This is a genomic window from Gemmiger sp., assembly GCF_057431175.1.
The window spans coordinates 1-57,671 of record NZ_DBMDDV010000009.1 but is presented as its reverse complement, the minus strand read 5'-3'; the positions used below and the strand labels follow the sequence as shown (position 1 = coordinate 57,671).

Sequence of the window (57,671 nt, the reverse complement as noted above, 5' to 3'; positions counted from 1 at the left end):
CTTCTCCCAAGGGAGAAGGCTTCTCAACATTGCTTCTCATGTCTTTGCACTGCGCAGCAGAGACCTACATAAAAATAATGGTCCCGGGCGCAGACGGGGCAGAAGGAAAGGCTATGAACTTTATGTACTTCCTGGCCATATTGATTGGCCCGCTGGTGAAGATCCTGTACAGCTTCATCGGCAACTACGCGGTAACGATGGTCGTTGCCACCCTACTCCTCAAACTGCTGCTCTTCCCCCTGAGCATCCATCAGCAGAAATCCTCGGCAAAGATGGCTGTTTTTCAGCCGCTGATGAATGAAATCCAGCAGAAGTACAAAAATGACCCCCAGAAGCAGCAGGAGGAGCTGATGAAGCTCCAGCAGGAGCACGGCTTCAACCCCATGGGCGGCTGCCTGCCCATGCTGCTGACGATGCTGGTGCTGTTCGGCTTCCTGGGCGTTGTGTACTACCCCGTACACTACATCTTCGGTGTCGATAACACCGCAGTCAAGGCTGCGTGCGAGGCCATCGGCCTGGCAACCACCAATGCGTCCACGATGCAGACCGCGCTGATCCAGGCCATCCACAACGGCGCTGTGATCGACCCGTCCATCATCCCCGCCAACATCGTGGCAGAGATCCAGAACTTCAACACCAGCTTCTTCGGCATGGATATGTGCGATATCCCCGGCTTCCGCCTGGTGCCCATCGCCATCTTCCCGGCCATCGCAGCGGTCACGATGTTCATCAGCTACTTCGTCACCCAGAAGCTCTCCGGTATGGATGCCCAGATGCAGGGCAGCATGAAGGTCATGATGCTGGTCATGAACCTGATGTTCGTCACCTTCTGCTTTAACGCCCCCGTCGGCTTCTCGCTGTACTACGGCGTGTCCAACCTGCTGCAGATCGGCCAGTCCTATATCACCTACAAGATTTACAGCCCCGAGAAGTTCAAGGCCCAGTATGAGGCCGAGCTGGCCGCCAAGCGTGCCGAGCGTAAGAAGAAGCGCACCGTCACGGTCGAACAGAACGGCAAGCAGGTCGAGAAGGAAGTTACCCTGGGCGAGGCCAACAAGCTGCGCCTGGAACGTGCCCGCCAGCTGGAAGCCGAGCTCTACAAAGACGAGCGCACCACCCCGCTGAACAAAGACTAAGAAAAGACGCCGCGCAATCGTAGGGGCGAGCATTGCTCGCCCGCGCCGTTGGCGGCTGTGAGGGAGTGTATCCCCTGCCGCCGTAGGGGCGCATTCTATATGCGCCCGCCCCGCTCCCCTTTGTGATGAACATAACGATAAGAAATAAGAAGGAGGTCCCCCATTATGCGCAGTATGGAAATGAGCGCCAAGACCGTTGAAGCCGCCGTGCAGGCTGCCTGCGAAGCCCTGGGCGTTGACCGTGACGATATCAATGTCAGCTATGAAGTGCTGGAATTTCCCACCCGCAAGCTGTTCAAAACCATCCCTGCCAAGGTTCTGGTAAAGGTTGAGGAACCCGAGGCCGCCCCGGCCCCGGCTGCTGAGGAAAAGCCTGCCGAAGTTTCCACCAAGCCGGCAGAAGTTGTTGAAATCTCCGACGAGACAGCCCCCGAAATCGAGAAAGCAGTCGTTGAGGATATGGTCGAGGCCGCCGAGCTGGCCCCGGTTGCCGAGGACGACGTTGAGATCCCTCTCGATATCGCCGCTGACCCGCGCCTGCAGGCTGCGGTTGACTACCTGACTCCCATCTTCAACCTGATGGGTGTGGAAAACTTCAGCTTCACCGCCGTCAAGAAGGGCGCCGCCACCATCCTGAAAGTCTCCGGCGAGCACATGGGCGCACTCATCGGCCGCCGCGGTGAGACGATGGAGAGCCTGTCCTACCTCGCCAGCCTCGTTGTGAACCGCATGGAAGGCCCCTATATCAAGCTGGGCCTGGATGTCGGCGGTTACCGCAACAAGCGCGAGGACGACCTCTCTGCCCTTGCCAAGCGCATTGCAGACCGCGTCATCCGCACCGGCTGCTACTACGAGATGGAGCCGATGAACCCCTACGAGCGCCACATCATCCACACCGCCATCGCCGATATCGAGGGCGTGCGCAGCGAGAGCAAGGGCGAAGGCCCGGCCCGCCATGTGGTGCTTTACTCCACCGACCCCAACGCCAGCAACCTGCCTGACCGCGACAACGCCCGCAACCAGCGCGGCGGCCGCCGTGACGGCGGTCGTGACCCCCGCCGTGATGGAAACCGCGGCTACCGCGGAAACGGCCCCAGAGGCCCCCGCAGCGGCCGTGACGGCCGTGATGGCGGGCGTGGCGGCTACCGCGGCAATCGCGGCGACCGTGGCCCGCGCTACGGCGGCCCGCGTTCCAGCGTGCCCGCCCGCGACTTTGCCGACCGCCCGCGTGACCCGGATGCCAAGCCGATGGCCCCCAAAACCACCGAGCGCATCCACGACGGTGACGATTTCGCGTTTGGTAAGATCGAGTTTTAAACGAAATTGTTGAAAAAGCAGCCTGACTGTAAAGCCGGGCTGCTTTTTTGGTGGGTGGCAAGGCGGAGGGGCTTTGCCCGCGCCTGATTGTGGACAACTTCCCTACTTTCCACACCGTTTTCCACAACCGTGTTGAAAACTCTTATTTTTCCACCACCCACAACCGGGTATACATTAGGGTCAAAATCCCCAATTATTAACAATATATAGACATGCCCGGGCGCTTATCCCCTATTGGTATGAATTTTCCACCGCAAATTGGGTTTTCCACATGGTTTTTGCACTTTCATCGTGGAAAACTCGGGAAAACTGTTGAAAACTATAAAACAACGATGCATCGCATAGAACAAAGTCAAAACTCGGTGGAAAACCCATATGCACCCTACTTTTCCTGTGGAAAATGTTGAAAACTTCTTTTAGTTGTGGGAATCTGCGGTGGAAAAGTCCAATTTGTTGTTAAAAACCCGTTGTATACAAAAATCCCGCACAGAAACTGTGCGGGATGCTTTTTTTATTCGTGGCGTATCGCTTCCAGGGCGCTGATCTTGACCGCCTTGTTTGCGGGCAGGATGCCGGCCACCAGGCCCACCAGCGTGGCGAAAACCAGCGCTGCCAGCATCAGCCAGGGCGGGATAATGGAAATCGTTCCACCGCCGCCGCCCATGTAGTAGCCGCCGCCCATCAGGCCGGACAGGTCCAGCCCCTGCCCCAGCGTGGACAGGTTGTTCAAAACAAAGCTGGCGATCAGACTGATGCCCAGCCCGATCAGGCCGCCGATGAAGCCGATGGTTGAGCTTTCCAGCAAGAACATCGTGCGGATGTTGCCCAGCTCGCAGCCCAGAACCTTCATGACGCCGATCTCACGAGTGCGCTCGTAAATCGCCATCGTCATGGTGTTGATGATGTTGATAGCCGCCACCAGCAGCGAGACCGCCGCAATGCCGCCGAAAATCATCTGGCTGTTCATGACCTGCTTCTGCATTTCCTCGCGCTGCTGGTTCATCGAGTAGGTGTTCGTGAACCCCAAGTCATGGATGGCTGTTTCAACGTCGGTGACATTGCTCAGATCATCGACCTTGACATAGACCTGCTCGTAGCTCTTGCTCTCCTCCTTGGTCTTGGTCATGTCATTGTAGATCTTTTGCAGCATCTTCATGTCCTGGATGCGCAGCACGATACCGCTCTGGGTCCAGTAGCCCTTGGCACCGTCCGGCTCCAGAACGCCCACGATCTCCAATTCCCAGCTGCGGCTCTTTTCGGTGGAGCCTTCGCCAGTCTTGATGGTCAGGGTCATCTTGTCCTTGTCGATGTCCACAAAGGGCGGCAGCTCTTTACCGTTGGCGTCGGTCTGGCCCTCGTAACGGTAGCGCTTGGGGCTGTTGTAGCTCTTGCGGGAATCCTGAAAGTTGTACCCGGTGGAACTGCCCACCAGCACCTGCAGCTTGGTGGCCTTCTCGCTGGCGGGGGTGTTGGTCGGCCAGCTGCCGCTTTGCAGGGCAAAGCCCATCGGCTCCAAGGCCGTGGGGTCAATGCCGATCAGATTGTAAATATCGGATGTGTAGCGGCCATTGCGCCCGGCTGTAATTTCACCTTCCAGGTTGTAGGCCTGGGCGTAGGGCGTGGCCGCCGCCACATGGGGAATCTGCTTGATGTTGGCGATCGCGGCATCATCCAGATACAGAGGTTTGCCGTCGCTGCCCATCATCGTGCCGTAGCCGTAGATCTGCACCTGGGTCAGGTCGCCCCAGCTCTGCAGCATTTCCTCGTTGGTTTTGGTCTGGGCGATGCCCAGCGAGATCATCAGCACGACCATACAGGTGCCGATGACGACGCCCACCAACGTAAGTGCCGTGCGGCCCTTGCGGCGCAGCAGGTTCCGCGCCGACAGGCTGATTTCATCAGAGATCTTCATCGCTGTCCTCTGCTTCCAGTGCGGCCAGCGCCTTGGCCTTCTTGCGCTTGCGGACCACAACCACGATAATTACCACAACGACTACCGCGCCGCATACGCCGATGAGCACCCACGCCCACACCGGCATACCGGTCTGCTCGGGCTGGACGTCGCCATCCATCGTGGGGTCGTAGAAGTCATCCGTGTTCATCTCCTCGGCGCTGACGGAAAAGTCCTTGGAGACGGTCTGCGGGTTGCCGGAGGCATCCTCATAGTTCAGCGTGATAACGCCGGACACGGTGCCCGCGGCGTCGGGGGCGATGTCAAAATCCACGCTGCCCTCGGTGCCGGCGTTCAGGTTGCCGAGGTACTGGTAGCTGCCCGCGCCCAGATTGGTGCCGGTCAGGCGGGCCTCCAGGTTGGAGACAGGGTTTTTGCCCTTGTTGACGTAAGAAAGGGTGACGCTGCCGGTGTCGCCGACATAGATCGTATCGCTGGACAGCTCCAGCTGGCCGACCTCAAAGCGGTTGGGCTGGCTGATAGGCACGGAGATGGTCGTTGTGCCGGTCACGGCCTTGCCGGTGATAACGCCGGTGCCGCTCATGTTGACGGTAATGTCGGCCACCGTGCCGGTAAAGCCCGCCGACGGCACGACCTGGAAGGTGATATCCCGCATCTGCTTGGGGGAGATATCGCCCACATACAGGGACAGACTGCCGCTGCTCAGCGAGATATTCTCGGGCAGGGTCAGCGAGACGATAACGTCGCTCAGATCCTCGCTGCCGTCGGTGGCGTAGATGCCCAGGGACAGCGGGAATTCGGTGCCCGCCGTGACCTGATCGCCATAGCTGGACGTGCGCACCAGCAAATTGGGCGAGGTGGTCTGGTCCTTGTCCACGCACTGGCCCAGCGTCACGCTGAACTGCTGCAGCGGCTTCGAGGTATCGAGATAGGAAAGGTTGATGGGCAGGGTATTTCCGCCGCCGTTGTAGATGACGTCGCGGAACAGCAGCACATAGCTATAATAATGGTATTGAGCATTGTCAATAATGTCTTGTTTACTGGCGGAACCGTCCCGCACGCGCTGTAAGCGGTCGGGCTGGGGGTCGTCATTGTTGTCGTACAGCTGTCCGATTTCACCGTTGCCGGTATAAGTAAATACGGCAGAATTGATGCGGGCAGAAATTTCTTCCGGCTTGACGCAGTACCGCGTGGATGCGTGGTCAACAACTTTCAAAACGATGTTGATTTTATCGCCGACTTCAATCGTAGAAATCTCACCGCCTGCGGTATCCGTGACGGTATAGGCAGAAACATAGATCCCGGAAGAATTGGAATAGTCGATAGAGGTGTTGCCTGTGCTGCTGGGCAGATAGCTGCTGCTGTTAGAAGAAGAATTGCTGGAACTAGAAGAATTGCTGGAACTGTCTGGGGTATCGTCTGCCAGCACCGGTGCGCACAAGGCCGCCGCCAGTACAAAAGCGGTAAGCAGGGAGAATAGGCGTTTCATGTAAGTTTGAACCTCCGTTTTTTCTTAGGCTTCCCCCTTGGGGGAAGCTGCCGCCCGCAGGCGGCTGATGAGGGGCGGCCTTGCGGTCATTGCCCCTTTTGGGTCGGCTGTGGGGCACGCGCCCCTCATCCGCCCTTCGGGCACCTTCCCCCCAGGGGGAAGGCTTATTTTTGTTCCTTCGCCGCTTCTCCCCCAATATCCAGATCCCCATTCAGATCGGCGAAAAGCGCGTCGCGGTTTTTCTTCTTTGTTTCCTCGTCCTGCACGACATTGGAACAGATCTTGCCGTCCAAAATCGTCACAATGCGGTCGGCACATTCGGCCAGTTCCGGCTCATGCGTGACCATAACAAACGTTACATGGCTGGTTTTGGACATTTCCAGCATCCGGTACAACACCTGCTTGCTCGTGCGGGAATCCAGGTTGCCGGTGGGTTCGTCGGCAAAAATGACCTTGGGGCTGCTGACGAACGCGCGGGCAATGCCGACACGCTGCTGCTGGCCGCCGCTCATTTCAGTGGGCAGATGGTTGGCGCGGCCCAAAAGCCCCATGGCTTTCAGCTCCCTGCGGGCCTTGGTCAGGCGGGTCTTTTTGTCCACGCCCTTGAACATCAGCGGCAGGGCCACATTCTCCGCCGCCGTCATCGTGGGCAGCAGGTTGTAACTCTGGAAGATGAACCCCAAATGCTGCTGGCGGAACGCGGCCAGCTCGTTCTCGGTCATTTTGCTGATCTCGTGTTTGCCTATGTAGACCTTGCCGGATGTTGGCTTTTCCAGCCCGGCCAGCTGGTTCAGCAGCGTGGATTTGCCGCTGCCGGATTGGCCGACGATACAGCAGAACTCGCCTTTTTCTATTGATAAGTCGACGTTATTCAGCGCTACAACGCGCTCTTTGCCGACGGCATAGACCTTGCGCAGTTTCTCTGTATGGATGATAGGTGCCAAGCGCACACCTCCTTATAGCAGTATACAACAGATTGTACCATATTTCGACGAAAAGTGGAAGATAGGGAGTTGTAAAAAGTTTGCGAAGCATATGTAGGGGCCGGGCATATCCGGCCGCCGCAATGCCCCGCGGCGGCCAGAGGACTGGCCGCCCTACTTCCCTTTTTTCTCTCTTTTCTATATAATAGACGGTAACAAGGGGGCAAATGTTACCATGGACTACACAATTCATCCCATCGCAACCATCCACACGGATTTTGCCGATAAATTCGGCATACCGCGGCAGAGCGGACTGGTGCCGGAACTGACGGCCCGCATCGTGTTCGAGCCGGAATACCGCGACCCCAACGCCCTTGTGGGCATCGAGGGCTACGACCGGCTTTGGCTCATCTGGCAGTTTTCCACCGTGGCGGCCGAGTACGCTGCGGGCAAAAGCTGGCGGCCCACCGTGCGCCCGCCGCGCCTGGGCGGCAACGAGCGGCGGGGCGTGTTCGCCACACGCAGCCCCTACCGCCCCAACGCCCTGGGCCTGTCCTGCGTTGAGCTGGCGGGTGTCAAGAACGGCGAGCTGATCGTGCGCGGCGCGGACCTTTTGGACGGCACGCCGATTTTCGACATCAAACCCTACCTGCCCTACGTGGACGCCCACCCCGACGCCCGCGGCGGCTTTACCGACACGACGAAAGAGTATGCCCTGCAAGTGGAATGCCCCGATACCCTTTTGTGCAAAGTGCCGGAGGAAAAGCGCACCGCCCTGCTGGGCGTGCTGAAGAACGACCCCCGCCCTGCCTACCAGCACGACCCGGAGCGGGTGTACGCGCTGGATTTTGGGGGCAATAACGTAAAATTTACCGTGGCGGGGGATGTGCTGACCGTGACGGAAATTTCCTGAAAAATTCCGCAATATGGAACGATATCCCATAAATCGTACTGCAAAACACCCTAAAATCCGCCTGGTTCGTCACTATGGTCAAAATGCACACAACGACTCTAAAAATCTGTGCAACTTTCTGAACAAAACCCCTTTACGAAAAAGGGGGTTTTTGGTACAATAAAGCTATGCAAAAGCGTTTATCTGGAACTATGCCCGGAGCAACATTGGGGCACGTGCCAGGCAGCGCTGGATTTGTGCGGCCCTGACAACCGCACAGCTCTATAATGCAAAACTCTAATAAAAACGGAGGAAAGAAAATGCCCAGAGCTAAACAGTCTATGGACGGCAATACCGCCGCGGCGCACGTAGCTTATGCGTTCACCGATGTGGCTGCCATCTACCCCATCACCCCCTCCAGCCCCATGGCCGACACCGTTGACCAGTGGAGTGCTGCAGGCCTGAAGAACATCTTTGGCAACCAGGTCAAGGTCGTCGAGATGGAGTCCGAGGCCGGCGCCGCAGGCGCTGTCCACGGTTCTCTCGGTACCGGTGCTATCACCACCACCTTTACCGCTTCCCAGGGTCTTTTGCTGATGATCCCCAACATGTACAAGATCGCCGCTGAGCAGCTGCCCTGCGTCTTCGACGTTTCTGCCCGTACCGTTGCTACCCAGTCCCTGAACATCTTCGGTGACCACAGCGACGTTATGGCTGTTCGTCAGACCGGCTTTGCCATGCTGGCCGAGAGCAACCCCCAGGAGGTCATGGACCTGTCCCCTGTTGCTCACCTGTCCGCTATCGAGGGTCACGTTCCCTTCGTGAACTTCTTCGATGGTTTCCGTACCTCTCACGAGATCCAGAAGATCGAGAAGTGGGACTACGAGGACCTGAAGGAAATGTGCAACATGGAGGCTGTCGAGGCGTTCCGTGCCAAGGCCCTGAACCCCGAGCACCCCAAGATGCGCGGTTCTCACGAGAACGGCGACGTCTTCTTCCAGCATCGTGAGGCCTGCAACCCCGCTTACGAGGCTCTGCCTGCCGTTGTTGAGAAGTACATGGCCAAGATCAACGAGAAGCTGGGCACCAACTACGACCTGTTCAACTACTACGGCGCCGAGGACGCTGACCGCGTCATCATCGCTATGGGCTCCATCTGCGACGTTGCAGAGGAAGTTGTTGACTACCTGACCGCCAAGGGCGAGAAGGTCGGCCTGGTCCTGGTCCGCCTGTATCGTCCCTGGGTCTCTTCCGCTCTGCTGAAGGTCCTGCCCAAGACCGTCAAGAAGATCGCCGTTCTGGACCGCACCAAGGAGCCCGGCTCCCTGGGCGAGCCCCTGTACCTGGATGTCGCCACCACCCTGCGTGAGGCCGGCATGAACGACGTCGTCCTGACCGGCGGCCGCTACGGCCTGGGTTCCAAGGACACCCCGCCGTCCAGCGTCTTTGCTATCTACACCGAGCTGGAGAAGGATGCCCCGAAGCCCCGCTTCACCATCGGCATCACCGACGACGTGACCAACCTCAGCCTGCCTGAGGTCAAGCCCGCTCCCATCACCTCCGCCCCCGGCACCAAGGAGTGCAAGTTCTGGGGCCTGGGCGGTGACGGTACCGTCGGCGCCAACAAGAACTCCACCAAGATCATCGGCGACCATACTGACAAGTACATTCAGGCTTACTTCCAGTATGACTCCAAGAAGACCGGCGGTGTCACCATCAGCCACCTGCGTTTCGGCGACAAGCCCATCCGCAGCCCCTACTACATCAACCAGGCTGACTTCGTTGCCTGCCACAACCCCGCTTACATCCACATGGGCATGAAGATGGTCCAGGACGTCAAGCCGGGCGGTGTCTTCATGATCAACTGCCAGTGGACCGATGCCGAGCTGGATGAGCACCTGAACGCTGCCGACAAGAAGTACATTGCCGACAACAACATTCAGCTGTACACCATCAACGCTATCGATAAGGCTATCGAGATCGGCATGGGCAAGCGCACCAACACCATCCTGCAGTCCGCCTTCTTCAAGCTGGCCGACGTCATGCCCATCGACGATGCTGTCGAGTACATGAAGGCCGCCGCCAAGAAGAGCTACGGCAAGAAGGGCGACGCTGTTGTCCAGATGAACTGGAAGGCTATCGACGCCGGCCTGGACGCTGTCCATAAGGTCGAGGTCCCCGCTTCCTGGTCCAACCCCGCTGCTGACCCGGCTCCGAAGGCCCTGAAGGGACCCGAGGCTCTGGTCAAGCAGATCCGTGACGTTATGGAGCCCATCGCTCGTATGGACGGCGACAGCCTGCCTGTTTCCGCCTTCGAGGGCAACGTCAACGGCGAGTGGGAGCAGGGTGCTTCCGCTTACGAGAAGCGCGGCACCGCTGTCATGGTTCCCGAGTGGAACGCTGAGAAGTGCATCCAGTGCAACCAGTGTGCCTTCGTCTGCTCTCATGCCACCATCCGTCCGTTCTGCCTGACCGCTGATGAGGCCGCCGCTGCTCCCGAGAGCACCAAGCTGGCCGACACCAAGCCCAAGGCAAGCGCGTACAAGTTCACCATGGCTGTGTCTCCTCTGGACTGCATGGGCTGCGGCGAGTGCGTCACCGTCTGCCCGACTGCTGCTATCGAAATGAAGCCGCAGGAGAGCCAGGCCGACCAGCAGGCTGCTTTCGACTACTGCGTCGAGAACATCCGCAAGAAGGACAACATCCCCGGCGTTGTTTCCGAGGTCTCTGTCAAGGGTTCTCAGTTCAACCAGCCGCTGCTTGAGTTCTCCGGCTCCTGCGCAGGCTGCGCCGAGACTTCTTACGCCCGCCTGATCACCCAGCTGTTCGGCGAGAAGATGTTCATCTCCAACGCTACCGGCTGCTCCTCCATCTGGGGCGGTACTGCTTCTATCAGCCCGTACACCACCAACAAGGCTTCCGGCCACGGCCCCGCATGGATCAACTCCCTGTTCGAGGACAACGCCGAGCACGGCCTGGGCATGCAGATCGGTTACGAGACTGTCCGTGAGAACCTGATCACCAAGGTCGAGGCTCTGAAGGGCAAGTCCGCTGACCTGGATGCTGCCATCGAGAAGTTCCTGGAGACCAAGAACAACACCAAGGCCAACGACGCTCCCGCCAAGGCTCTGGTCGCTGCTCTCGAGGCCGACGGCAGTGCCGAGGCTGCTGAGATCCTGAAGGATAAGCAGTACCTGGCCAAGAAGAGCTTCTGGATCTTCGGCGGCGACGGCTGGGCTTACGATATCGGTTACGGCGGTCTGGATCACGTCCTGGCTTCCGGCCACGATGTCAACGTCATGGTCTTCGACACCGAGATGTACTCCAACACCGGCGGACAGGCTTCCAAGGCCTCCAACATCGGTGAGGTCTGCCAGTTCGCTGCTGCCGGTAAGGAGATCAGCAAGAAGTCTCTGGCTGAGATCTGCATGACCTACGGCTATATCTATGTTGCCCAGATCGCTCTGGGTGCCAACATGGCCCAGGCTGTCAAGGTCATCGCCGAGGCTGAGGCTTATCCCGGCCCCTCCCTCATCATCGGCTACGCTCCCTGCGAGCTGCACGGTGTCAAGGGCGGCATGACCAACTGCCAGAACGAGATGAAGAAGGCTGTTGCTGCCGGTTACTGGAACCTGTTCAGCTTCAACCCCGCTGCCAAGGCAGAGGGCAAGAACCCCTTCACCCTGACCTCCAAGGCTGGCGATATGTCCAAGTATCAGGACTTCCTGGCCAACGAGACTCGTTACAGCCGTCTGGCTCGCGCCTTCCCGGATCGCGCCAAGGCCCTGTTCGAGAAGAACCAGGCTGCCGCCGATGCCCGTTACGAGCACCTGACCAAGCTGGTCGACCTGTACAAGTAATTTGTAAGGTAGCATAAAAATTGCGCCCCACGCTGCAAAGCGTGGGGCGCTTTTTTGTTGGGCGGGGATGTAGGGGCCGGGCATGCCCGGCCCGCAGCTTTTTCATCGCATCCCTTTTATAATTTGCATTGTAGAGAGGGGTCTTGACCCCTCCGCGGCGGGCAGAGGACTGCCCGCCCTACAAGGTGAAGGTCCGTAGGGCGGCCAGCCCTCTGGCCGCCGCGGAAGTGAGCGGCAGCGGAAGGCTCCCGGGTCATATCCGTAGGGGCGGATTCTATATCCGCCCGCCGTCCCCTTACCTCACACCGGCCTCAGCACCAACTCCAATCCGTCTTTCCCCCAGCCGAAATCGGCGGCCGCATACCCGCGCTCCAACACGCGGGGCAGCGCCGGGTCGGCCAGATGGCAGCGGCGCAGCGGGTCACGCCATTGGGCTAACCCCCGCGCTGAAAAAATCAACATCTGGTCGGCCCCGGCCATCGGGCGCATCCCGCGCAGGGTCAGCCCAGTGGAGAGATACTGCGCACACAGGTCATCACACGCCTCCGGGTGTTCCAAGTCCAGCGGCAGCACGGCCCAGACGTGGTAGCTGGCATAGCGCTCGGTGGCCCAGCGCAGCGCCAACCGCAGAAAATGCCGCAGCTGCGTGTAATCGCTGCGCAGCACCGGCGGCGTCAGCACCGCGCCCTGGCCGTCGGCCCCATAACCGGCGGCCCGCAGGCTGGTGGGAAGCGGGTCGTCCGCATAGAGTGGCAGCAGCGCGGCGGCGGCCTGCAATTCCCCCTGCCCGGCGTAATCTCCCACGATCTGACCTTCCTCCAGCGCCGGATGAAGGCTGGGCAGCAGCGGCAGCCCGGTATCCCCGGTCAGCTCCCGCAGAGCCCCGGCGTGGCTGGCGGTCAGTACGCGGGCGTCAAAAGTGTTGGTACGTTCCAGAGTTTGCAGCATAAGTAAAATTCCCTCCGTAAAAAGTCATTACAGCCCTTATTATAAGGTACGGCGGGCATAAAAAATGTCGCATCCCGGGGTGGGATGCGGCATTTTTTAGCGATGCTGAGCTTTGCGCTTTTCGTTGATCAAATCCTCAAAACTGCGCTGCTTTGTAAAAAAACGCTTGTACGGGTTTTCCGGCAGCGGCGGGGTGCTGGGCTTGGGCTGCACCTTTTTCCGCAGATGCCCCTTCAGGGGCGGCAGCGCCCGGCTCATTCGGCGGCGGTGGAAACAGCCCCTGCGGTCAGGGTGTCCCACAGCTCGGCGCAGCCCTCGTAGGTGGCTGCCTGCTTTTCATCCCAGACGCCGCGCCGCCCCACATACAGGGTAGCCAGCACGCTCTGGTTCGTGCCGGTGGCGTCGTCCACCAGGGTGTAGCCGTCGTAGTCGCCCAGCTCCAGCCCGGCCAGCACCGGACAGTCGGTCCAGCGGTAGACCATCTCGGTCCAATCGGGATTGGCAGTGTCGGGGTCATCGGGCACGGTGCCGTCCAGGTATTGCAGCGCACCGGTGCTGCTCTCAAAGGCGGCGGGATCCTCCAGCAGGAAGATATAGGTCTTACCGCCGCTGGAAAGCTCGGCGCTCAGCCGGGTGACACCGGCCATCTGGTTGTAGGCGTCGGTGTTCACATTGTCGGCGTCAAAATCCACGTTGTAGGTGTCCACCTGCACCACGACCTTGCCGTCGCCGTTGGTATCCTCGCAGAAGGGCGTCAGCGCGTCCTGCAAAGCCGTCACGGTGTCGGCGGGCAGGTCATGGGTGCCCACATAAGCGACCTGCACGTCGGGCCGGGTCTGAAAGACGGTATCCTTGATGATCCAGATGCCAAAGAACGCGCAGAGCACCACGATCACCACGATGCCCCAGTGGTAGTGCCACCAGTTGGCGGCCTTTTCGGTTTTGGTGTACTCGCGCGGGGGTTCCGGCGTCTGGTTGTAAGTTTCGGTGCTGTCTTTCGTGACCCAAGCCATAGTGTGGATACACTCCCTTTATAATATCTTTCCTATTATACCACAAATCGACCGGGAAAATTGTAAACTTATTTTGACCACGCCTTGCAAGAGGAGTAAAAACAGGGTATGATAAACTTATAAATGTATAGAGGAAAAGCCTCCCTTGTCAAAGGGAGGTGGACGCCGAAGGCGGCCGGAGGGATTCCGTGACGGTTGCCTTTATGCCCGCAGGAATCCCCCAGTCCGCTTACGCGGACAGCCCCCTTTGACAAGGGGGCCTTTACGCTACGAAAAAAGGGAGAACCACCATGTCCAACCAACCTGAAACCAACGAAACGCCGGCCACCGGCTATACACCTGCGCCGCGCAAGGTCGGACTGCCGCGCTTTTTTGAACTGCTCGGCCGCGACCTGTGGGCGTTCTACCGCGCCAGCTTTCTGTGCCTGCTGGGCTTTCTGCCCGGTACGGCGCTGGCGGTTTTCGGCCAGATGGGCGGCTCAGCGCTGCTGACCGTGCTGGGCGGCCTGATCGGCGGCCTGATCGGCGGGCCGTTCTTGTCCGGTATGATCGATACCACGCTGCGCGCCTTGCGCGACGAGCCGGGCTACTGGTGGCACACCTACAAGCGCGCCTGGAAACAAAACTGGAAGCAGAGTCTGCTGCCCGGTGCGCTGCTGGGCCTGTTTGTCGGCAGTTGGAGCTGGATGCTCCGCGCCCAGGCCGCGGCGGGCAACACCAGCACGATGATGTGGGTCGCCTCGCTGGCGGGCATCTTTGTCTGCACAGGCTTTTTCAGCTGGCTGCTGGCCCAGGTGCCGCTGGTGGATCTGCCGCTGCCCCAGCTTGCCAAAAATGCCGGGCTGATGTTCTTCGGCTTCTTCCCCCGCACGCTGGCGGCGGCGCTGCTGCTGGCCGTCTACTGGGGGCTGACGCTGCTCTACCTGCCGTTTACCATCATCACATTGCTGGCCTTCGGCTTCTGGCTGCCGGTGGTCATTGCGCTGATGATCCTGTACCCTGGCCTCGACAAGGTATTCAAGCTGGAAGAGACCCTCAGCGCTCGCCGCGACGCCGAAATCGAGGAGCGCATCGCCGAGAGCCAGCCGACGTTCCACAACAAATAAGGGGGCCGGGCTATGGAGAGAAACACCGTTCTGCTGCGCGAGACCGAGGCGTTCATGCGCGGCGAACTGGACAACGTGACCGTCTCACAGAACAGTATCGTACTGGATCTGGTGCAGGGCAGCTATGTTCCCTACGGCTGCTACACCAGTGCGCCGATTTCGATGCCGGTGTTCGATGCGCTGCGGGTCAGCTGGAACGCGGCCTCGCCCAGGGGCACGGCTGTGGAGGCCCAGGCCCGCGTACTGGTGGACGGCAACTGGACGCCCTGGGTGGGCTTTGGCAAATGGAGCCCCTACCTGCACCGCGAAAGCCCGGCTTATCAGGAGCGCGGGCCGGTGCAGCGCTGGCCCGCCCACCTGCAGCTGGACAGCAAGTATGCCACCCAGGCCCAGCTGCGCATCTACCTGTATTCCAAGGATGAAAAGGCCACCCCCGCTGTCACGCTGCTGGGGGTCAGCACCCATGTGGTGGATGTCATCCCCGCCCGGGGCCGCCCGGTCAACGCCCGGCTGCACCTGATGCCCTATGCTGCCGCCCGCCGCACTCCCGCGCTGCGGCCCTGGATGGATCTGGCAAACTGCCTTGCCAGCCTGACGAACCGCTGGGGCGCCGACCTGCTGCCCGAGGAATTTGCCCAGGTGCTGCGGGACTGGCGCGCCCCCGACGACTGCGACCCCCGCAACCTGAGCTTTGCCGCTGCGGCTGCCGCCCAGTGGGGCTTCCCCGCCTGGGTGGCCTACGGCGATCTGGCCCTGCTGCGTGCCGAGGCCCGGGCCGGGTGCGGCGCGGTGGTGGGGCTGCAATCCTCGCCGGAACAGATCGCCGCCGGTGCACCCGAGCGCCGCTTTGCCGCCGTGCGCGGCTTTGCGTCCATCGACGGCAGCCCGAAAGTGCTGCTCTGCGACCCCTGGGCCAGCGGGAACGATTTTGACTGCGAGACCGATATGCCGCTGGATGATTTCATGGTTGCGTGGGACAACCTGGCCCTGCTGATGCGCCAGCGCAAAAACAATACCTCACCGCTGGGCCGCACCCGGTGCAGCGTCTGGCTGCGCCCGGTGGGTACCGATGCGCCCGGCGTCTACCACATGTACATCAACGGCGAGGAGCACCTGCTGGCCGATGATTTTTGTGCCAGGGGCGGCGTGTTGGCATACAGCCTGCCCGACGCCCAGCCCCATGCCACCACCGCCCACCGGCAGTTCACCTATGTGGAGCCGGCCCAGGGCGGCATCCTGCTGGAACGCGGCGACACCCCGCGCAAGTACACGGTCTACGCCATCGACTCCGCCGGCGGTATGCTTGTTGGCGACGTGACGGTGTAAGGAGGACGCTATGAAACTGTTGATCGCATCGGATATCCACGGCGCGGCGGGCTATTGCCGCCAGCTGTTGGACGCCTGGGACCGCGAGGGGGCCGACCGCCTGCTGCTGTTGGGCGATGTGCTCTACCACGGCCCGCGCAACGACCTGCCGCCCGACTATGCCCCGAAAGAGGTCATTGCCCTGCTGAACGCGCGGAAGGACAAAATTTTCTGTGTGCGCGGCAACTGCGACACCGAAGTGGACCAGATGGTGCTGGAATTTCCGATCCTGGCCGATTACGCGGTGTTCACGGCGGGCCAGCGGCTGGTTTACGCCACCCACGGCCACGTGTACAACACCGCGCACCTGCCGCCGCTGCAAGCGGGGGATATCCTGCTGCACGGTCATACCCACGTGCCCGCATGGCAGGCGTTCGGCAATGATAACTATTACCTCAACCCCGGCTCCACCTCCATCCCCAAGGAGAACAGCGCCCACGGGTATATGACGCTGAAAGACGGCGTGTTTACGTGGAAAACGCTGGACGGGGAGAAGTATCACGAAGTAAAAGTGTGACCGCAGGGGCCGGATATGCCCGGCCCCTGCAAAGAACAAGGCGTAGGGAGCGGCGTCCTCGACGCCACGCAGCAGGGGCACCCCCCCTGCGACCCCACCACACATCCATTTATCGATAGAGGAGTACCACCCATGAAAATCCCTGCCAAAGGTTTTACGCATGGCGGAAAATTCCATGCGGACGATGTTTTTTCCACCGCGTTGCTGCAAATTCTCCGCCCGGATATCCAGGTCACCCGCGGCTTTGTCGTGCCCGATGACTTCGACGGCATCGTCTACGACGTCGGCGGCGGTATGTTCGACCACCACTCCGAACCGCGGGAGTGCCGTCCCAACGGCGTGCCCTACGCGGCCTTCGGCCTACTGTGGCGGGTGGTGGGCGCCCAGCTCGTGGGCGAGCACCAGGCCCGCCTGCTGGACGAAAACTTCATCCAGCCGCTTGACTTAAACGACAACACCGGCGAGCAAAACTCCCTGGCTGACGCGATCGGCAGCTTCAACCCGCTGTGGGACTCGAAGGACGACCCCGACGAGTGCTTCTGGCGCGCTGTGCCGGTGGCAAAGCAGATCCTCGAAAATGAGATCGCCGCCGCCAACGCCGTGAACCGCGCCGACGATACCGTCCGCAGAGCCTACGCCAATATGCGCGACGGCATCGTTGTACTGCCTGCCTATATGCCGTGGAAAAACGGCCTGTACAAGACCGATGCAATTTTTGTCGTCTACCCCAGCCAGCGCGGCGGGTACAGCGCCCAGTGCGTCAACGACCACCGCACCAAGCGCAGCAAGCAGCCGTTCCCGGTGGCCTGGGCCGGTAAGCCGGAGGAACAGCTGCGCCAGATCAGCGGCCTGGGCCTGAGGTTCTGCCACCCCAGCCGTTTCCTGATTACCGCCGACGACAAGGCAACGGCCATTGAGGCCTGCCGCCGCACACTGCGGGCCGCCGGAAAGAAGGTAAGCGAATGAGCGCAGAGGGATCCGAAATCTACGGACCGGCCCCCAGCACCGCCGCCGACCGCGAACCGACCCCGGCACCCGCCTGGGTCTACCTGCTGCGCTGCCCGGACGGCAGCCTGTACGGCGGCTGGACCAATGATTTGGCCCGCCGCCTGAAAGCCCACCGCAGCGGCAAGGGCGGGGCCAAGTACACCAAAAGCCATGGCCGCGACGCCGTGCGCCTGGCCTACGCCGAAAAATGCGCCGACAAAAGTGCGGCCCTGAAGCGTGAAGCAGCGCTGAAAAAACTGCCGAAGGCCGAGAAAGAGGCCCTGGCCGAAAAGTGGGCCGCCGACAACAAAATTACCCTGCGCATGGCGACGCCCGACGATGCCGCCGCCGTCTGCGCACTGTACAACTGGTACGTGCGCCACGGCGTGCAGACCTTCCAGTACACGCCGTCCACGGTGGAGGAATACCGCGAAAACATTGCGCACACGCTGCAAAACGCGCCGTTTCTCCTGGCCGAAAGCGCCGATGGCCGGCTGCAGGGCTTCGCCTGCGCACACCTCTGGCACGAGCGCGAGGCCTACGCCTGGGACGTTGAGACGACGGCCTACTGTGCACCGGACTGCATCGGCCAGGGCGTGGGCGGGCGGCTCTACCGCGCGTTGATCGCCCTGCTGAAAAAGCAGGGGTATTATAACGCCTTTGCGCTCGTAACCGGCAGCAACCGCCAGAGCAATAACTTCCACAAGGCGCTGGGCTTCACCAAAATGGGTATCGAAAAGCGCACCGGGTACAAGTTCGGCCAATGGCTGGATTTGGATTATTGGGTGCTGCCGTTACAGGACGGTGAGGGCGAACCCCAGCCGGTGAGAAAGCAGCTGACCGCAGAAGAAATTGCGGAAGCTTTAAAATAAGATGAAACAAACCGCACCTGCCCTTTTTGACGAAGGCAGGTGCGGCTCTTTTTATACAGGTGTCAAATCGCTCCGTTTTCCCGCAGCCAGGCTTCCAGCTCGGCAGCGGGGCGGTAGCCGACGGAACGGCTGACCTCCCGACCGTCCTTAAACAGCAGCAGCGCCGGGATGGCGTCGATCTTGCGGGCCATGGCCAGCTTCAGGTTCTCGTCGGTGTTCAGCTTGCCGAATTTCACGGTGGGGTGCGCGGCGGCCACTTCCTCCAGCACAGGGCCCATCATCTTGCAGGGGCCGCACCACTCGGCCCAGAAATCCACCACGACCGGCATGGCGCTCTGCAAAACTTCGGTGTCAAAATTCTGTTCGGTGAGTTTGATAGACATAGATATACCCTTTCTTTTTATGGGGCGGGCCGTCGGGGACGCCGCCCCCTGCAATTATTGTACGGCTTCTTTTAATTTTGCAAGCATGGCATTCAGCCGTTCCTCGGCCTGCGGCCCGCCGAAATTGATCATGTTCCGCAGGGTCAGGCCGTCAAACATCTGGATCATCGCCTCGGGCGGCATCAGGCCGTCGCCGCCGCCGTTGGCCATGGCCTGGACCTGGGCGTCCAGCATCCCGCGCACGATGGGCGCGGTGCGCGGGTCCGCCAGCAGAATGCCCAGCGGCGTCGTCTCATCCACTGTCAGTGGCAGCAGCTTCGCCCCCGCATAATGCAGCGGCAGCGTGGATCGGATATCCCGGCTGGAATGTCCGATGCGCACCTCATATCGCCCGGGCGCGGCGTACCAATCGTGAATTTCTGCGCTGTATCGGCTTAGATCTCGTGGTGTCAGGGTAAACGTCACAACGCGTTCTTCCCCGGGCTGCAAGTCCACCTTCGCAAAACCGCGCAGGGCCTGGGGCACGCGGCCGCCCGGCACCGGCGTGCCGGTGGCGTCGGCCACATACAACTGCACGACCTCTGCGCCCGGCATTGCGCCGCTGTTTTTCACGGTCACGCGCACGGTCACTTCGCCGTCGGCGGCCATCGTGTCACAGCTCAGCTCTGCATTCCGGTAGACGTATCCGGTGTAGCTCAGCCCATGGCCGAAGGGCCAGCGCACCGGCATTTTGCGGGCGTCGTACCAGCGGTAGCCTACATAGACGCCCTCGCGGTAGTCGGCGGTCACGCCGTCGCCGGGATAGTCCAGGTAGCAGGGCGTGTCCTCCAGCCGCAGGGGCCAGGTCTCCGGCAGGCGGCCGCAGGGGTTGGCGTCGCCCCACAGCAGGGCATCGGCGGCCTCGCCCACGCCCTCGCCCGCCAGGTACATACACAAAACAGACGATACATCGTCCGCCCAGGGGCATTCCACCGGGGAGCCTGTGTGCAGCACGACCACGGTGTTTTTCTGCACGGCGGCCACGCGGGCAATCAGATTGTTCTGGCAGTCGGGCAGGCGCATATGGCGGCGGTCCGCGCCCTCGCTCTCAAAGCTGTCGGGCAGGCCCGCAAAAATCACGGCCACATCGGCGGCTTCGGCAGCGGTCACGGCCCGCAAAAACTCAGCCTCGTCCCGTTGGTCGCGGTCTGCGGGGAAGCCCTCGATATAGCTGACGCTGCGGTCGTTCATGATGGCGGCGTCCATCGCGCTGATGGCCGTCGTGTTCACATGGCTGGATCCGCCGCCCTGATAGCGCGGATGGTCGGCAAACGCGCCGATGTAGGCCACCTTCTGCCCCTTGTGCAGCGGCAACGCACCCAGGTTGCGCAGCAGCACGGCGCTCTGCTTCGCCAGCTTCACGGCCAGCTTGTGGTCCGCCGCGTGGTCAAACACGGCGGGCAGCTTTGCCAGATCAGCCGCGCGCAGCACAATGTTCAAAATGCGGGCCACGGCTTTGTCTAAAACGCCGATATCCAGCGTGCCGTTCTGCACAGCCTCGATGATTTTGCGGTCGTACACGCCGCCGGACCCGGGCATTTCCAGATCCAGTCCGGCTGCCACGCCCTTGACGCGGTCGTTCACCGCGCCCCAGTCGGACATGACAAAGCCGTCAAAGCCCCAATCGTCCCGCAGAATATCGGTCAGCAGCAGCTTATTCTCGCTGGCGTAGTCGCCGTTGACGCGGTTGTAGCTGCACATCACGGTCCAGGGCCGGGCCTTTTTTACCGCCGTCTCAAAAGCGGGCAGGTAGATTTCGTGCAGCGTGCGCTCGTCCACACGGCTGTCGGCGGACAGGCGGCGTGTCTCCTGGCTGTTGGCGGCAAAATGCTTGATGGAGGTGCCGACCCCCTCACTCTGCACGCCCTGGATGAACCCGGCTGCAAGCTCGCCCGCCAGGTAGGGATCCTCGGAGTAATACTCAAAATTGCGGCCGCAGAGAGGGCTGCGCTTGATGTTCACCGCAGGCCCCAGCAGAACCTGCACGCCGCTGGCCCGGGCCTCCCGACCGAGGGCTGCGCCCATGCGCCGGGTCAGTGCCGGGTCGAAGGATGCTGCCGCCGCGCACCCTGCGGGGAAGCACACGGCCTCGATGGCATCGTTGGGGTCGGTGCTGCCTTCTTTTTGGGTGCGCAGGCCGTGGGGGCCATCGCTGACCTTGATAGCCGGGATGCCCAGCCGCTCCACTGCCTTGGTGTGCCAGAAATCCGCGCCGGAGCACAGCCCGGCCTTTTCTTCCAGCGTCAGGGCGCTGACAAGCTCTTCGACGTTCATGGTGGTTCTCCTTTTATAGTATGGGTGGTTTCCCACATTATAACACGCCGAATGTGCAAAAATAAATAAAAAAGTGTAAAATTATAGTGCCCGTGTAACAAGTAGGAAACAACTGGGGTTTATAATGCACCCAAACGAGGGAGATTTGCCATGAATAACATACTGATTGCCGAGGATGAGCACCTGATCGCGCGGCTCATCGAGATGACACTGACCCGCGCCGGGTACACCTGCACCGTGGCCGAGGATGGCCGCACGGCGGCGGATCTGATCGAGAAAAACAACTTCGATATGGCGCTGCTGGATATTATGCTGCCCGGGCTGGACGGTTACGCCCTGCTGGAAAGCCTGCGGCCCCAGGGCGTGCCGGTCATCTTCATCACGGCGAAAAGCGCGGTGAAGGACCGGGTGCTGGGCCTGCGGCTGGGCGCGGATGATTATATCACCAAGCCCTTCGCGGCAGAAGAACTCGTCGCCCGGATGGAATCGGTGCTGCGCCGCACCGGCCGCGGCGGGCGGGAGCTGCGGGCCTATGATGTCGTGCTGGATACGGTGGACCAGGTGGCCAGGCAGAACGGCGAGCCGCTGGACCTGCGGCGGCGGGAGTTTGACCTGCTGGAACTGCTGATGCGCAACCGGGGCGCGGCGCTCTATCGTGATGTGATTTTTGAGCGCGTCTGGGGCGAGCTGCCCGACACCGAGAGCCTGCGCACCGTAGACACCCACATCGCCCGCCTGCGCAAAAAGCTCGGCTGGACAGATAAACAGATTGAGACGGTGTTTAAGATCGGCTACCGACTGCGGAAGGAGTGACAAAGGCCCCCTTGTCAAAGCGGACTGGGGGATTTCTGTGGCCATGCGGAAGAGTGCGCGTACCCGCGAAGCTGCAAGAATCCCTCCGACCTCGCTAACGCTCGGCCACCGCTCCCCTTCTGGCGTTTTGCGCCACCTCCCCCGACCCGGGGGAGTCTGTCTTGGACAAGGGAGGCTTTTACGACCACAAAAGGAGTACCCTATGCGCTACTACCAAAAACTTGTCTCGCTGCTCGTCCTCGTCCTCGCGGCGTCCTTCGGCGTCGGCGGGTGCGTGCTGCTGTACAGCGATTTCGCTGTGCAGCGCGGCCGCATGGCCACCGCCAACGCAGCGGCCCACGCCCAGACCTGTACCTTGCTGCAAACGGAGATCCTCGACTTGCAGCGCCGCGGCACCACCATGGATGATGCCGCCCTGACCGCCCGCGTCGAGGCCCGGGACACCCCCGCCGCCCTCTGGCGCGGGGATACCCTCATCTGTGCTACTCTGCCGGGGCTGGAAAACTTTTCCCTGGAAAACGCCGCCACCGTCACGGTCCGCACCGAGGAAAGTGTCTATGCCGTCTACGCCAGCGATTTGCAAGGCGGGCTGCGGCTGGTCACGGCCTACGACCTGACCGGCCTGTACCGCGACCGCGACGCCGCCTTAACGCGCTTTTTGCTGCTGGAAGCCGCCGTGCTGGCCGCAGCCGCCGCCGTCACCGCCCTGCTGGCCGCCCGCCGGACCCGCCCGCTGGCTGTGCTGACTGATGCCGGGCAGCAGATCGCCGCCGGGGACTACGCCCGCCGCACCGCCCTGCATACCGGCGACGAGATCGAGACATTGAGCGCGAGCTTTGACAAGATGGCCGACGCCGTGCAGGAGAAAATTGCCGACCTGGAAGCCGATGTGCAGAAGCGGGAGGACTTTGTCGGGGCGTTTACCCACGAGCTGAAAACCCCGATGACCAGCATCATCGGCTACGCGGATATCCTTGCCGCGATGCAGACCGACCCCGATGAACAGCGCGAAGCCGCGGCGGCTATCGCCCACGAGGGGCGGCGGCTGGAATCCCTGAGCCATAAGCTGCTGGCGCTGCTGGGCCTGGCCGAATGCCCGCTGACCCCCGCCGCTGTGCCGCTGGCCGCCCTGTGGCCGCGGCTGCACGCCGCCTGCCCGGGCGTGAACCTGCGCACCCCCGCCGCGCCCGCGCCCACCGTGCAGGGCGACGAGGATCTGCTGTTGGATCTGCTGTGCAACCTGGTCCAGAACGCCGCCAAAGCCAGCAAACCCGGTGCGCCGGTGGTCGTGCTCTGCACAGCCGACGCCGACACCGCTACCTTGACCGTGGCCGACCGGGGCTGCGGCATCCCGCCGGACCAGCTGGCCCGCGTGACCGAGCCGTTTTACATGGTGGATAAATCCCGCGCCCGCCGCCAGGGCGGCAGCGGCCTGGGGCTGGCGCTCTGCCAGCGCATTGCCGTCGCCCACGACGGCACGCTGAAAATCGAGAGTGAACCGGGCAAGGGCACGCGGGTCAGCGTGACCCTGCCCCTGTGGAAAAAGGAGACAGACGCATGAGCCTGTGGAGATACCCGCGCACCGCCGCCGCGCTGTGCATAGCCGCCGTGCTGGCCTGCGCCGCCGCGCCCGCCGCATTTTTGGCCGCCAGTGACGCCGCCTACTTTGGCCGCGTGGAGACGGTAGCCGACCCTTACCGGGCCCCCACCCCCACGGCGGATGACTATTACATCCTGCGCCAGCTGGCCGCCCGCGGGCAGGACACCACCGCCCGCCAGACCACCCCGCAGCAGGAACAGGATGCCGCCCCGCAGACGCCGAAGGTGTACATCGGCGCATCAGCCAGCATCGAGTCCATGACCTGGGCGGACACTGCCGCCACCACCGCCGCAGAGAACGCACTTTGGCAGCTGGCGGAAAGCAGCGCAGTGCCCCGGTTCTGGGTGGAACAGACCGTGGGCGACACTGTCGATTACGGCAGCTACACCGATGCCAACGGCCAATATTACAACCTGAACAGCGCCTACTGCACCACCGACAGCCTGGGCTTTGTGACGGTGCGCAAATTTGCCCGGGAAAACGATACGCTGTTCACCCGGTACAGCATCACGATGGATGGCCGCACCGGCATGATCGTCGAGGTGTGGTTCTCTCTGCCCGCCGCCGATGCCGCCGAAACACCTCTGCCCGGCGCGGATGCCCTGCGCAGCTTTGCGGCCCAGGCCGGGCTGGAAAGCCTGGGCGACTGGGCCGCCCCCAAAAGCAGCCCCTACGACTGCGCCCTGTACAGCGCCAACGGCGGCGCACTCATCACGGCCTCCACCCACCCCTATACCTACACCGGCTATACCGCCGCCGATGGGGCAGAGCGCTGGTATTACAGTTTGGCCTTGCAGATCGCACCGCAGACGTAGATTAAAAAAGGAGGTCCCCCATGAAAAAACTCATCCCCCTCATCCTGACCGCCGCAATGACCCTGACCCTCACGGCCTGCACCGCTGCCCCCGACCCGGCACCCCTCGCCACCCCCACGCCGGAGCCGACGGCAGCGCCCGCAGCCCCCACCCCTGCCCCCGCTGCTGCCGATTTCTACACCCTGAAAAGCTACGACGGCTCCTTTGATGACGGCACCGCCTACTACGAGTTCGCACAGCGGCTCGGCTGTGCGCTGCTGCTCAAGACCGACTACGCCGCGGCGGTTCAGTCCGTCTGCTGCGCCGTCCCCGGCTGCGGCCACGATACCGACGCCTGCCCGGCTTATTTCCCGGGGCGGGCCGGCCGTTATACGGTGGTCGCGGCGGGGGACACCGTGTATGTCTGGCACATCTCATTTTTCTATGACGACCAGAGCTGGGATGACTACTGGGCGGAAAAACTGGCAAGCGGCGTCAGGGATAGGGAACCCTTTGATACCCTGACCGATGCGGAATTTGAAGCCGAGTACCGCGGCATCTGGACCGAGCAGAGCACACCGCCCTGCCTTTACGCTGTTGACCCCGCCGCAGGCAAGACCCGCACCGACCTGCCGCTGACCTACCGTGACTACACGGTGGATGTCTGCGATGGCAGCACGCTCTACGGTGAGGGGGTGACAATACCGTACAGAACGCAGGTGTCTCCCGGAAGAATCGGGCCAACGCCCGCCTGCCGCATCGACCTTGCCACCGGACAGGCGGAGACCTTTGTGCTGGAGCCCACCGAGCATTACCTTGCGGGCTTTGACGGCGCCCTGCTGACCTGCCGCTATGTGACCGATGCGCCGCTGCCCACCGATGCGGAGCAGTATGCCGCCGCCATCCAGAGCGCCACGGTGGAGATCGACCGCCTTGACCCCCGCACGGGCGCGCGCACCGGCCTGACCGAGCGCCCCTACAGCAATGCCGACTATGAGAATAACGGCTGCTTTATCGGTGTGTACAACGGCAAGGCCTACTTTGAGGAGCGCACGATCATACCGGGAAGCGGCTTCCGCCGCACGGTCCTGACAACAGTGGACGCCGAGGGCCGCGCCGAAACCGTCTGGGACCCGTGGCCGCAGGCGGAATGGGTGCTGGGCGATGACGGCGGCCGTTATATCTGGCTGTACAGAGATAACTACAATACAAGCTACGCCGCCCGCGCCCTGCTGGATACTGAAACAGGGCAGATCACACCGGTGACGCAGGCGCTGCAGACCGGCAGCGGTGCCGTCAGCCTGCGCGGTAAAGCGCACGATGGCCGCTGGCTGGTCGTCATCGGCGCAGACAGCGCCGGCAGGACCACGGACTACGGCCTGATCGACGCCGATCAGTTCGCCGCCGGCAGCACGGACTGGCAGCCGGTGACAATGTGGCAGGGGTAACGTCGCAAAGCCCCTCCGGCGTCGATCCGCTCGCCACCTCCCCTGTGAGGGGAGGCTCCCCTTCCAGGGGAACTGGCCGAGTTTACGAGGCCTGAGGGGCTTTGCAGCCTTGCCATCACAGCTCACATCAAAAAAAGGAGGTTCCCATGAAAAAACTCGTCCCCCTCATCCTCACCGCCGCCCTCACCCTTGCCGCCTGTGCATCTGCCCCGGATGAAACTCCGCTGACTACCCCAACTCCTGCCCCGGAAGCGCCTGAACCCACCTCCACCCCAGCCCCCGCGACCACCGACTTCTACCCACTGGAAAGCTACACTACGGCTTTCAACACCGGCGATGCTTACTACGAGCTTGTCCCATATCCCGGTCATGCCCTGCTGCTGAAAACCGACTACGCTACCGCCGCCCAAACCGTCTGCTGCACCATGCCAAACTGCGCCCACGACAGTGAAGCCTGCCCGGCCTATTTCCCGGGGCGGGCGCGGCGGTACACGGTCTTTACGGCGGGGGATACCCTCTACGTCTACCATATACTGTTCTATCGCAACCCCCAAACCTGGGAGGAATACTTTGAAGAGTACGGCAAGCCCCAGCTCGAACACCCGGACCTCTCCTACGAGGGCCTGACTGCCGATGAGATCACAGCGGACCTCTATGGCCGCTGGACAGAGCAGACCACCCCGCCCTGCCTGTACACCGTCCACCCGGGCGGCGGCAAGGTGCGCATCGACCTGCCCGAGGAAGTGCGCGACTACGTGATGGCCTATTGCGACGGCGCGGCGGTGTACGGCGCAGCGTGGAACGATGAGAACGGCACCACCGCCACAGGCTGCCGCATCAGCCTTGCCGACGGTGCGGTACAAACCTTCCCGCTGCTGACGCAGGAGCAGTTTTTGGATGTCTGTGGTGACGCGCTGGTGACGTCGCACATCGTTACAGATGCGCCCCTGCCCACTGACCGGGAGCAGTACCAGGCTGCCATCCAGAGTGCCGAGACGGAGTATGACCTCTATGACCCGAACGACGGTACCCGTACCCGGCTGGCTGCCTACCCTTACGACACGTCGGCTTTGCTGGGCGTGTACGGCGGCAAGGCGTATTTTGAAAAGCGTCAGCCGATACCCTACGCCGCGTATGAGCCTGTGGCCGTGGAGACACTGGACATAGCGACCGGCACGACCGAGACAATATGGACGCCCAAACAGGGGGCACAGGAGCTGCCGCTGGGCGATGCCGAAGGCCACAGCCTGCGAATGAGCGAGAGCAACGTGATTGTCGGCCAGCGCACCAGCCTGCCCGTTGGTTTCCGCGCTGCCGCCGCCGATGGCCGTTGGCTGGTAACGACCGGCAAGGATGAGACGACCAACCGTGAGAACTACGCCCTGGTGGAGCCGGAGCAGTTTATGGCCGGGAGCGCCGAGCAGGAAACCGTGACAATGTGGCAGGGGTAACGTCGCAAAGCCCCTCCGGCGTCGATCCGCTCGCCACCTCCCCTGTGAGGGGAGGCTCCCCTTCCAGGGGAGCTGGCCGAGTTTACGAGGCCTGAGGGGCTTTGCAGCCTTGCCATCACAGCTCACATCAAAAAAAGGAGGCCCCTATGAAAAAACGCATTCCCCTCATCCTCGCCGCCGCCCTCACCCTTGCCGCCTGTGCATCTGCCCCAGACACAGCGTCCACCCCTCTCGCAAACTCGACCCCGGAACCGACCGCAGCAACTACCCCTGCCACAACCACAGCCCCCTTCTACCCGGTGGCCAACTCGTACAACAATGGCGACACCTACTATGCCTTTGTCCCCCGCGGCGAGGACAGTCTGCTGCTAAAAACCGACTATGCCGCAGCTACGCAAACCGTCAACTGCGCGGTTCCCGGCTGTGCCCATGACAGCGACGCCTGCCCCGCCTATTTTACAGACGACCCCGGTCGCAACTTGGTCATCACGGACGACCCGCTGCGCGTCTGCCATGTCGAGGACAGAGGCTGCCCCGTGCAAATCTACACCGTCGACCCCGCCGCGGGCAAGGCCATGCAGGAAATCAATGGGGTGGGCAACTGCGATATTGCCTACTGCGATGGCACGGCGCTGTACGGCATAGACAAGACGGTGCTGCCGAGTGAGGCAACGCCTGCCTGCCGCATCGACCTTGCCAGTGGGCAGCTTGACAGGTTTACCATGCTGCCGTCGGAACTGATGCTGGGCTGCTATGACGACGGCCTGCTGACGGTCCATTACGTGACCGACGCGCCGCTGCCCAAAAACGGCGAAGAGTATGCCGCCGCCGTCCAGAGCGCGACGCTTGAATTTGACTGCTGGGACCCGCGCACAGGCACACGCACCAAGCTGGCCGAGCGCCCCTACAACCCCACAGACGCGCGGTTCAGCGGCTATGATGGCACGGCAAACGGCAAACTTTACTTTGTGGATTATCTCCCGCAGAACGATGGCACCGATATCAAACTGAGCCTGACTGTCGTTGACCCAGCCATGGGCACAGAGGAAAAAATGTGGGATACGTGGCCGGATGAGCACTTCGGGCTGTCCATAGGGCAAAGAATACTGCCCGTGCACGGCGACCAGAGCACGCGGTGGCTTGGAATGTGCTACTCAAACAGCGGAACAAACCGCGAAATCCCCTATTTTATGGATTTGGAAACGGGCGAGATTAAAGAGGTAACGCAAAAACGCGAGGGCCTGTCCTATGACAGAAGAGTCACCGTTTTGGCCCAAACCAACGATGGCCGCTGGCTTATCGAGACTGCGGCCGACGAGCAGCGAAGCTGTCTCGGCATGGCACTGATCACCCCGGAGCAGCTGCTGGCGGACAGCACTGACTGGCAGGAAATAACAATGTGGCAGGGCTGATGCAATACGACCAGCCGTATGCCCTTGTATAATTATGCGCGAAAACGCTAATTTGTCCACGTATTAAACACACAGGCCCGCCAACAGCAAACAAAATTTTGAAAAGTAAACAAAAAACTCTTGAAAAATTTCTTTTGTGGTGGTAACATGAAGGCGGTGTTTGAATTTATATAAAGGAGTGTTCTACTTATGGCAATTCAGAATGCTTACCTGCAGGGTGTATATGAGGGCCTTGCAAAGCGTAACCCTGAGCAGAAGGAGTTTTTGCAGGCGGTCGAGGAAGTCCTCGAGAGCCTCGAGCCTGTTGTTGAGGCTCACCCCGAATATGAGAAGGCCGGCCTGATCGAGCGCCTTGTCGAGCCCGAGCGCATCATCATGTTCCGTGTGCCCTGGGTCGATGACGCTGGCAAGGTCCAGGTCAACCGCGGCTACCGCGTCCAGTTCAACTCTGCCATCGGCCCCTACAAAGGCGGCCTGCGTTTCCACCCCTCTGTCAACCTGTCTATCCTGAAGTTCCTGGGCTTTGAGCAGTGCTTCAAGAACAGCCTGACCGGCCTGCCCATGGGCGGCGGCAAGGGCGGTTCCGACTTCGACCCCCATGGCAAGTCTGACGCCGAGGTCATGCGCTTCTGCCAGAGCTTTATGACCGAACTGTACCGCCACATCGGCCCGGATACCGATGTGCCCGCCGGTGACATCGGCGTCGGCGGCCGCGAGGTCGGCTATCTGTTCGGCCAGTACAAGCGCCTGCAGAATGAGTACACCGGCGTGCTGACCGGCAAGGGCATCCCCTTCGGCGGCTCTCTCGCCCGTACCGAGGCCACCGGCTACGGCCTGTGCTACTTTGCCAAGGAGATGCTGGCTGACGCCGGCAAGAGCTTCGAGGGCCAGCGCGTGGTCATCTCCGGCTCCGGCAATGTGGCCACCTACGCCAACCAGAAGGCCACCCAGTTGGGCGGCAAGGTCATCGCCATGTCTGACTCCAACGGTTACATCGTGGACGAGAACGGCATTGACTACAAGGTCATCAAGGAGATCAAAGAGGTCAAGCGCGCCCGCATCAAGACCTACCTGGATTATGTCCCGACTGCTAAGTACGTCGAGGGCAGCCAGGGTATCTGGACGGTTCCCTGCGATATCGCCCTGCCCTGCGCCACCCAGAACGAGCTGCGCCTGGACGGTGCCAAGGCTCTGGTTGCCAATGGCTGCTACTGCGTAGCCGAGGGTGCCAACATGCCTTCCACCCCCGAGGCCATCGCTTACCTGCAGAGCCACGGCATCCTGTTTGCCCCGGCTAAGGCATCCAACGCCGGCGGTGTTGCCACCTCCGGCTTGGAGATGAGCCAGAACAGCCTGCGCCTGTCTTGGACCTTCGAGGAGGTCGATGAGCGTCTGCACAACATCATGGTCAACATCTACAAGACTGCCGCCACCACCGCCGAGAAGTACGGCATGAAGGGCAACCTGGTTGCCGGTGCCAACATCGCCGGTTTCGAGAAGATCGCCTCCGCCATGATGAGCCAAGGCATTGTCTGATTGGATTTGAGCAATCAGCCATAAAAAGGCACAAACTTTTTTCGTAAAACCTATTGACACACACGCCGTGCTGTGGTATTATAATCAAGCACCGCAAAACAGCGTGTGTGTCATATATCGCGGAGTAGAGCAGATGGTAGCTCGTCGGGCTCATAACCCGGAGGTCGCAGGTTCAAGTCCTGTCTCCGCAACCATTGAATAGGTTCCCACTTTTGAACCCGGTAACTCCGGTTTGAAGGTGGGAACTTTTCTTTTTATAAGCAGCCAGAATAGAACGCCGATTCATATTGGTTCGGCGTTTTCATGTTTAGTTTTCTATGCGGGCGTTGGCTGTTGTAGAAATTAATATATTCGTCCAGAACGGCTTGCAGTTCCTGCGGTGTGCCATACAGGTGGTGATAAAGCGCCTCCTTTTTCAGCGTGTGGAAAAACGACTCGCAGACGGAATTGTCGTAAGGTGTGCCGGGTGTGGAAAAGGATTGCTTTATATGAAGCTCTTTTAAATGTGCGCGGAAAATGTAGGATGTATACTGTGCGCCTTGGTCACTGTGGAACATCAGATCTTGCGGGGGATCCCGAGACTGGAAAGCGTCATCAAAAGCAGCAAGCGTAAGAGCTGTGTTGATGAAATCCGATATGCTGTACGAAAGTATACGCCGTGAGAACAGGTCCAGCACCACGCAGATATAGTAATATTGGTCGAGCACTTTGATATAGGTGATATCGCTGACCCAAATTAGATTGGGCTGAGGCTGGTCAAATTGGCGTGCTAACAAATTTCTGAAATAAGCACGCGGCAGACTTTTTTGATGCTCTGCCTTGTAGCACGGTTTTGCAACGGATAATCCCATCTCCTTCATAAGACGAACGATGCGCTTTTCACTGACTTTGTAGCCTAGTTCTGCAAGTTTGTGATGAATTGGCTTTCTGCCAAAACGGTTCTTACTGTCGTGGAAGATTTGACGAATCAGAGGCTTCAGCTTTTCATCATTTATCTCATAAGAAGTCCGTTGCCCCTCGCGCCGCTTACGGTTGTAGTAAGTTCCGCGCGGTAGGCTTAGTGCGTCGCATAAAACGTGGATGGAATAGCGCCCGCACAATGCATTAACAGCAGCTACTTTTTCGGCGATAGAGGCTTTACTGCCGCACGGACACTGCCGAAGGACCTCTAATTCCAGCGCAAGTTTTTCAAGGTGGCGCTTAGATTTGTGGCTGGTTGCCCGGTTGGTGGTAATAGCCGCATGTACGGGATGAGCCTTATCAAATTTCTGCTTCCATGTAAAGAATGTGCTTTCAGCCATGCCATACTTGGCTTGTGTTTCCGCGAATGAGTGACCGAGCTCGTAGAAAAGAACGGCTTCATCTTTGATAGATTGCGAGTAATGCTTTTTGCCCATTGGTGAACTCCTTTGCTAAAATAGTGTGAGGATTCCAGTATAGCAAAGGAGGCGAGAAAAGTATAATTTATAGGCGATATTTCGACGTTCTATACTGTGAATATGTGCTAATTTTAAGGGAACGACTACATACAGAACAAAGGAGAAAAGCATGGATTTTATTAGCACAGGCACAGAGATACTTAAACAGGAAAACGTACTTACGCCGCGGCAAAAAGATATTATTGATACGGAAAAGGAAATGTTAAAATCTCCGTTCGATAGGAATACTGCGATTGGACAAGTAGAGAAAAATTGCATGAGCTATCCCGAACTGGCATTAGGAGTGACTGTGCCGATTGCGATAAGGGGACGTTCATTAGAACAAATGACGAATGATGATATACTAAAAATACTGCAATTGCAGTTTGGAATCCTGATGGCGGAAGAAGGGGTAAGAGGCATAAGAAATCAGTGATTTGCAAATCATAAATGGGACAAAATGCGAGTCATAAAATATAAGAAATCAAAGATATAACAAGTATAAAAAAAGGAATGTTGGAAACAACTTGAAGCCAACAGACCCTTTCGCTTTACTAAATAATAAGCACTACTATCGCGTTCGGATGTTGCAGAATTGCTCCATATAACACCACCGCAGTCATTTCGATTGTTGCAAAAACTGGTGAAGTCAGATCGCTTGGTTTTAAGTGGACGAGGTGCAGGAGCAAAATATTTACCCAAAGAATAACACACGCAAACGCACGCGTGCGTTTGCGTGTTCTATTAATAAGATATATTGATATAAAGAATTAGATACATCTCAATTTATAGCAAAGGCACTAATGCTGCAACTATAATCAAAAAATAAGCGCAATGGTTTTCTGTAAAAAAACAAATACACTGCAGGGTATCTTTTTTGTCACACTCAGACAACAAAAGCTCGTTGAAACGACAAGTTTCAACGAGCTTTTTTCTACTTTATGACAAAAGTGGTAACGATCTGATAACTTTGACCCCAAAATGACCCCAAAACGGCAAAATGACTGCGCCCGGACGGCTGAATTTTTCAACCGTCCGGGCGCTTTTTGTGGATAAATTTTGCGGAGTTGGCAGGTAAAAATACGAGCGGTCAGTGTAGTCAGCTTGCCTTGACGAGTACCAACACGCTGTTGTTTGGCACGACAATCTGTTCCTGTTTGGTGGGAATGGGCGGGTTCTTGTATTGGCGCAGGGCTTTTTCGATTTGCTGCTTGACTTCGAGCAGGGCAGCATCCAGCGTAGCTGCTTGGGTAGCAATTTTTGGGAAGTCGGGAACATGGGCTGTGCAGCCGTCCGGGGATAAGGTGCAGAGTACAGGATATCCCGAACAAACTGTCCATCTCAGGGCGTTTGTTGTAACCTTATACTATCGCAGGTTCAGGCGGGAAAGGCAATAGAAATTCTTACACAAAAACAGCAATAATTGTATGTCTTGCGCAAAATGTGTGCGCTTTTCATAAACGGAAAAATTTGCAGGTTCCTCATAAAATCGGACATGGGAGAAAGCGCGCAACTGCGCTATGATAAGAGAAACCCACTGCCATGAAAAGCCCGATTTTTAAAGAGAGGATGAAAAACCATGAGAAAAGCAAAGCGCAGATGCCAACAGCTGGTTGCAGCGGCAATGTGCGTCGGTATGCTGGCCGGTATGGTCCCCACACAGGTCTTTGCCGAGGAAGCACAGCCGGCTGCAGCAATCGCGCAGCAGGAGCAGGCCCCTGCACCGTCCGCCAACGAGACGGAAACCCCTGCCCCGACTGAGGAACCGGCGGCCGAGCAGACCCCTGCCCCGACTGAGGAACCGGCGGCCGAGCAGACCCCTGCCCCGACCGAGGAACCGGCGGCCGAGCAGACCCCTGCCCCGACTGAGGAACCGGCGGCTAAGCAGACCCCCGCCCCGGCTGAGGAACCGGCGGCTGAGCAGACCCCCGCCCCGGCGGAAGAGCCTGCGGCCGAGGAGACCGCTGCACAAGCTGCCGAGGTGATGAGCGCTGCGGTGCAGGACTCCGAGAATGAGAACTTCGGCAAGGTGCTGGAGGATCAAGACCTTGTTGCGGTGCGCAGCGGCGCTTCTCTGGTGGAGTCGCTGTCCACCGGCAAGCAGGTCAAGGTAACCGCTGAATGGATCAGCGGCAGCAACTCCGCTGTGGACGGCGGCGGTGCCCTGCAGGAGGGGGACGTCTTCTTCAAGCGCAGCCGCTTCACTCTGTATGCGAATGTCAAATTCGATGCTGCGCATGACAACACCTCGGCGCTGCTTGTCGGCAGCGATGCCGGTGCAAACTTCCGCATTGTGCCCTGCAAGACGGACGGCACAGCTGTGCTGAAGGTCAACAACGGTACGGAGCACAAGCTCTCCAAGGCGATGACCGCCGGAGAATGGAACGCCCTGGCCCTTGTCTATGCCGAGAATGACACCGAGGGCACGGTGGCCGTCTATCTGAACGGCGAGGAGGTCCTGCCTGCCACCGGCATCGGCTTCAAGCTCAGCGAGAAGTCCGGCATCGTGGGCGCCGTGGGCGCCACCTTCGGCACCGGCTTTATGCGCACCGGCCTGTATGACGAGCTGGTCGTGACCGGTGCGGCGGACGCCGAGGCCGCCAAGGTCGAGACTGCCGCCCGCAAGGCGGCGGCCGATGCGGTTGTCGCGGTGGACGGCGTTGTCACCGTCACCGGTGCGGAGGTCGAGCAGGCCGCCCAGAATGTCAACGGCTGGACCTATAAGGGGCTCGGCATGCTGAACGGCAACTCCACCAGCAACCTGCTGCTTGACTACAAGGCCGAAAGCCCTGACGCCTACTGGGCCATGATGCGCTATCTGTTCGGCGGTGACTACCCGCTGTTCAGCAACATCAAGATGGAGATGGGCAACGACGGCAACAACTCTACCGGTGCCGAGGCCTGCACCATGCGGTACGAGGACGAGGAGGCAGATGCCTCCCGCTCGCCCGGCTTTGTCATGGCCGCCGATGCCAAGACGATCAACCCGAATGTCAAGGTGTCGATCCTGCGCTGGGGCTGCCCGAACTGGGTCAACGCCTACAAAGGCACAGACTGGTATGCCGCCAACTACAAATGGTACAAGGAAACGATCTTTGACGCCTACGAGAAGTACGGCTATGTCGTGGATTACATCAACCCCGACACGAACGAGACCGGCAATCCTGACAGCGGGATCATCAAATATTTCGCCAACGCCATTGCCAACGAGACGGATTTCCCGGAATATTTTACCGAGGAGGCCAAGCAGGCCTACCGCAGCATCAAGATCGTGGCCTCGGATGAGAACAAGGGCCTGAAGATCGTACCCATGATGCGCGGTGACAAGGACCTGTATGACGCGGTGGATGCCATCGGCTTCCACTACCGCACCAACGCCACCGATGACTATATCAAGATGGCCGATGTGGATGACAAGGAGGTCTGGTACAGCGAGGGCTGTGCGACCTTCGGTTATTCCGAGCTGCAGGAGAACAAGACCGCCGAGTACGGTGCAGGCACCATCGGCGGCTACCAAAGCCCGCTGGCGCTGCTGGACAGCTTCCCCAACGCCTTTGTCGGCTCCCGCCGGACGATGTACATGTTCCAGCCGGCCATCGGCGCCTTCTACGAGGGCATCCAGTACGGCCATAAGGAGCTGCTCTCCGCCCGCGACCCGTGGAGCGGCTATATCCACTATGACCCTGTGCTTTACATGCTGGGCCATATCACCAAGTTTGCCAAGACCGGCTGGGAGAATGCAAGCAACACCGCCGGTATCTGGCGCGTGCTGCCGGGCGCTACCTTTGCGTCCTTCGGTGCCAGCTCGAACGAGCATGCCACCGCAGGCATTGACGGAAACGCCAGCTATATGACGCTGGCAGCACCCGACAAGCAGAACTTCTCCACGGTGTTCGTCAACAACACCCGCAACGAAAAGACCTTTGCCGTCAAGCTGTCCGACATGGCGCTGAAGGCCGAGGCCCTGCACATCTGGACGACCGCGACCGACAGCTATATGCAGAAGGGCGAGGACGCCAAGATCGAGGGCGGCATCGCCTATGTGACCGTACCGGCCTACAGTGTTGTGACCGCCACTACGCTGGATACTGAGCCGGAGCGCTTCCCCACTGAGGACGGCAGCGGCGATTACATCCAGACTGCGACCCGCGCGGTGCTGGACACCGATGCGACCGGCAAGAAGGCTGATACGGCCGATGACTACCTCTACGCCGATAACTTCGACTATAAGGAGGAGGAACTCAACTACATCGTGGACCGCGGCAATGAGCCCCGCTACATGCTGGACACCCACGGCGCATGGATCGTGGAGAACGGCCGCTTAAAGCAGGAGAACGCCGCCGGCGTGACCCAGTGGAACGGCGGTGACCCGGCTACCATCGTGGGGGACTGGCGCTGGATGGACTACAGCGCTTCGGTGGATATGGAGCTGCCCAACGCCGATGCCAACCGGTATGAGCGGCTGACCATCCGTGCGCAGACCGGCATGAACTGGAACAACAGCGGCTACACGCTGGAGCTCAACGGCGCGGGCAGCTGGAAGCTGTTCCGCATCGGCTCCGCTGTGGCCAGCGGCAGTGTTGCCAAGGATGATGCTGGCAAGTACAATGTAAAGCTCATCGGCTTGGGCGACACCGTCTATGCCTATATCAACGGCACGCTTGTCACCAGCTACACCGATGCAAATCCGATGCTCTCCGGCCGTGTGAAGATCAGCTCCAACTGGACGCAGGTCTATGCGGACAATCTGGAAATCAGGACCGTCAAGGGCGGCATTCCCTACGCCACTGCCATGATCGATGGTCAGGACGATGGCGTTGTCTATGAGGGTGCATGGGCCATCAACAACCCGGGCGGCGGCAGCGCTGACAACTGGTACCGCACGATGTCTGAGGCCAGCACCGCCGGTGCGGCGTTCACCTTTGCGGTGGACGGCAGCGGCTTTGCCATCATGGGCAGCAACAACGGCTCCGCTGTGATCGATGTCTATGTGGACGGCGTGATGAAGGTTGAAAACGCCGCCACCAAGGCCGCCCACACCCGCGGTGAGGCGTACATTCTGTCCGACCTTGCCGCCGGCAAGCACACTGTCAAGGTTGTGCTGAAATCCGGCACGCTCAAGGTGGACGCGCTGAACACCATCGGCAACCGCCTGCCTGCCGCCGAGGGTGCAGTTACCGAGGTGCTGACCAAGCTGCCTGCGCTGGAAAGCTATGTCACCGGCAGCGGCATCGGCAGCCTGCCCGCCGCGGTCGAGGTCAAAAAGACGGACGGCACCACCGCGACCCTGCCTGTGGATTGGAATGTGGATATGAACGCACTGAATGCCAATGCCTACGGTGCGGCCGAGATCCAGGGCACCGTCAAAGGGGCCGTCAACCCGCTGGGCGAGAAGCTGACTGTCAGTGTCAAGATCGGCGAAGTTATCCCCGGCGATACCGTGGTATTCATCGACAGTGTGGCCGGTGATCCGGCAGCCGTCAGCGGCGGCACGACCGAGAGCTATACGCTGTACAAAAAGGCTCTGGGCAGCAAGCTGCTGAATGAAGCCTTTGACCAGCGCAAGACCGCCGATAATGACTGGGGTCTTGTCGATACGGATGCCGGTACCAAGGGCTACAGCTCCACCGCTGACAAGACCGCGACCGGCATCTACGGCCGCGAAAATAAAGCGGGCGAGACCCTGACCTACGCCCTGACCCTGCCTGCAGGCAGCTACATCCTGACGAGCGCCCACCATGAATGGTGGGGCCAGAACCGCCCGATGACCGCCGTGGTCACCGATGCCGAGGGCAACGCCCTGAGCGAGACCGCGACCCTGAACCTGAACGGCAGCAGCGGGGATATCCTCAACAAGGCTGTGTTCAAGTTGGACGGTCAAAAAACCGTTTACTACACGGTGACCGCCACCGGCAGCCAGGCACCTGTCATCAGCTGGCTGGGCGTGCAGCGTCAGCCCGCCGAGACGAAGGTCGTTGTGACGAAGGGCCTGACCAGCGTGCCGGAGGCACTGCAAAATACAGCGTTTACTACAACCGAAAAAATTGAGAAAGAGCTGGTAAAGCAGCTCTCCGATGAGATCAGCGGCTGCAAGGTGAGCATCTACGATGTGAAGCTGATGCTGGATTTCGGTGACGGTAGCCTGATCGAAGCCGAGGAAAACAGCTTCCCTGCAGGGGGCATGGATGTCTGGTTCGACCTGCCCGATGGTGTGACCGCAGAGAATTTCAGCCAGTTCGATATTGAAGTGGCGCACATGCTCTGCACCCGCGACCATGCCGGTGAGGTTGAGCTGCTGAAAGACCCGGAGCTGGACGCTGCGAACGGCAAGCTCAAGGTGCATGTAGGCTCCTTCTCTCCCTTTGCCATCGGCTGGAAGGCCAAGCCTGCCTCCGGACCGGTGGTGACGCCGGGCACCGGCAGCACCGGCACGACCCCCGGCGGCAGCACCGGTAGCAACACCGGCAGCAACACGAATGCCGGCAACAGCAGCAATACCGCAGCAGGCAATGCGGGCGGCACCGCCGCTGCTGCAAGCGGTACCGCCAAGCCTGCAGGCGCAGCCGATAACAAGGCTGCGGTGCCTGCCAAGAGCGGGCTGATTCCCCAGACCTCGGACAGCTTCCCGCTGCTCCCGGTCGCAGGCATTGCACTGGTCAGTCTGGCAGCGGTCGGCCTGCTGGCCCTGCTGAAAAAGAAAAAGCACGAAACGCGCTGAGCCTCTGACGATATAAGATCGTGTTTGCACAGTCCCCGCCCGGAAACGGGCGGGGATTTGTTGCTGCTATGACAAAAAGCCGCACACACTGCGAGGTGTGTGCGGCTTTTTGCGGCTTGGCGGGGGTTACGGTGCCTCGGTGCCCCATGCCTCAAGCTGGGTCAGCGCGGGGAACGGGGACGGGTCCTCGGCCTTTTTCAGCTCAAACAGCTTCAGGCTTTTTGCGGTGCGCGGGGTGATCGCAAAGGTCTGCGGGGCGGCGGTCTTGGTCAGCTGCAAAACCTCGCGGCTGCCGTCATCAAACGCCACGGTCGCCTGCGTCCAGTAGCTGTCGTGCGGGAAATCCGCGCGCAGCGTCAGGCGCAGCTCGTCCACGATCACGGCGCGGCCGAAATCCAGCGTCAGCGCGGCATTGGGGTCGCGGTTAATGCCCCAGCTCTGGTACGGCCAGGTGCCGTGGGCGTCATTCTCATACACGCCGTCCACGGCGTTGCGGGCGGCAAACACGGCCTCGCCGCGGGTCTCCACATTGGCGGACGCATGGGGGAAGAAGCCGGTATCACCGTGTTCGTCATAGGGGTTGAACGCAAGGTTGCGCCGCGCCTTGATCTCCGCCTCGGTGGCAAAGCGGGCGCGGATGATGTGGCAGCACCCGGAAAAGCTTTTGGGGCTGTAGGTGATGGCCTGCTCGCCGAACGGAATGTGGAAGTTGATCTCCCGCTTGACGACATAGACGAGCGCCGGGGCCATCGTGTCCTCAAACTGGATCACGATATACTGCCCGGGTGTGCCGATCTCCAGTGCCACGCGGTCCCCCGGCTTGTAGGCGTTCATGTACACAAGGCTGACCTGCTCCGCACCGGGCGCGGTCATGAGGGTCTGGCCCTCGGCGTCAAGGATCTTTAACTTCAAAAGCTCCATGGGTATCATCCTTTCAGAAAACGGTAAGGGCAAGCTGCCCGGTGAAATACAGGCGGGTGCGGTAGAGGGTGTCCGGCCAGGCCTGACGCAGCCGGGCATCGGTGACGGCTACCGCCTCGGTCACGATGCGCACAGCCCCATCCGCACGGGCGGCCGCTAAGGTGCCGAACTGCACGGTGCTGCCGTCTGCGGCGGGCTTTTCAACGCTCATCAGCGTCAAGGCGACCTCGCCGGGGTAGTCGGTCTCATCGCACAGGGTCAGCCCATCGGCAGTCAGGCGCACGGCGCGGCGGTAGTACCCCAACCCCGGCACGGCGCCGTAGGCAGGGGCAAGGTCCATTGCGATGCTGTCCAATGTGTCGGCCACGGCGACCCCGGCAGCGGCAAAGGCCGCACCGGGCTGCTGCTGATACGCCGCACCGTCGGGGTCAAATTCCGGCAGGTTGTGCCAGCCGGACTGCATCGTCCAGATCTCATACCGCTGCGGGCTGAAGGTCTTTTTGCTGTAGGTCTCCACACCCACATCGATCAGGAGCGGTGCCCCGTTTTTATACAGCGTCACGCTGCCCACATCGTTGTGGTTGTGGCTGTCGGCGTTGCTGCCCGCCTTGGCGCCCAGTGCATAAGCGCCGCGGCGGCAGACGAGAATACCGACGCTCGGATACCAGACATCCCCCGGCGCGGCAGGGGATGCGCGCAGGGCAAAGGCAGTCACCTCCTGCTCGGCCAGTGCGGTCTGAAGATGGTAAAACAGGTTGATGCCCTCGCTGTCATCGGGGTGGTGCAGTCGGTCGGGGTCAGGGGTGCGCAGCGTTTCAGCCCAGTCGTGGGCGGCCAGCGTCATCAGCGGCAGGCTGCCGACCCGCTTGCCGAACAGGTACTCCCGCACGCCGCGGGCCCCGGCCAGCGGGCTGCAGTCAGCAAAATTCAGGTAGTACGGCCCGGCAATGTGCATGTTGACAATGTACTCGGCCATGTTTTTGATCTTCGGCTCAGCCCAGATGTCGTCAAAGACGCCGGGGGCGATTTTGCACAAGAGGTCCAGCGCGTTGAACATCGTCAGCGCGGCGTGGCGGTAGTACTGTGCGCCCTCGCTGCAGCAGCCGTCCGGGCCGTAATCCTTCAAAAAGCAGTCAAGGCTGTAGGCGGCCTGCCCGACATAGGCGGGCAGCGCCTCAACCGGGGCGCACTGCGCGGCGGCCAGCAGGACATTCTGGGTACACCACGGTGTCCAGTTGCACATCGGCTCGTCATCGCGGCCCATCCACCAGAAATGCTCGGTACGGTAGGGCGTCAGGATGCGGCGCTCGACCTCATGCTGCAGCCGTGCCGCCAGCCCGGGCGCGTATTCGTCAAGGGCGGCACCCAGCAGGCCGTACACAGTGGCCAGCAGTGCGCCGGTCTCGGCGGCAAACAGGTCCACGATCGGCCGCGTTACATCGGGCAGCGGCAGCTGGGGCGTGTCGCGGATATAGCTGTTGTGGGCGGGCAGCTGCCACGCGCTTTCCTCGCAGATCGCCCATGCGGCATCGGCGATAGCGGGCAGATAGCTGCCGTCCCCGGTCACGGCCTCGGCCATTGCCAGCGCACAGAGGGTGCGGCGGCGGGCAAAATAGGCGTGTTCCCATCGGGCGCGGTCTCCGTTTTGGGTAAATTGCAGCCACAGCGAGAGCGGCAGCTGCGGCACTGCGGCGGCATCGCGCAGGGCGGCCTGTCCCGCCGCCTGCCAGCGCGCAGCGCCCGGCAGGGCCTGCCACGCCGCGCGGTCGCGGTAAGGCGGGTAAAGCGTGGGGCGCATCGCGTCAAAGCGCGGCGTCATCCTTTGCATCAACATACGATCCCTTCATTCTCTGGATATATTCGCGGGGGCTGGCTCCCTCCAGCTTTTTGAACACCTTGCTGAAATAGAAGGCGCTGTCAAAGCCTACCCGGCTGCTGACCTCATAGATCTTCAGGTCGGTGGCGGCCATCAGCTCCTTGGCGGCGGCGATGCGGGCGGTGGTGACATACTCCACAAAGCCGCGCTCACTGTTTTGTGCAAAAAGCTGGCTCAGGTAGTTGGGGCTGAAGTTGAACACCGCAGCTACATCGTTGAGGGTCAGCTTTTCGGCCAGATGTGCCCGGATGTACTGCTGCACCTGCGCCACGACCTGTGCGCGGTGATCCAGCGGGGTGTTGGGCTTCTCATGGTAAAAGGCAAGGGGAGACTCGCTGCGCAGCAGCTGCTGGGCGGCCAGTGCATCCTGCCGGCTTTGGGAGATCTGCAGAATGTCCGGCACCGCGCGGCCCACGGCCCAGTAGATCTGGGAGCTGAAATAGTTGTAAAGGATCTGCCCGGTGGCCTGCAGGGCGGGGGTCAGCGCGGTCTCGGGGTCCTCGCCCTCCTGCAGGGGCAGCAGCGCCGAAAAATGCTGCAGATCCATGCCGATCACGCGGCAGGGACGGTATTTGGGCAGCGTTTCAGCCGCCATGCGGGTGACGCCGGTGCTCAGGGTGAGCAGCTGCTCGGTCGAAAGCTCCGGGGTGCGGATGCTGCCCAGCGCCACGACATACTGCGGGGCGTGGAAGTCCAGCCCCAGCTCGGCACACTGGCGGTCAAAGGCGGCGCGGTCGGTCAGCAGACCGCCGTACAGCTGCAAAAACAGCCGGTCGCGGTAGCTGTCCATGCTCACGGCGGGGGCAGCGGGGGCCTGCAGCCGCCGCTCCTTCTCCACAGCGGCGCGGGCCTTGTCCAGCGCGGCGGTCAGGCTCTCGGCAGTCAGGTCGATCTTGACAAGGTAGTCCACCACGCCCAGCCGCATGCTGCGCTTTACATAGTCAAATTCCTCATAGCTGGTCAGCATGATGAATACCGGCAGGGCAGAGCCGTCCTTGTGGCAGCTCTCCGCCAGCGTAAAACCATCCATGACCGGCATACGGATGTCGGAAACAACGATGTCGGGGTAGGTCTCTCCGATGGCCTTGAGGGCCTCGGCCCCGTTGCGGGCGGTGCCGACCACGGTGTAGCCAAGCTCGGCCCAATTCAGCATGCCCTGCATACCGATGAGGACCAGCGGCTCATCATCGACCAAGAAAATTTTTGTCACGGTAACACCTCATTTTGGGGGATGCCTTCCTGTTGGGGAGAGGCAGGGGTATAAACCCATGGGCGGGCAGACGCGGCAAAGCCGGGCTGCATCAGTCTGCTTTGCGGACGGCTTCCCCTGCGGGGGAGGCCTTTTTGGCGTCCGGCAGCCGCACCGTTACGGTCGTGCCTACGCCCGGTTCACTCTCGATGCGCAGGCCGTAGGCATCGCCGAAGCTGTATTGCAGCCGGCGGTGAACATTCCAGATGCCCACATGGCGGTATTTGGCGGCGGCCTCCTCGGGGCCGGGCTCCTGCAGGGCTTTGGCGGCCTGCGCAGGGGTCATGCCCACACCGTCATCGCTCAGGAGGATCAGCACATCGCCGTTTGCAGCGTCCCGCTCGACCCGCAGGGTCACCTCACCGGCGCTGCCCTTCGGCTCAATGCCGTGGAAGATGGCGTTCTCGACCAGCGGCTGCAGCGTAAAGCGGGGGATCAGGCAGCTGTGGGTAAGGTTTTCGTCCTCGATATAGCTGACATCAAGGGTGATCGTGCCGCCGTAGCGGTACTGCTGGATCGTGAAATAGTCGTTGAGCAGGGCAAACTCCTCATACAGCGGCACAAGCCGCTCATTGCCCTTGGAAACGCTTTTCAGCAGGCGGGAGAGCGCCGTGACCATCTCGGCAATGCCGGGCGCATGCTGGATGGTAGCCATCCACTTGATGCTGTTGAGGGTATTGTAGATGAAATGCGGGTTGATCTGGTTTTGCAGCATCCGGTATTCAAGGTCCTGCTTTTGCTTTTCGTCCTCAAGGCGGCGGTCCATCAGGGCGGTGATGTTGCCCGACATTTTATTGATGCCGCGGCCGATGTCGCCCAGCTCGTTGTCCCACTCAATGGCCGGGTCAGCGGAAAAATCGCCGCTGCCGACCGCCTCGATCCGGCTTTGCAGCGCCGTGATCGGGCGGGCGATCATCCTGTGCAGAAGAAATGCCAGCGCACTGCCCAGCGCCAGAATGGCCGCCAGACTGAATATGAGTGAGGCCGACAGATAGGGAATCTGCCGCTGCAGCGGTCCGTTGGGCAGGACCTCGATCAGGTAGAGATCATGCACCCCGATGGGATACCGCACGATAAGCTGGGTGTTGACGCCGCTGCCGCGCTCGTATACCTCGGTCAGGCTGTCGAGGGTCTCGGCGTCAAAGGGGCGGGTGTCCTTATAATAAGTACGGTCGGTGTCAAGCTCGGTCAGGGTGTTGTTCTGCACGGTGTAGATATGCTCGCCCATCTCCCACAGCAGCTTCCCGCCCTCTGACAGGGTAAAGCCGCGCAGCGGCGCCGTGATGACGGAAGGGGAAACAAAGATGCAGACATGCGCTGTGCGGTCGGTGCCGGGCAGGGTCAGGGCGCGGCAGATCGGGATCGTCTGCGCCGCCTGAGTGGTCAGCGCCAACGGGTCGCGGGTGATATACGCCCAGCCGTAGCTGGCCTCGTTGTAGCCGGGGATCGTCTGCAGCAGCTCCGGGGTCAGCGCCACGACATTGGTGGCAGCCGTGCCGAACATCATCGGCCGCCCGGCGGCGTTGATGAGCATGAACCGCTGGATATACGGCAGCGTGCGCATGGAGTTGTATTTGGCTGAGATCATCGGGTACATCGAAAGCGCCTGATTGTTGCCGGCGGAATCGGTCAGCAGGTAGGTGCGCATTGACGGATTGTAGGCGCACCAGCTTGCCAGATCGTCCACCTCGTCAAGGTCGCGGTAGATGGCGGCGGCTGCAGTCTGCAGGGCATACTCGGCATTCAGCAGGGTGGTACGCTCCCACTCAGCGTTGAGCTGGTGCATGTTGCTGACTGTGATGACGATCGACACGCCCAGCGTGAACAGCAGGGTCAGCGTCAGCACCCGCAGCTGCAGGCTGCCCCGATGCAGGTTGAATTTGCCCATAAAGGCTCCTTGTATAGTATAATAAGGTGAGAAGCAGCTTTTTGAATGGTCCTGTATATACATATATACCCTATCAGACAGGCTGCTGTCAAGAATAAAACTGTACAAATATGACAAAATAGCGCGTATTTGCTTGTCTATAACTGTAAGAAAGATGAATATTGCAGGTTTCTTGAAATATTACATGTTTTGGCGGTCTCCTTTGCGGAACTGCCGTAAATATTGCAAAAGTAACCAAAAATATACCATCGCTTTCGGCGGGCAGCGGGTGTATGATAATGACAACGAAAGGGACAGGCCCTCTGCAGAAAGCCTTCCCGCAAGTAACGATTTCTTTTTAGGAGGAGAAATTAGTATGCGTAAAATGCAAAGATTCGCAGCCCTTGGGCTGGCCGGCACCATGGCCCTGAGCCTGGCAGCCTGCGGCGGCAGCTCCGCTTCCACCACGGACTCCACCCCTGCAAGCACGGCATCTTCCACCGAGGCCACCGCAGAGAGCACGGCCTCCGGCGACAGCGTCACCCTGAACTGGGCGCTGTGGGACAAGGACTCCACCGCCTACTGGGCAGCGCTGGCAGACGGCTACATGGCCAGCCACCCCGGCGTCACCATCGAGATGACCGACCTTGGCTCCACCGATTACATGACCCAGCTGGCCACCCAGCTGGCCGGCGGCAACGGCGAGCTGGATGTCCTCTCCATCAAGGACATCCCCGGCTACTCCAACCTGATCAACCTCGGTATGCTGGAGCCGCTGAGCGGCAAGCTGACCACCGATGAGAGCAAGTTCAACGGCGTTCTCGATCAGCTGACCGCCGAGGACGGCAACTACTACGCTGTTCCGTTCCGCTCTGACTTCTGGGTCGTCTACTACAACAAGGACATCTTCGATCAGGCCGGCATCGAGTACCCCACCAACGATATGACGATGGCCGACTTTGACGCCAAGATCCGCGAGGTCTACGAAAAGACCGGCATCTACGGCAACATCTACCACACCTGGCGCTCCACCACGACGCTGTTCGGCATTCTGGACGGCAAGAACACCGTCATTGACGGCAACTACGACTTCCTGAAGCCCTACTACGAGCAGGTCATGGCCGAGCAGACTGACGGCGTCATCCCCAACTACGGCGAGCAGAAGACCGCCAACCTGCACTACTCCGGCGCGTTTGAGAACGGTCAGGCCGCTATGTGCAACATGGGCTCCTGGTTCATCGCTACCCTGCAGAAGTACAACGCCGAGGCTTCCGCCAACGGTGTCCAGCCCGTCAACTTCGGCATCGTCAAGTATCCTCATCCGGACGGCGCACCTGCCGGCTCCACGCTGGGCACTGTGACCAGCCTGGCCGTCAACGCCAACTCCGAGAAGAAAGAGGCTGCGCTTGACTTCGTGAACTGGTGCGCTTCTGAGGAAGGCGCCAAGGCCGTTGCCGCAGTCGGCACCTTCCCCGCCGTTGCCAGCGACGAGACCAACAAGATCATCTCCTCCACCGAGGGCTTCCCCTCTGACGAGAACTCCCTCGAGGCACTGAACACCACCGCCATCTACCTTGAGATGCCGCTGTCCGACAAGGCCTCCGAGATCGAGACCATCCTGAACACCGAGCATGACGCCATCATGACCGAGAGCGAGACCATCGACGAGGGCATCGCCAACATGAACGAGCAGGTTCAGGCACTGCTGGGCTGATTTGAGTGATCACGGCCCCTGCAAGAAACATTTGCAATCTTCCAACTTTTTCATAAGTTTTCCTTCTTCTTCGTAAAGGGGCGGGCGGGCGCGCCTGCCCCTTCTCTTATGCAGCTAACCCCCGAGGAGGTATGATCCATGGCCGAAACCACACAGGCTGTACAGGTGAACCCAAAGCGCGGCATGAAAAAATCCACGCGGGACAGCCTGATCGCCTACAGCTTCATCGCACCGAACTTCATCGGCTTCTGCGTCTTTACGCTGGTGCCCATGATCTTCGCCATCGCGCTTTCCTTCTGCAACTGGGATGGTGTTCATCCGGTAGAGTTCACCGGCATCAGCAACTTTGTCGCGCTGCTCAGTGATAAGACCTTCAAGGCGGCGTTCGTCAATACGCTGGTCTACGCCGTCGGCACCGTGCCGCTGACGCTGGTCTGCAGCCTTGGTCTGGCCATGCTGCTGAACCAGAAGGTCAAGTGCCGCAACTTCTTCCGCACGGTCTCGTTCTTCCCGTATGTTGCCTCGCTGGTCGCGGTCGCGGCCGTCTGGAACATGATCTTCAGCCCCTCGATGGGCCCGGTCAACCAGATCCTTGCGGGCCTCGGCGTGGAGAACCTGCCCAAGTGGGCCGCCGGCAAGGACACCGCTATGCTGACGGTCATCCTCTTCAGCGTATGGAAGAACATGGGCTACTACATGGTCATCTACCTTGCCGGTCTGCAGGGCACGAACCCCGAGCTGGAGGAGGCTGCTGAGCTGGACGGCGCCAACAAGTGGCAGATCTTCTGGAATGTCACGCTGCCGCAGCTCAAGCCCACGACCTTCTTTGTCATCATCATGCTGACCATCGCCTCCTTCAAGGTGTATGACCAGATGTATATGATCACTCAGGGCGGCCCGGGCAATGCCACGATGACCCTTGTCTACTACATTTATAATGTTGCCTTTGTCAACACACCCAAGTACGGCTATGCAAGCGCCGTCTCGATGGTGCTGTTTGTACTGGTGCTGTTTGTCACCATCATTCAGTTCAAGGGCTCGTCCAACAACGACTAAGGAAAGGAGGATACACCATGGCTACTACCGCTGTAAAAGAAAAGACCGGCTCGATGAAGGCGCAGCATATCGTCAGCCGCGTGCTGATCTACGCGCTGCTTATCATTGTGGCGGCACTGATGCTCATCCCGTTCCTGTGGATGCTGTCTGCATCCTTTAAGCTGAATAAGGATGTTTTCACCTTCCCCATTGAGTGGATTCCCTCCAACCCGCGCCCGCAGAACTATGTGGATATTTGGACCAAGATCCCCCTGCTGACCTTTATCAAAAACACCGCCTTCCTGACCATTGTGGTCACGATTTTGCAGGTGCTGACCTCCTCGTTTGCCGCCTATGCGTTCGCCAAGCTGAACTTCAAGGGCAAGAATGTGCTGTTCCTCGGCTATATCGCAACCATCGCGGTGCCCTGGCAGGCCTACATGGTGCCCCAGTTCATGATGATGCGTTCCTGGCATCTGAACAACACCCACCTTGCCATCATCTGTTTGCAGGCGTTCAGCGCGTTCGGCGTCTTTATGATGAAGCAGTTCTATGAGGGCGTCCCCACCGAGCTGTGCGAGGCCGCGCGTATCGACGGCCTGTCGGAGTACGGCATCTACGCCCGCATCATGCTGCCGCTGTCGCTGCCGGCTGTGTCCACGCTGGTCATCTTCACCTTTGTGAACACATGGAACGACTTCCTCGGCCCCCTGATCTACCTGACCAAGACGGAGCTGAAAACCATCCAAATCGGCCTGCGCATGTTCATCAGCCAGTATTCCGCAGAGTACGGCCTGATCATGGCGGCCTCGGTCATTGCGCTGATCCCGGTGCTGATCGTGTTCCTCTCCCTGCAGAAATATTTCGTGCAGGGCGTTGCATCCAGCGGCCTGAAGGGCTGATACACTACCCATTTGTACGGGGCGCAAGGCGGAAAGCCCTGCGCCCCTTTTTTTAAGATAAAAGATAAAAGATAAAAATTATGGTGGCGCGTTCCGCTGCGCTCCACGCAAAAAAACAAAACCGCGAGCCCCGCATTTTGTTTTCGCCCAAGGCGAAAACTCCACCTTATTTATTATCTATTATCTTTTATCTATTCTCTAAGAAAAAAGAGGTTTCCCATGAAAACATTCCCCAATAAAATCCTGACGAAGTCTCAGGCCGAACAGGCGCTGGATACCGCCGTGGCTCTTGTGCGGCAGAATCTGCCGCTGTATACAGACCATTGCCAGAACCATTCCAGTGTTCATGACATCTATCCCCAATGCGAGAACAACCAGTGGACCTGCGGCTTCTGGCCGGGCGAGGTCTGGCTCAGCTATGAGCGCACCAGTGATGCGGCGTTCAAAAATACCGCGCTGACGCTGGTGGACAGCTTTCTGTACCGGATTGAAAACAAGATCGAGGTAGACCACCACGATATGGGCTTTCTGTACAGCCCGTCCTGCGTGGCAGCCTACAAGCTGACCGGCAGCGAAAAGGGCCGCCGCGCCGCCATTCTGGCCGCTGACCAGCTCTGCACCCGCTTTCAGGAGAAGGGCAGCTTCTTTCAGGCATGGGGTCCGCTGGGCGCTAAAGACAACTACCGCTATATCATTGACTGCCTGCTCAATGTGCCGCTGCTCTACTGGGCCAGCGAGACCACGGGCGATGCCCATTATGCCGAGCTGGCGCACCGCCATGTCACGACCTGTCTGGCCAACTCCATCCGGCCGGACGGCTCGACCTACCACACCTTCTTTATGGACCCCGTGACCGGCGCGCCGGTGCGCGGCGCGACCTGTCAGGGCTACAAGGATGACAGCTGCTGGGCGCGCGGGCAGGCGTGGGGCGTATACGGCACGGCCATCAGCTACCGCTATACCAAGCGCCCGGAGTATCTGGAGGCCTTCCGCCGGGTGCTGTCCTATTACCTTGACCGCCTGCCCGAGGATCTGATCCCTTACTGGGATATGACCTTTACCGAGGGCGACACCGAGCCGCGGGACTCCTCCTCGGCATCCATCGTGGCCTGCGGCCTGCTGGAGGCGGCCAAGTACGCCAACCCCGATCAGGCTGCGGAGTACACGCTGCTGGCGGCCCAGATGCTGGGCAGCGTGGCCGAGCATTATGCCGTCAGGCAGGGGCCGCAGGGCATCGGCCTTGTGCGCCACGGCACCTACAGCAAAAAGAGCCCCTACAACACCTGCACGCCGGAGGGCGTGGACGAGTGCGTGAGCTGGGGCGATTACTTCTACATGGAAGGTCTGACCCGGCTGACGAAGGATTGGACCCTTTACTGGTGACATAGGGGCCGGGTGTGCCGGCCTCTACAAGAGGTGATCCTATGAACTTACAGACAAAACAAGACTTCACCGCCCTTGCAATGCGGTTTCTCAGCCCCCTTCTGCCGCTCTATTCCCCGGGCGGGGCGCTGCTGCATCTGGGCGATACCGGCGCCACCTACCCGCAGCGCACCATCGGGATGGAGGCTTTCTCCCGCCCGCTGTGGGCGCTGGCACCGCTCTGGGCGGGCGGCGGCAGGGCCGATGCGTTCCTGCCGATCTACCAGAGGGGGCTTGTCAACGGCACCGACCCAGACAGCCCCGAATACTGGGGCGACCCCAACGATTACGACCAGCTTTTTGTCGAGATGGCGGCGCTGGCCTGCGCTATACTGGAGACACCCGAGAGTGTCTGGAACCCGCTGACGGACACCGAAAAGGCAAAGCTGGGCAAGTGGCTCGACACGATCAATCATCACGACCTGCCCGGCTGCAACTGGCTGCTCTTCCGGGTGCTGGTCAATCTGGCGCTGGATTCCGTGGGTATGCCCTGCAGTATGCAGCAGGCCGCCGCCGACATGGCCGAGGTGGACAAGTGGTATGTCGGGGACGGCTGGTACTCCGACGGGCCGGCCGAAGTCAAGCCGCAGAAGGACTACTATAACCCTTGGGCCATACAGTATTACACGGTGCTGTACAGCGTGTTTGCCGCCCGGCGCGACCCCGCCCGCGCAGCGCTCTACCGTGAGCGCGCCGTGCAGTTCGGCCGGCAGTTCGCCCAATGGTTTGACCCGGACGGCGCGGCGCTGCCCTTTGGCCGCAGCCTCGGCTACCGCATCGGGCAGAGCGCGTTCTACGCCGCCTGCATCTGGGCGGGGCTGGAGCCGCTGCCCCTGCCCGTCATGAAGGGCATCATCGTCCGCAATCTGGCGTGGTGGCTGGCCCGGCCCATCTTTGACCGGGACGGTGTGCTGACGATCGGCTACGGCTACCCGCAGATGTACATGGCCGAGCAGTACAACGCCCCCGGCAGCCCGTACTGGGGCCTCAAGGTCTTTTTGCTGCTCGCTTTGCCCGACGATCATCCGTTCTGGGCCTGCGAGGCAGCCCCCCTGCCGGAGGAACTGACCCGTCCCGGCGTGATCCCCCAGCCAAGCGCCGACCTGCTGCTGCAGCGCCTGCCGGACGGCCAGTTGAACGCCTATTCCCCGGCAAATTATGAAAAGGGCGACCACGGCCAATTTACCGAAAAGTACGGCAAGTTCGTCTACAGCACGCGGTTCGGTTTTTCGGCCAGCCGCAGCTATGTGCAGCTGGAGCAGACCGCGCCCGACAGCATGCTGGCCTTTGTCATAGACGGCTGGACCTTTGTACGGCGGCACAGCGACAAGTTTGTCCTTTTGGGGGATCGGCTGCTGAGCGAGTGGCGGCCCTTCCCGGGCATCAAGGTCACGACCGAGCTGGTCCCCACCGCGTGGGGGCACACCCGCACCCATACGGTCGAGAGCAACATCGCCTGCACGGCCTACGACTGCGGCTTTGCCGTGCCGAAGTTCGCCGCCGGCTTTGCACAGTCGGCGGCCGGCAGTGAGGCCGAGGCGAAAAACGCCGCCTGCCGCTGCGTGGTAAAAGGCGCAGCAGGGCAGGGGGTCGTGATCAACGCCGCCCCCAACACGAATCTGTACGACCCCAACACGGTCATCCCCGCCGTGCGGTATGAGATACCCATCGGCACCGCAGTGCTGAACACCCGGGTGGAAAGCCGGCATAACTAAAAGCTTGGGCCGCTGCCGTGCAGGGACCATCATAAAGCTTTTGCAAAAGGCGAATCATCGCTGCTTTTTGTATCATAGAGAGAGGGTTTTACTATGTATCCGCAAACCAATGCTGTCCGCAGCGTCCGGGATCTTTCCGGCGTGTGGGATTTCCGTTTCAATGCCAATGAGCCATGGCAGCCCATCGCGGTGCCTGCGTCCTACAACGACCAGAGCCCCGACCCTGAGTTCCGCCGCCACTACGGCATGGCCTACTACCGCACCACCTTCACCGTGCCCGAGGGCGCGCGCCGTGTGCTGCGGTTTGATGCCGTGACCCACAATGCCGTTGTGCGGCTCAACGGTCAGGAGATCGTCACCCATCGCGGCGGTTTCCTGCCCTTTGAGGCCGATATCACGGCGCTGGCCAAGCCCGGCGACACCGTGACCCTTGAGGTCGAGGTCGATAACCGGATCGGCCACGGCACGCTGCCGGTCGGCAATGAGGGCGGCACTGCCTTCTTCGGCTCCGACAATGCCGGTATCCCGGCAGTCGAGGCCGGCAAGGCCCGCCAGCAGATGCAGGGTGTCAACCTGCCGAACTTCGACTTCTTCAACTATGCGGGCATCACCCGCCCCGTCCGCCTGTACACGACCCCGGCGGCTTATATCCGCGACATCACGCTGGTGGCCGGTGCTGACGGCAAGCTGCACTACACCGTGGACACAGTGGGTGAGGGCAATGTGCAGCTGACCGTGCTGGACGCCAACGGCCGCGCTGTTGCCGATGCGGACGGTGCTGCGGGTACGCTGCAGGTCAAAAACGCCCGCCTGTGGCAGCCCCGCCCCGGCACGCCCTACCTGTACACAGCGCTGGTGCGGTTCGGCACCGATGAATACCGCCAGCCGTTCGGCTTCCGCAGTGTCGAGGTGCGCGGGCATCAGTTCCTGATCAACGGCGAGCCGTTTTATTTCAAAGGCCCCTGCAAGCATGAGGATTCTTTCTTCCGCGGCCGCGGGTATGACGCCTGCGTGACCGTGACCGATCTCAAGCTTTATGAGTGGCTCAACGCCAACTGCCTGCGGATGAGCCATTACCCCTACGCCGAGGAGGTCTACGACCTCTGCGACCGGCTGGGCATTGTGGTTATTGATGAGACGCCGGCTGTCGGCATCGGCGCGGGTGCGGCGTGCGACCCGTACAAGACCTTCCCGCTGAAAAACTACCACAGCGCCGTGCTGAAGGCCATGATCGACCGCGACAAAAACCATCCCTGCGTGGTGCTGTGGAGCCTTGGCAACGAACCGGACACCGAGCATTTCCCCGAGAGTGCCCGCGATTACTGGCGCCCGCTGTATGAGCAGGCCCACGCGCAGGACCCGCAGGGCCGCCCCGTCACGATGGTCTGCTGCCAGAACGACTACACCAAGGACATCACGACCCGCACGATGGATGTCGTCTGCATCAACCGCTACTACGGCTGGTATAATTTAAGCGGCGATCTCGACAATGCGTCCTACGCGTTCCGGCAGGAGCTGGACTTCTGGAAGGGGATCGACAAGCCGCTGATCCTGTCCGAGTACGGCGCGGATACGGTCGCGGGCCTGCACGGCGTTGCCCCCGAGATGTTCACCGAGGAATTTCAGGTCGAATACTACAAGGCCATCAACGCATGTCTGGACAGCTACGCCTTTGTTGTGGGCGAATGGCCGTGGAACTTTGCAGACTTCTCGACCCAGCAGGGCCCGATGCGTGTCGGCAGCTGCAACCGCAAGGGTCTGTTCACCCGTGAGCGCACCCCCAAGCTGGCGGCGCACTATTTCCGTGACCGCTGGGCAAAAAAGCAGCCCAATGACCGATAAAAGAGGATGACACTATGACACCCGAACTGAAATGGCTGACCGACCCGACCGTCTTTGCCGTGAACCGGCTGGATGCACACTCAGACCATGTTTGCTACCGCAGCGAGGCGGAGATACGACTGGGCGGCAGCTCGCTGCGCCAAAGTCTGGACGGCAGCTGGCGCTTTGCCTACAGCGCCTGCCCCGCCGCCCGCCCGGCGGATTTCTACCGCGAGGACGCGGATCTCTCTGCTTTCGGCACAATCTGCGTGCCCGGGCATATCGAGCTGCAGGGCTACGGGCAGATCCAGTACACCAACACCCTCTACCCGTGGGACGGCCGCAGCTATCTGCGCCCGCCGCAGATCGACTGGGACAACACTCCTGTCGGCAGCTATCTGCGGGAGTTTGACTTGGACGAGGGGCTGCGCGGGCAGCGCGTCTGCGTCAGTTTTCAGGGTGCCGAGCAGGCACTGTATGTCTGGTGCAACGGCCACTTCGTCGGCTACGCCGAGGACAGCTTTACCCCCTCGGAATTTGACCTGACACCGTATATCAGGCAGACTGGCAACCGCCTGTGCGTCGAGGTGTACAAGCACAGCAGCGCCTCCTGGCTGGAGGATCAGGACTTTTTCCGCTTCTCGGGCCTGTTCCGCTCGGTCTATCTCTACGCCAAGCCCAAGGTGCATATCCGTGATATCTGGCTCAAGGCGGAGCTGGCCGAGGGCAACACCACCGGCCTTCTGACCCCCATCGTCAAGCTGGACGGCGAGACGGACGGCGCGCGGGTACACCTGCGCCTGACCGACGGCGAGGAGTTCGCCCTCTTTGATGAGGACATTGACGGCAGCACCATCGAGCTGAGCGCCATCCACCCGTGGAGCCATGAGACACCGGTGCTGTACCATGCCTTGCTGACCCTGTATGACGCCGACGGTGCCGTGCAGGAGGTCTTGCCCTACGACATCGGCTTCCGCCGCTTTGAGATGAAGGACGGCATCATGTGCTTAAACGGCAGCCGCATCATCTTCAACGGTGTCAACCGCCATGAGTGGAATCCCGAGAAGGGCCGCGCCATTGACGAGAGTGATATGCACGCCGCGATGGCCGTCTTTAAGCGCAACAACATCAACGCTGTGCGTACCTGCCACTACCCCAACCAGAGCCGGTGGTATGACCTCTGCGATAAAAACGGCATCTATATGATAGACGAGACCAACCTTGAAAGCCACGGCAGCTGGCAGAAGCTGGGCGTGGTGGAGCCGAGCTGGAATGTCCCCGGCAGCCTGCCCGAATGGCGGGACTGCGTGGTCGATCGCGCGCGCAGCATGTTTGAGCGCGACAAAAACCACACGGCAGTGCTGATCTGGTCCTGCGGCAACGAGAGCTATGCCGGCGAGGATATCCGCGCGATGGCGGCGTTTTTCCGGGAAAATGATCCCGGCCGCCTTGTGCATTACGAGGGCGTGTTCCAGTGCCGTGCGTTTGACGACATCAGCGATATGGAAAGCCGGATGTACGCCAGCCCCGCCTCCATCAGGGAATATCTGGACGCCGACCCCAAGAAGCCGTTTATCCTCTGCGAGTATATGCACGACATGGGCAACTCGCTCGGCGGGATGGAAAGCTACATTGCGCTGATCGACCGGTACGAAAAGTATCAGGGCGGCTTCATCTGGGACTACATGGATCAGGCGCTCTGGCATACCGATGCAATGGGCCGCCGCGTACTGGGCTACGGCGGAGATTTTAACGAGCGCACGACCGATTACAACTTCAGCGGCAACGGCATCGTCTATGCGGACGGCACCGAAAAGCCTGCCATGCAGGAGGTCCGCTACTGGTACGACACCCCAGAACGCCGCGCTGTGCACGATGCGCACAATAAGCTGGCAGCCGAGCGCAGTGCCGCCGCACTGGCCGCCGCATGGCAAAAGCGCCCAACCCGGCCCCTGACCGTCACCGAGGGCGACGGCAACATAGGCGTAAAGGGCAGCGGCTTTGAAGTGCTGTTCTCCATTTCCGAGCAGGGTCCCGTTTCGCTGCGCAAAAACGGCGCCGAGTGGCTGTGGCGCGCCCCGCGCCCGGCATTCTGGCGAGCCTCTACCGACAACGACCGCGGCTGCAGTTTCCCGCAGCGCGCCGCCGTCTGGATGGGTGCCGACGTCTTTGTGCAGAGAATGGGCTTTACCGTGCAGGAAAAATCCGCGCAGTGTGTGCGGGTGCAGTACCGTTTTGGTGTGCCCGGCGTACCGGGCGCGCAGGTCGAGATGATCTACACGGTCGAAGCACAGGGTGCGCTGCGGCTGGATGCCGTTTACCACGGCGTACCCGGCGCACCGGAGCTGCCCTGCTTCGGCATCAAGTTTGAAACGGCTGCTCCCGTTGTGCGCACCCGTTGGACGGGGCTTTCAGGCGAAACCTACCCCGACCGCTGCAAGGGCGGGGTGTTCGGCTGCCACGAGGAACCCCCGCACATTGAACCGGCGCTGGTGCCGCAGGATTGCGGTTTGCACATGGATACCCAGCAGGTAAACCTGCAGTTGGCTGACGGCAAGACCCTGACGTTGGAATCCACCGGCGAGGCGTTTGCCTTCAGCGCGCTGCCCAACACGGCGCAGCAGATCGAGGCTGCGCAGCACCCCTGTGAGCTGCCCGAAACCGGGCGCACCTGCGTTACCGTGCTGGGCGCAGCGCGCGGCGTCGGCGGCATTGACAGCTGGGGTACCGATGTGGAGGCACCATACCATGTCAACGGCGAACAGCAGCACAGCGTCAGCCTGAGGATCCTGCTGTAATAAAATAGCAAAGCTCATAGAAAATCTGAGGGTCTGCTCTGAAAAGCGCCCGGACGGCTGAATTTTTCAACCGTCCGGGCGCTTTTTGTGGATAAAATTTGCGAAGTTGGCAGGTAAAAATAGGAGCGGTCAGTGTAGTCAGCTCGCTTTGACGAGTACCAGCACGCTGTTGGTTGGCACTACGATTTGGTCTTGTTTGGTGGGAATGGGTGGGTTCTTATATTGGTGTAGGGCTTTTTGGATTTGCTGTTTGACCTCCAGCAGGGCGGCGTCTAGTGTTGGCGCTTGTGCGGTGATTTTGGGGAAGTCCGGCACATGGGCAGTGCAGCCGTCCGGGGATAGTGTGCAAAGCACCGGATAAGGCTGGTTCTCCACAGAGATACTGTACTGCATCCCGAACATGTCATCCATCTTGTCCATTTCGTGCCGCTTATGTTCGTCCATGCTGTGGACATAGGTGTCCATTGTGAATGCTACGGAGTAATGACCGAGGATGGCCGACAGCGTTTTGTAGTCCATGCCGCGCTCCAGCGCACGGGTGGCGAAGGTGTGGCGCAGGGCGTGGAAGGTAAAGTGTCCGATGTCGGCATCCTTCAACAGGCGATCGTAGTAATCCTTGAAAGTTTTCTGCTCAAAGTAGTGACCGAATTCGTTGGTAACGATGAAGCCATAGTCGGTGTACTTATCCCCTGCCCGAATCTTATCCTGCGCTTGCTGTTGTTTCCAGCGGGCAAGCTCGTCTGCCATTGTGCGGGTCAGCGGAATCGTGCGGCGGGAGTTTTTCGTTTTGGGTGTGCCGAATACGATCTCGGTTTTGTTTTCGCCGTCGTGGGCTTCGTACTTGGCAAGGCGGTTGATGGTACGCCTGACGTGAAGCTGGGCGGTACTGAAATCAATGTCTTCCCACTTTAGTGCCAGCAACTCCCCCATGCGTAATCCGGTACACAAGTCTAAGCGGATAAACACGCCGTAGCGGTGGCGGTAGCTGGCCTGCACCAGCGCCCGCTGCTGGTCGTTGGTAAAGACTACGACTTCGGGTTTCTCTCCGCTGGGCAGGGTCACGGCATCGCAGGGATTATAAACCAGTAGATGCTCTTTTACAGCTTGTTGTAAGCACTTGTGTAATGCCATGTGGTAGTTGCGAAGCGTCTTGGGCGACAGCCCTTCCTCGCGGAATTTGTAGTTGTAAAACTCCTGCAAGGTGTGTGGTTCAAGTTTCTTCAGCAGGATTTTCCCCAGCACACAAAAGTGCTTGTTGAGATAACTGCGGTAGCTGGCGTAGGTGGACTGTTTAACGGTATCTTTCATGTAGGTGTCCAGCCAGTATTCATACCATTCGCCCAGTGTCACCGACATAGGATCGCGCCAGCCCTGCGTGCGGACTTCATGGGCTTGCTGTTGCAAAATGGCGATCGCCTCTTGCCGCGTGTTGCAGCAGGTGGATGTGCGTCTGGGCTTACCGGTTTTGTAGTCGATTCCGGCGGATAGCCGAACCTCCCACCGCCCGTCTGTACGCTGACGGATGTTGCCCTCGTTATGCCCGCGGCGCGGGGATGCTTTAGATATGTCTTTCACGGTGCATCGTCTCCTTTCGTGACACAAAGACTACCACAGGTACGACCACAAAGCTATTCATCAGACCCGACAATCTTCGGGTTCTCGTTTTGGGCTTTATTGACCTTTTGCCGTTCCAGCCAGTCCAGTAGTTCATCCCGCCGCACCAGCAGTCGGTTTCCAATGTGGAACGCAGGAAAAGTCGCGTCGTGGAATATGCGGTAGGTGGTCGAACGTGAGATACCGAAGTAAGTTTGCACTTCCTTGGGGCTGACAACATTGGGTAAATTTTGAAATTCCGTGTTCATGGGTTCCTCCTATGTAGATAAAATTAAAAGTTCTTCACTATATAGCCGCTGAGAACGGCGAAAATTACGAGGTTTTTTAAACTGTTTAGAAAAAGTTCAAATTTTTAGAAAGATTCCAAATCATATCATACAGACCGGCAGTCGCAACTTTTGCAACGGTCCTCAAAATTTTTGAAAAAATTATCTCTACTATATAGCCACTGGGAAAAGGCAAAAGGTAACGCTCGCTGAAAAAATAATGGAATTTTTTCATTAAATTTCAGTAT

At 60.2% G+C, this 57,671-nt stretch carries 39 protein-coding genes and 1 tRNA gene; 26 read left to right on the top strand and 14 right to left on the bottom strand.

All coding sequences use genetic code 11. From position 1 onward, the window contains the following. Positions 1–113: 113 nt before the first annotated feature. Together ACZO0A_RS05255 and jag are read left to right on the top strand one after the other, a co-directional pair. Complete coding sequence (locus ACZO0A_RS05255) at positions 114–1,136, top strand: YidC/Oxa1 family membrane protein insertase (RefSeq protein ID WP_484083486.1); 1,023 nt, start codon at positions 114–116, stop codon at positions 1,134–1,136. Positions 1,137–1,301: 165 nt separating this feature from the next. Beyond that, a complete protein-coding gene (gene jag, locus ACZO0A_RS05250) occupies positions 1,302–2,453 on the top strand; it encodes an RNA-binding cell elongation regulator Jag/EloR (protein WP_291231694.1) in 1,152 nt (383 codons plus the stop codon). A gap of 511 nt (positions 2,454–2,964) precedes the next feature. Here the strand turns inward: jag and ACZO0A_RS05245 are convergent. From ACZO0A_RS05245 to ACZO0A_RS05235, 3 genes are all read right to left on the bottom strand, one after another. Beyond that, on the bottom strand, positions 2,965–4,365 hold the full coding sequence (locus ACZO0A_RS05245) for an ABC transporter permease (protein ID WP_337808414.1): 1,401 nt from the start codon (positions 4,363–4,365) through the stop codon (positions 2,965–2,967). Continuing rightward, positions 4,352–5,854, bottom strand: coding sequence for a COG1361 S-layer family protein (locus tag ACZO0A_RS05240; RefSeq protein ID WP_486846138.1), 1,503 nt, complete (start codon positions 5,852–5,854; stop codon positions 4,352–4,354). The genes ACZO0A_RS05245 and ACZO0A_RS05240 overlap by 14 nt, the downstream gene beginning before the upstream one ends. Positions 5,855–6,018: 164 nt before the next feature. Beyond that, positions 6,019–6,804 (bottom strand): ABC transporter ATP-binding protein, encoded by a 786-nt coding sequence (locus ACZO0A_RS05235; protein WP_337757674.1) that lies wholly within the window; start codon positions 6,802–6,804, stop codon positions 6,019–6,021. A gap of 208 nt (positions 6,805–7,012) precedes the next feature. On the opposite strand from ACZO0A_RS05235, the gene tsaA reads away from it, so the two are divergent. Both tsaA and nifJ read left to right on the top strand, forming a co-directional pair. Beyond that, positions 7,013–7,690: a tRNA (N6-threonylcarbamoyladenosine(37)-N6)-methyltransferase TrmO gene (tsaA, locus tag ACZO0A_RS05230; RefSeq protein WP_302375870.1), complete on the top strand. Its 678-nt coding sequence runs from the start codon at positions 7,013–7,015 to the stop codon at positions 7,688–7,690. 299 nt (positions 7,691–7,989) lie between these two features. Then, positions 7,990–11,529: a pyruvate:ferredoxin (flavodoxin) oxidoreductase gene (nifJ, locus tag ACZO0A_RS05225; protein ID WP_215692667.1), complete on the top strand. Its 3,540-nt coding sequence runs from the start codon at positions 7,990–7,992 to the stop codon at positions 11,527–11,529. 300 nt (positions 11,530–11,829) lie between these two features. On the opposite strand, the gene ACZO0A_RS05220 is transcribed toward nifJ, so the two are convergent. Both ACZO0A_RS05220 and ACZO0A_RS05215 read right to left on the bottom strand, forming a co-directional pair. Further along, positions 11,830–12,477: a hypothetical protein gene (locus ACZO0A_RS05220; protein WP_291212764.1), complete on the bottom strand. Its 648-nt coding sequence runs from the start codon at positions 12,475–12,477 to the stop codon at positions 11,830–11,832. A gap of 254 nt (positions 12,478–12,731) precedes the next feature. Next, positions 12,732–13,490 (bottom strand): hypothetical protein, encoded by a 759-nt coding sequence (locus ACZO0A_RS05215; RefSeq protein WP_291212762.1) that lies wholly within the window; start codon positions 13,488–13,490, stop codon positions 12,732–12,734. Between the two features lie 290 nt (positions 13,491–13,780). Here ACZO0A_RS05215 and ACZO0A_RS05210 point away from each other — a divergent pair, with 290 nt between their 5' ends. The 5 genes from ACZO0A_RS05210 (at position 13,781) to ACZO0A_RS05190 (ending at position 18,337) form a co-directional block, all read left to right on the top strand. Next, positions 13,781–14,596 (top strand): DUF624 domain-containing protein, encoded by an 816-nt coding sequence (locus ACZO0A_RS05210; RefSeq protein WP_291212759.1) that lies wholly within the window; start codon positions 13,781–13,783, stop codon positions 14,594–14,596. Positions 14,597–14,608: 12 nt separating this feature from the next. Then, complete coding sequence (locus ACZO0A_RS05205) at positions 14,609–15,922, top strand: hypothetical protein (RefSeq protein ID WP_302375873.1); 1,314 nt, start codon at positions 14,609–14,611, stop codon at positions 15,920–15,922. 10 nt (positions 15,923–15,932) lie between these two features. Beyond that, positions 15,933–16,478, top strand: a complete 546-nt coding sequence (gene yfcE, locus ACZO0A_RS05200) for a phosphodiesterase (protein ID WP_291212753.1) — start codon at positions 15,933–15,935, stop codon at positions 16,476–16,478. A gap of 132 nt (positions 16,479–16,610) precedes the next feature. Next, positions 16,611–17,444 carry an MYG1 family protein gene (locus ACZO0A_RS05195; RefSeq protein WP_215692679.1) on the top strand — a complete coding sequence of 278 codons (834 nt, stop codon included), beginning with the start codon at positions 16,611–16,613 and terminating at the stop codon, positions 17,442–17,444. Further along, complete coding sequence (locus ACZO0A_RS05190; protein ID WP_291212750.1) at positions 17,441–18,337, top strand: GNAT family N-acetyltransferase; 897 nt, start codon at positions 17,441–17,443, stop codon at positions 18,335–18,337. The genes ACZO0A_RS05195 and ACZO0A_RS05190 overlap by 4 nt, the downstream gene beginning before the upstream one ends. 62 nt (positions 18,338–18,399) lie before the next feature. Here ACZO0A_RS05190 and trxA read toward each other — a convergent pair whose 3' ends face one another. Together trxA and ACZO0A_RS05180 are read right to left on the bottom strand one after the other, a co-directional pair. Continuing rightward, positions 18,400–18,720, bottom strand: a complete 321-nt coding sequence (gene trxA, locus ACZO0A_RS05185; protein WP_215692683.1) for a thioredoxin — start codon at positions 18,718–18,720, stop codon at positions 18,400–18,402. 54 nt (positions 18,721–18,774) lie between these two features. Beyond that, complete coding sequence (locus ACZO0A_RS05180) at positions 18,775–21,033, bottom strand: glycoside hydrolase family 3 C-terminal domain-containing protein (RefSeq protein WP_486846137.1); 2,259 nt, start codon at positions 21,031–21,033, stop codon at positions 18,775–18,777. 150 nt (positions 21,034–21,183) lie between these two features. Here ACZO0A_RS05180 and ACZO0A_RS05175 point away from each other — a divergent pair, with 150 nt between their 5' ends. The 8 genes from ACZO0A_RS05175 to ACZO0A_RS05140 all read left to right on the top strand — a co-directional run bounded on the left by ACZO0A_RS05175 (position 21,184) and on the right by ACZO0A_RS05140 (position 30,281). Beyond that, entirely contained in the window at positions 21,184–21,846 is a 663-nt protein-coding gene (locus ACZO0A_RS05175; RefSeq protein WP_486846136.1) for a response regulator transcription factor, read from the top strand. A gap of 202 nt (positions 21,847–22,048) precedes the next feature. Further along, the gene (locus ACZO0A_RS05170) at positions 22,049–23,407 is read left to right on the top strand and encodes a sensor histidine kinase (RefSeq protein ID WP_486846135.1); all 1,359 of its coding nucleotides are present in this window, start codon (positions 22,049–22,051) and stop codon (positions 23,405–23,407) included. Beyond that, positions 23,404–24,261, top strand: coding sequence for a hypothetical protein (locus tag ACZO0A_RS05165; protein ID WP_294781112.1), 858 nt, complete (start codon positions 23,404–23,406; stop codon positions 24,259–24,261). The genes ACZO0A_RS05170 and ACZO0A_RS05165 overlap by 4 nt, the downstream gene beginning before the upstream one ends. Positions 24,262–24,281: 20 nt before the next feature. Continuing rightward, positions 24,282–25,688, top strand: a complete 1,407-nt coding sequence (locus tag ACZO0A_RS05160; RefSeq protein ID WP_486846134.1) for a hypothetical protein — start codon at positions 24,282–24,284, stop codon at positions 25,686–25,688. Positions 25,689–25,834: 146 nt separating this feature from the next. Next, positions 25,835–27,139, top strand: a complete 1,305-nt coding sequence (locus ACZO0A_RS05155; protein WP_486846133.1) for a hypothetical protein — start codon at positions 25,835–25,837, stop codon at positions 27,137–27,139. A 146-nt stretch (positions 27,140–27,285) separates the two neighbouring features. Continuing rightward, a complete protein-coding gene (locus tag ACZO0A_RS05150; protein ID WP_486846132.1) occupies positions 27,286–28,551 on the top strand; it encodes a hypothetical protein in 1,266 nt (421 codons plus the stop codon). A 189-nt stretch (positions 28,552–28,740) separates the two neighbouring features. Then, positions 28,741–30,087: an NADP-specific glutamate dehydrogenase gene (gene gdhA / locus ACZO0A_RS05145; RefSeq protein WP_486846131.1), complete on the top strand. Its 1,347-nt coding sequence runs from the start codon at positions 28,741–28,743 to the stop codon at positions 30,085–30,087. A 118-nt stretch (positions 30,088–30,205) separates the two neighbouring features. After that, a tRNA-Met gene (locus ACZO0A_RS05140) sits at positions 30,206–30,281 on the top strand. Positions 30,282–30,341: 60 nt separating this feature from the next. Here ACZO0A_RS05140 and ACZO0A_RS05135 read toward each other — a convergent pair. After that, positions 30,342–31,484 carry an IS3 family transposase gene (locus tag ACZO0A_RS05135; RefSeq protein ID WP_302375881.1) on the bottom strand — a complete coding sequence of 381 codons (1,143 nt, stop codon included), beginning with the start codon at positions 31,482–31,484 and terminating at the stop codon, positions 30,342–30,344. A 151-nt stretch (positions 31,485–31,635) separates the two neighbouring features. Here ACZO0A_RS05135 and ACZO0A_RS05130 point away from each other — a divergent pair, with 151 nt between their 5' ends. Then, a complete protein-coding gene (locus ACZO0A_RS05130; RefSeq protein ID WP_294714037.1) occupies positions 31,636–31,941 on the top strand; it encodes a hypothetical protein in 306 nt (101 codons plus the stop codon). A gap of 1,143 nt (positions 31,942–33,084) precedes the next feature. Further along, a complete protein-coding gene (locus ACZO0A_RS05125; protein WP_486846130.1) occupies positions 33,085–38,223 on the top strand; it encodes an Ig-like domain-containing protein in 5,139 nt (1,712 codons plus the stop codon). A 126-nt stretch (positions 38,224–38,349) separates the two neighbouring features. Here the strand turns inward: ACZO0A_RS05125 and ACZO0A_RS05120 are convergent, their stop codons facing one another. The 4 genes from ACZO0A_RS05120 to ACZO0A_RS05105 all read right to left on the bottom strand — a co-directional run bounded on the left by ACZO0A_RS05120 (position 38,350) and on the right by ACZO0A_RS05105 (position 44,157). Further along, positions 38,350–39,144 carry a carbohydrate-binding protein gene (locus tag ACZO0A_RS05120; RefSeq protein ID WP_215692705.1) on the bottom strand — a complete coding sequence of 265 codons (795 nt, stop codon included), beginning with the start codon at positions 39,142–39,144 and terminating at the stop codon, positions 38,350–38,352. A 13-nt stretch (positions 39,145–39,157) separates the two neighbouring features. Beyond that, on the bottom strand, positions 39,158–40,978 hold the full coding sequence (locus tag ACZO0A_RS05115; protein WP_215692706.1) for a heparinase II/III domain-containing protein: 1,821 nt from the start codon (positions 40,976–40,978) through the stop codon (positions 39,158–39,160). Next, a complete protein-coding gene (locus ACZO0A_RS05110) occupies positions 40,947–42,230 on the bottom strand; it encodes a response regulator (RefSeq protein WP_215692707.1) in 1,284 nt (427 codons plus the stop codon). Before ACZO0A_RS05110 ends, ACZO0A_RS05115 begins: the two co-directional genes overlap by 32 nt. Before the next feature lie 91 nt (positions 42,231–42,321). Then, positions 42,322–44,157 carry a sensor histidine kinase gene (locus tag ACZO0A_RS05105; protein WP_215692708.1) on the bottom strand — a complete coding sequence of 612 codons (1,836 nt, stop codon included), beginning with the start codon at positions 44,155–44,157 and terminating at the stop codon, positions 42,322–42,324. A gap of 355 nt (positions 44,158–44,512) precedes the next feature. On the opposite strand from ACZO0A_RS05105, the gene ACZO0A_RS05100 reads away from it, so the two are divergent. From ACZO0A_RS05100 to ACZO0A_RS05070, 7 genes are all read left to right on the top strand, one after another. After that, a complete protein-coding gene (locus ACZO0A_RS05100; RefSeq protein ID WP_215692709.1) occupies positions 44,513–45,850 on the top strand; it encodes an ABC transporter substrate-binding protein in 1,338 nt (445 codons plus the stop codon). Positions 45,851–45,988: 138 nt separating this feature from the next. Next, positions 45,989–46,906 (top strand): carbohydrate ABC transporter permease, encoded by a 918-nt coding sequence (locus ACZO0A_RS05095; RefSeq protein WP_215692710.1) that lies wholly within the window; start codon positions 45,989–45,991, stop codon positions 46,904–46,906. Between the two features lie 17 nt (positions 46,907–46,923). Beyond that, on the top strand, positions 46,924–47,787 hold the full coding sequence (locus ACZO0A_RS05090) for a carbohydrate ABC transporter permease (RefSeq protein WP_365946492.1): 864 nt from the start codon (positions 46,924–46,926) through the stop codon (positions 47,785–47,787). 219 nt (positions 47,788–48,006) lie between these two features. After that, entirely contained in the window at positions 48,007–49,170 is a 1,164-nt protein-coding gene (locus tag ACZO0A_RS05085; protein WP_302375889.1) for a glycoside hydrolase family 88 protein, read from the top strand. A gap of 41 nt (positions 49,171–49,211) precedes the next feature. Next, positions 49,212–50,924: a DUF2264 domain-containing protein gene (locus ACZO0A_RS05080; RefSeq protein ID WP_294718653.1), complete on the top strand. Its 1,713-nt coding sequence runs from the start codon at positions 49,212–49,214 to the stop codon at positions 50,922–50,924. A 93-nt stretch (positions 50,925–51,017) separates the two neighbouring features. Beyond that, complete coding sequence (gene uidA / locus ACZO0A_RS05075) at positions 51,018–52,766, top strand: beta-glucuronidase (RefSeq protein WP_215692713.1); 1,749 nt, start codon at positions 51,018–51,020, stop codon at positions 52,764–52,766. A 14-nt stretch (positions 52,767–52,780) separates the two neighbouring features. Then, on the top strand, positions 52,781–55,543 hold the full coding sequence (locus ACZO0A_RS05070; RefSeq protein WP_215692715.1) for a glycoside hydrolase family 2 TIM barrel-domain containing protein: 2,763 nt from the start codon (positions 52,781–52,783) through the stop codon (positions 55,541–55,543). 138 nt (positions 55,544–55,681) lie between these two features. Here the strand turns inward: ACZO0A_RS05070 and ACZO0A_RS05065 are convergent, their stop codons facing one another. Next, on the bottom strand, positions 55,682–57,118 hold the full coding sequence (locus ACZO0A_RS05065) for a site-specific integrase (protein ID WP_486846129.1): 1,437 nt from the start codon (positions 57,116–57,118) through the stop codon (positions 55,682–55,684). 53 nt (positions 57,119–57,171) lie between these two features. Next, complete coding sequence (locus ACZO0A_RS05060) at positions 57,172–57,405, bottom strand: helix-turn-helix domain-containing protein (protein ID WP_256272375.1); 234 nt, start codon at positions 57,403–57,405, stop codon at positions 57,172–57,174. Positions 57,406–57,671 lie beyond the last annotated feature (266 nt).

Coding starts and splice junctions, on each gene's coding strand:
- ACZO0A_RS05215 (WP_291212762.1), bottom strand. CDS start 13,490: ATGGCTTGGGTCACGAAAGACAGCACCGAAACTTACAACCAGACGCCG.
- tsaA (WP_302375870.1), top strand. CDS start 7,013: ATGGACTACACAATTCATCCCATCGCAACCATCCACACGGATTTTGCC.
- ACZO0A_RS05195 (WP_215692679.1), top strand. CDS start 16,611: ATGAAAATCCCTGCCAAAGGTTTTACGCATGGCGGAAAATTCCATGCG.
- ACZO0A_RS05105 (WP_215692708.1), bottom strand. CDS start 44,157: ATGGGCAAATTCAACCTGCATCGGGGCAGCCTGCAGCTGCGGGTGCTG.
- ACZO0A_RS05180 (WP_486846137.1), bottom strand. CDS start 21,033: ATGAACGTCGAAGAGCTTGTCAGCGCCCTGACGCTGGAAGAAAAGGCC.
- ACZO0A_RS05255 (WP_484083486.1), top strand. CDS start 114: ATGAACTTTATGTACTTCCTGGCCATATTGATTGGCCCGCTGGTGAAG.
- gdhA (WP_486846131.1), top strand. CDS start 28,741: ATGGCAATTCAGAATGCTTACCTGCAGGGTGTATATGAGGGCCTTGCA.
- ACZO0A_RS05205 (WP_302375873.1), top strand. CDS start 14,609: ATGGAGAGAAACACCGTTCTGCTGCGCGAGACCGAGGCGTTCATGCGC.
- ACZO0A_RS05240 (WP_486846138.1), bottom strand. CDS start 5,854: ATGAAACGCCTATTCTCCCTGCTTACCGCTTTTGTACTGGCGGCGGCC.
- ACZO0A_RS05165 (WP_294781112.1), top strand. CDS start 23,404: ATGAGCCTGTGGAGATACCCGCGCACCGCCGCCGCGCTGTGCATAGCC.
- ACZO0A_RS05160 (WP_486846134.1), top strand. CDS start 24,282: ATGAAAAAACTCATCCCCCTCATCCTGACCGCCGCAATGACCCTGACC.
- ACZO0A_RS05100 (WP_215692709.1), top strand. CDS start 44,513: ATGCGTAAAATGCAAAGATTCGCAGCCCTTGGGCTGGCCGGCACCATG.
- trxA (WP_215692683.1), bottom strand. CDS start 18,720: ATGTCTATCAAACTCACCGAACAGAATTTTGACACCGAAGTTTTGCAG.
- ACZO0A_RS05090 (WP_365946492.1), top strand. CDS start 46,924: ATGGCTACTACCGCTGTAAAAGAAAAGACCGGCTCGATGAAGGCGCAG.
- yfcE (WP_291212753.1), top strand. CDS start 15,933: ATGAAACTGTTGATCGCATCGGATATCCACGGCGCGGCGGGCTATTGC.
- ACZO0A_RS05210 (WP_291212759.1), top strand. CDS start 13,781: ATGTCCAACCAACCTGAAACCAACGAAACGCCGGCCACCGGCTATACA.
- ACZO0A_RS05115 (WP_215692706.1), bottom strand. CDS start 40,978: ATGTTGATGCAAAGGATGACGCCGCGCTTTGACGCGATGCGCCCCACG.
- ACZO0A_RS05120 (WP_215692705.1), bottom strand. CDS start 39,144: ATGGAGCTTTTGAAGTTAAAGATCCTTGACGCCGAGGGCCAGACCCTC.
- nifJ (WP_215692667.1), top strand. CDS start 7,990: ATGCCCAGAGCTAAACAGTCTATGGACGGCAATACCGCCGCGGCGCAC.
- ACZO0A_RS05150 (WP_486846132.1), top strand. CDS start 27,286: ATGAAAAAACGCATTCCCCTCATCCTCGCCGCCGCCCTCACCCTTGCC.
- ACZO0A_RS05125 (WP_486846130.1), top strand. CDS start 33,085: ATGAGAAAAGCAAAGCGCAGATGCCAACAGCTGGTTGCAGCGGCAATG.
- ACZO0A_RS05095 (WP_215692710.1), top strand. CDS start 45,989: ATGGCCGAAACCACACAGGCTGTACAGGTGAACCCAAAGCGCGGCATG.
- ACZO0A_RS05135 (WP_302375881.1), bottom strand. CDS start 31,484: ATGGGCAAAAAGCATTACTCGCAATCTATCAAAGATGAAGCCGTTCTT.
- ACZO0A_RS05060 (WP_256272375.1), bottom strand. CDS start 57,405: ATGAACACGGAATTTCAAAATTTACCCAATGTTGTCAGCCCCAAGGAA.
- ACZO0A_RS05175 (WP_486846136.1), top strand. CDS start 21,184: ATGAATAACATACTGATTGCCGAGGATGAGCACCTGATCGCGCGGCTC.
- ACZO0A_RS05130 (WP_294714037.1), top strand. CDS start 31,636: ATGGATTTTATTAGCACAGGCACAGAGATACTTAAACAGGAAAACGTA.
- ACZO0A_RS05080 (WP_294718653.1), top strand. CDS start 49,212: ATGAACTTACAGACAAAACAAGACTTCACCGCCCTTGCAATGCGGTTT.
- ACZO0A_RS05070 (WP_215692715.1), top strand. CDS start 52,781: ATGACACCCGAACTGAAATGGCTGACCGACCCGACCGTCTTTGCCGTG.
- ACZO0A_RS05170 (WP_486846135.1), top strand. CDS start 22,049: ATGCGCTACTACCAAAAACTTGTCTCGCTGCTCGTCCTCGTCCTCGCG.
- ACZO0A_RS05085 (WP_302375889.1), top strand. CDS start 48,007: ATGAAAACATTCCCCAATAAAATCCTGACGAAGTCTCAGGCCGAACAG.
- uidA (WP_215692713.1), top strand. CDS start 51,018: ATGTATCCGCAAACCAATGCTGTCCGCAGCGTCCGGGATCTTTCCGGC.
- ACZO0A_RS05155 (WP_486846133.1), top strand. CDS start 25,835: ATGAAAAAACTCGTCCCCCTCATCCTCACCGCCGCCCTCACCCTTGCC.
- ACZO0A_RS05190 (WP_291212750.1), top strand. CDS start 17,441: ATGAGCGCAGAGGGATCCGAAATCTACGGACCGGCCCCCAGCACCGCC.
- ACZO0A_RS05245 (WP_337808414.1), bottom strand. CDS start 4,365: ATGAAGATCTCTGATGAAATCAGCCTGTCGGCGCGGAACCTGCTGCGC.
- ACZO0A_RS05220 (WP_291212764.1), bottom strand. CDS start 12,477: ATGCTGCAAACTCTGGAACGTACCAACACTTTTGACGCCCGCGTACTG.
- jag (WP_291231694.1), top strand. CDS start 1,302: ATGCGCAGTATGGAAATGAGCGCCAAGACCGTTGAAGCCGCCGTGCAG.